We start from the raw sequence: 57,463 nt of genomic DNA, 5'->3' as shown, positions 1-57,463 counted from the left end.
CCGGGGCATATTCGGCCATGAAGGTTGCTGCGCCACCGTATTCACCGCCCGTTGAGAAGCCTTGGACCATGCGAAGCAAGACAAGCAAGATCGGTGCAAAGACACCGATGGTTTCAAAGGTTGGAAGTACACCAATCAAGAATGTCGCAAGAGACATCATAATGATGGTCAAAGCGAGGATCTTTTTGCGTCCCAGTTTGTCCCCGAGTGGACCCCAAACCAGTCCGCCCAGTGGGCGAACCAGGAAGGAGAGCGCAAAGGTGGCCAAAGCCATGAGTGTGCCGCCCTCGGAAGGGAAGAAGTGTGCGGTGATATAGGTGACGGCTACCGCATATACACCGTAGTCGAACCACTCGGTCATGTTACCCATGGCGCTGGCGGCGGTAGCTTTACGAATTTCTTGGCGTCCGGCGGTGGTATTGATGTCAGGGCCGATGTCATGAGACAAATCGGGAGAAAAAGAATCGGCAGGTGTTGCGTGGTTGGGTTGGCTGTCATCCGGTGGCATAACTGCTCCGTTGCTCTTCAGCTTTTCGTCGACCGGACGCCCAGGGGATACCTCGTTATATTGACCCTGGGTGACGGTCCACGATCTGGGCAGGTGCCCAGAGTCGGTCAATCTCCACAGGCTACGTCAGGAGAATTCGAGATTCAATGTTTGACATGGATTTGTTTGTTTAGACGCTCTGTGAAATTTGCCAAATAGGTTCACGTTCTTGACGGCGAGTGAACCTTTCTGTGATTCTATTAGTGAACGAATGGTCGGTAAGTTTATGCGGTGGTTTGCGCCACCGCGAAAAACATCTTTCCGGACCCTGACCCCTGAGGTTCAATAAGTGGGGTTGGCCCCGGAGTACAAAGGAGTATTCATGGCTGAGGCATATTTGGTGGGCGGAACCCGTACTCCTGTGGGGCGTTACGGTGGCGCGCTGAGTCCGGTACGCCCAGATGACTTGGCAGCCATCACTATTTCTCAGCTCATCAAAGCCTCAGGCATTGACCCAGCAGCGGTTGATGAAGTGATTCTTGGCAACGCCAACGGTGCAGGCGAAGAAAATCGCAACGTGGCCCGCATGGCAGCGCTCCTTGCCGGGTTGCCGGTGAGTATTCCGGGCATTACGGTCAATCGCTTGTGTGCCTCGGGGATGAGTGCCATCACCATGGCCAGCCATATGATCAAGTCCGGAGCTGCCGACATTGTGATTGCCGGCGGCGTCGAGTCCATGTCCCGCGCCCCCTGGGTAATGGAGAAGCCAGATAAAGCATTTGCCAAGCCCGGAGCCGTTTTTGACACGTCTATTGGCTGGCGTTTTACCAATCCTCAATTTCTCTCCGGTGAGCTATCCCGCGAGGGCAAAGCAACTTTCTCCATGCCAGAAACCGCCGAAGAGGTGGCCCGCGTATACGGCATCTCCCGCGAGGACTGCGACGAGTTTGCCGTACAGTCCCACGCCAAAGCCATAGCCGCCATCCAGGCGGGGCACTTCCGTGACGAGATTGTTCCGGTAATTGTTAAGCACCGCAAAGGTGAAATGGTTGTTGATACCGATGAGGGCCCACGTGAAGGGACAACTCTTGAGGTGCTCGCCGGGCTACGGCCAGTAGTAAAGGGCGGCAGCGTGGTCACCGCCGGCAATGCTTCCTCGCTCAACGATGGCGCCTCAGCAATTCTGGTCGTTTCCGAACGCGCCCTAAAAAAGTACGGGCTGAACGCCCGAGCACGCATTATCGACGGCCAGGCCGTCGGACTGGAACCAGAAATCATGGGCATGGGGCCGGTGCCGGCTACCCGCAAGGTGCTTGATCGTGCAGGGCTAAAGATCGATGAGATCGGCGCCATGGAAATCAACGAAGCGTTTGCTAGCCAGTCCTTGGCCAGTATCCGAGAACTGTCAGTAGACCCAGACATCGTGAACCGCGACGGTGGGGCTATTGCTCTGGGCCATCCGTTGGGCTCAAGCGGTTCGCGCATAGTCATTAGCCTGCTGGGCCGAATAGAACGTGAACTGGCAGGTGCTGAACGCAAACTTGGTGTGGCCACCATGTGTGTTGGCGTGGGGCAAGGTTCAGCGATCCTCTTGGAAGGTGTCTAAACATGGACAACCTGACGCAGAACTTTGACACGATTCTCGTCACTGAAGGTGAAGATCGGCTTTGGGTTCGCCTGCACCGACCAGAGGTGCGCAATGCCATCGATCAGTTAATGGTTGATGAGCTACACACAGTGTGTTCCTACCTGGAAAAAAACCCGAAGATCTTGATCCTTGCCGGTACACCGGGCCAAGCGCCCAGCGAGGAAAATCCCAAGGGGAGCAAGGGGATCTTTGCCTCCGGTGCGGACATCTCCCAGTTACGTGAACGTCGCCGCAATGACGCCCTGGCCGGAATTAACTCCGGCATCTTCGAGCGCATCGCCAAGCTTCCCATGCCAGTTATTGCTGCTCTAGACGGATTTGCTTTAGGTGGCGGAGCTGAGTTGGCCTATGCCGCAGACTTCCGTATCGGCACCCCCGAACTTCGAATGGGCAATCCGGAAACCAACCTTGGGATCATGGCTGCCGCCGGTGCGACCTGGCGACTCAAGGAACTCGTGGGTGAACCGCTGGCCAAAGAGATCCTCTTGGCAGGCAAAGTGCTTACCGGCCAGCAATGTCTTCAGGCTGGTCTGGTCACCGAACTGCATGAGGCGGCGGACCTTGATACCGGCGCTGAAGCTTTGGCTGATCGGATTGCCGCCCAAGACCCGCTGGCGGTGCGCATTACCAAGTCGGTATTCCATAGCCCACGTGAAGCCCACCCGCTCATCGATACCTTGGCCCAAGGAATGCTTTTTGAATCCCAAGCCAAATTTGATCGTATGCAAGAATTCCTTGATCGAAAGAAGAAGTAACCATGAGCGCAAGTAACACCTTGGCCGCCGGCCAACTTCCGCAACGCAGCGGAGTGCTCGGTGGCGGACGCATGGGCGCCGGTATCGCCCACGCACTATTGATTAGCGGAAGTACCGTGGTCATAGTTGAGCGCGATGATGCCTCGGCGCAGGCTGCTTTTGAGCGAGTAGCTCAGTCCGTGGAAAAGTCCATCGAGCGCGGTGTGGTCAGCGAATCCAAGACCGAGCTACTGCAACGTTTTTCGGTCAGCACTGACTATCAGCAGTTCGCCAACGCTCAGCTGGTGATCGAAGCGGTTCCCGAAATCTGGGACCTCAAGGTTTCTTCCTTGCAAGCAGTTGAGCAGGTACTAGCTGCCGATGCGGTCTTGGCTTCGAATACGTCCTCCCTATCGGTGAGCGGCTTGGCCAAAGAATTAGAGCGTCCGGAAAAGTTCCTCGGACTGCACTTCTTTAATCCCGTTCCCGCGTCCACATTGATCGAAGTAGTCATCGGTGAACAAACCGATACCAGCTTGATCGAGGCCTCACGTGGTTGGGTTCAGGCCTTGGGAAAGACCGCAGTGGTGGTCAATGATGCTCCGGGTTTTGCTTCCTCACGCCTGGGGGTAGCTATCGCATTGGAAGCGATGCGCATGGTTGAAGAAGGTGTCGCCAGCGCCGAAGATATCGATAACGCCATGGTGCTTGGCTATAAGCACCCGACCGGTCCACTGAAGACCACCGATATTGTCGGACTGGATGTGCGTTTAGGAATTGCCGAGTACCTGCATGAAACTCTGGGGGAGCGGTTTGCGCCACCGCAGATCCTCAAGGATTTGGTGGCTGAAGGAAAGCTGGGGCGCAAGAGCGGCCAAGGCTTCTATAGCTGGTAGGAAATATCGGCAATTGGTCACAACACTTTCAGTCCCGTCGGTCGTAGCTGACCGGCGGGACTGAACGTTTTAAGGAGCCTAGAACAGGTGGCCTAATAATGAAGCGAACAGCTCATCGGGATCATGCACATGACCCTTGGAAGCAAACCACTCGCAGAGGTTCAGGCAGTCACGATGTAAGAAGTCCATACCGTGCGGATTGCCAGCGAGGTCCACACATTGCGGGACATCGATAACAACTAAGCGCTCGCCGGAGACCAGAAGGTTGTACGCCGATAAGTCACCGTGAGCCACTCCCAGCCGCGCGAACTTCTCCAACGCATCGGTGAGTTGATCCCACAAAGCAGGTAGCCGTGGATCAAAACGCGCAAGCTGTTGAAGTCGCGGGGCTGCGGCGAACGGATCATCTGGGTCGGCAATGAACTCCATCAGGATTTCGGTGCCGTCGATCTGTACTGGGTAGGGCACCGGGATCCCTGCCTCATAACAACGCAAGAGATAGGTCCACTCGGCGTTGGACCACTGCAAAGCTGCAATGTCTCGGCCATAGGCAGAGTTATTGCGGATTGCGCGGTTATCACGGGAGCGACGTGCTGAACGGCCGTCACTATAGGCCTGCGAACGGCTAAATTGCAGGTGGTCGCGACTGCGGTAACGTTTGGCCGCCAGCAGGCTCTTGCGCTCGCCGATAGCACGTTCAAGCAAAAAGACGTCGCCTTCTTTGCCTGTCTTGAGGATGCCTAACTCGGTATCGAGGGCGCCAGCATCTTCAATGAGCCACAGTGGATAGGGCTGAGGACCTCTCAGAGCCTTCTCAACAAATGGCCACGTTGAGTAGCGTTGGCCGGCTGGTGGTTCATCGGTGAATGATTCATTCCAGACAGGCTTGTGCTTGTGGAATTTGAGTTCTGTCTCAGTGTCAGCGGATTTTGACGTGATCAGCTGTGAGCTGGTGGATGGTTCTCCAGCAGGGAAATGCATTGGGGGAAGTCCTTAAGGAAAGAGGTAACTGACCGGGAATAGCGGTAAACAATCATCGTTACCCCTCCTTCAATAGACTGATTGACACTTGTCAATGACTAAGACTCTACAACAGTGAATCAATATGTTGCAATGGGTAAATGAGTCAGGAAGTGAACTATCACAAGCAGGTCGGGGACCTGGCGTGGTCAGGGGCGGTGAATGCGCGACATATCTGCGGAACTTTCTATCGCATGGGTCGCCATGAATGGCTGAGCGCTGAAGGTTGGCAGCAAATGCATGCCGATGGCGTGGCCAAGGTAATTGACCTGCGCAACCCAGCGGAGATTCATCGGCGAGAACATGACCCAGCGGTACCCGAGGTCAGTCTTGCTCGTATTGAACTAGTGAACCTGCCACTGGAAACCCCGGGCAATCAACGCTTTGAGTCCATCGCGGTTCCTTACATGAATCACACCAGTATGTATCGGTTGGTCTGCGAAGAATTTGGCAGCCAGCTACGTGAGGTCTTTGAAAATTTGGCGGATTCACAAGGGGCCACCGTGATTCATTGCTCGGCAGGACGTGATCGTTCAGGACTTATTGCGACGCTCTTGCTTGATTTGGCTGGTCAGGGAAACCGGATTCTGAAGCATGATGAACTTGCGGTGCGAGGCATTAATGAATGGCACCGGGTATCGCCCCGCAAGCACCCGTACGAGAGTTTTCGTGAGGAAGAAGAACTGCGACAGGTCATCAATGAGCGCGCGGTAGCACTGGAAAAATTCTGTACTTGGATTGGTTCAGCGCAGTCCTACCTCGAACAGCAGGGTATGGACCCGGCATTGTTGGAGTGTTTACGAATCTTGGCGACAGATGACTCATTGATCTGAGGCAGCTTAAGGTGTCCCCTGTCACGCTCTTCCTGATATGGTTTAAGTTAATACTGACCGACCGTTCAGGAAGGAATTGTGTCAATGTCGACAAAACAGATCAGCGCAGTACCCAGCTTCATCGCGGGACAATGGTGGACTCCCGAATATCAGGGAGGAACTGAGGTTCGCGATGCCAATACCGGAGAGTTGCTGGCCTCGGTAACTAGTGACAAATTGGATGTTGCCGCCGCCGTTGTCTATGGCCGAAGCACCGGGCACCAAGAACTTGCCAAGCTCACCTTGCACGAGCGGGCGTTGAAGCTCAAGGAACTGGCGCTGTATCTGAATGAACGACGCAAGGATCTCTACGAGATCTCGTTCAAAACCGGAGCCACGAAAACAGATTCCATGGTGGATATTGATGGCGGCATTGGTGTGCTCTTTACGTTCTCTTCCAAGGGACGTCGCGAACTACCCAACAACAATGTCATTCTTGACGGCCCCACTGAGCCACTAAGCAAAGACGGCTCATTTATCGGCACACATATCTACACCGCCATGAGCGGAGTAGTGGTGCAGGTGAATGCCTTCAACTTCCCGGTCTGGGGCATGCTGGAAAAATTTGCCCCCGCCTTTATTGCCGGTGTTCCAACCATCGTTAAGCCAGCAACACCAACGGGCTACCTGGCAGAGGCCGCAGTACGACTGATGCTCGATTCAGGCATCCTGCCAGAAGGATCCTTGCAGCTACTTTCAGGCTCAGCCCGAGACCTCATGGATCATCTGGATTACCGTGACATGTTTGCCTTCACCGGCTCAGCTGCCACCGCAAACAAACTTAAATCCCATCCAAACGTTATCGACGGGGGAGTGCGATTCGCGGCTGAAACCGATTCCCTGAACGCGGCCATTCTAGGTTCGGACGCAGAAGTGGGAAGCGCCGAATTTGAGGCCTTCGTCAAGGTAGCCGTCACTGAGATGACCAGCAAAGCCGGCCAAAAGTGCACCGCCATCCGTCGCAACATCGTTCCCTCGCGCTTGGTTGACCCAGTGATTGCAGCTATCGGAGAGCGCATTGACCAGCGCGTGGTCATTGGTGATCCGCGCGTAGCGGGCGTGAATATGGGAGCTTTGGCTTCACTGGAGCAGCTGAGCGATGTGCGGGCTGCCGTGCAAGATATGATGGCTGCCGGCGGCGAGCTGGCCTATGGACGTCTTGACGCGCCAGCGGTGCGCGTAGCGCCCGAAAAGGACGCTGTTGCACAAGCCGGTGCTTTCATGTCACCGATTGTTCTTCGCTGGAATGATGCACGTAATCCACTGGTGCACTCGCGTGAAGCGTTTGGACCAGTCAGTTCGGTCATCGGCTACGAGAACCTGGACGAAGCAATCGAACTGGCTGTCATGGGTGCCGGGTCCCTTGTAGCAACCGTGTGCAGTAACGACGCTGAGACGGTGCGCGCGCTGACCTTGGGCATCGCTGCGCATCACGGACGTGTTCACATCCTGAATCGAGAAACTGCTCGTTCAACAACTGGCCACGGCTCACCGGTACCGCATCTGGTCCACGGCGGACCAGGCCGTGCCGGTGGCGGCGAAGAGCTAGGCGGAATCCGTTCGGTCAAGCACCATATGCAGCGCACCGCCGTACAGGGTTCACCAAATATGCTCACCGCGTTGAGCGGAGTATGGCACTTAGGAGCCGACCAACGATTGGCTGGAAGTGAAAAGTTTGGTGGCGATGCGCAGTATGTCCACCCATTCCGTAAGGCACTTGCCGAGCTGCACGTTGGGGACGGATTCGCCTCGGATCTGCGTGTTGTGCACTTAGAAGAAATTAGTGAATTCGCGCAAAAAACCGGCGATACCTTCTACGCTCACACAGACGCCAAAGCCGCGGAAGCTAACCCATTCTTCCCAGGGATTGTTGCCCACGGCTATCTTCTGGTGTCATGGGCCGCGGGCCTCTTTGTTGAGCCAGCACCGGGGCCGGTACTGGCCAATTATGGGTTAGAAAACCTACGGTTCATCACTCCAGTTTCGGCCGGGGACGCCATTCGCGTGACGCTGACGGCCAAGAAAATCACCCCGCGCGTCACCGATGAATATGGCGAGGTCGCGTGGGACGCAATCTTGCACAATCAGCATGATGAGATCGTGGCAACCTACGATGTTTTGACTCTGGTGGAGAAAGAAAATATCACTTACGCAAACTTCGGAAGCTAAGCTCTTAGATCCATAGAAGGTGGGCGTCGCACTATGCGACGCCCACCTCTTTCGTGTCTGCTCCGATGAACTGTGGAGCCCATGTAAGCGTTTCCAAAATGTTCTCAAACTCATACCCATGGCAAAAAACTTTCGTCAATCTAGTCCGAGAATATCGCTGATTTAACCTGTTTACAGAAATTTACTTCTTGGTTAGACCTAAGAAAGCGTTTACAGTTGTGTCTCAGGTCACATATTGATGGGGAGATGTGTGGCTAGTCGATTCGGAGCGCAGGTTCCGCCGGATCGTTGCCCAATCATCACATCAAAGGAGCATTTCTGTGGGACTTTTGTCATCACGCGCCAAACCAACTAGACGCAGAATCGGAGCACGAGCGGCCAAACCAGCTGCCGCTCTAGCCGCCTCACTAGCCTTGTTGGCTGCCCCATTGTTCGCCGCCCCAGCTCAAGCGACAACCCCATCAAACAACGGGAAGGATGTCATTCTTAACCTCTTCCAGTGGAACTGGAACTCGGTGGCCCAAGAATGTAAATCAAGCATCGGACCAGCAGGCTTCGGGTACGTTCAGGTTTCACCACCCGCTGAGCACCTTCGCGGAACAGCCTGGTGGACTTCCTATCAGCCCGTGAGCTACAAGGTGGACTCAAAGCTGGGTAACCGCGAAGAGTTCTCGGCCATGGTCAAAAGCTGTAACGATGCAGGCGTCAAAGTAGTCGCCGACGCCGTGGTCAATCACATGGCTGGTGTGGGCCAGTCCGGCACCGGGACCGCCGGCTCGCCATTCTCGGAAGACAACTTCCCAGAGTATTCGGCCCAAGACTTCAACGATTGCCGCACCAACATTTCCAACTACGCTGACCGCTGGCAGGTTCAAAATTGCCGGCTAGTCGGACTGCAAGATTTGAAGACTTCCAGCAGCTACGTTCAGCAGAACATCGCAGACTATCTTGATGATCTGGTCTCGCTAGGTGTCTCCGGATTCCGCATTGACGCCTCAAAGCACATCCCGGCTTCTGATCTTGAGGCGATCAAATCAAAGATGAAAAACTCGGGTGTTTACTGGGTCCATGAAGTTATCGGAGCCTCTGGGGAACCTATCCAGGAAAGCGAATATCTAGGTAGCGGCGACTCATTTGAATTCGACTATGCCCGTCAGCTGAAGAACGACTTTGATGCACAGATTTCCAACCTGCGTTTCATCGGTGATGGCAAGCTTAACGGCGCCAATGCTGGGGTCTTCGTGACCAACCATGACACCGAACGCAATGGTGAAACCATGAACTACAAATGGGGAGCCAAATACCTGCTAGCGAACGTTTTTATGCTTTCTTGGCCTTACGGTTCGCCCTCGGTGTACTCAGGCTTCTCATTCACTGACAAGGAATCCGGTGCTCCCGGCGCCAGCGATTCTTCGGTGCCCAACGCCAACTGTGATTCATCGGCATGGACCTGCGAACAGCGGCAAGAAGAAATTATTGGAATGGTCGGATTCAACAATGCCGTTGGCGACGCTGCGGTAAGCAACTGGTGGGACGACGGAAATAACCAGATCGCCTACGGACGAGGTAACAAGGGATTTGTCGCCATTAACAACACCGGGGCTGCCACTACCCGTCAGTACACTAGCGCGCTAGCTGCCGGGACCTACTGCGATGTCGTCTCCGGTGCAGACTGCTCGCAGAAGATCACCGTAGGAGCTGACGGCAAGTTCACCGCGACCATACCTGCGTACGGTGCACTGGCGTTGCACGTGGGTGCACTCGGTGATGGCTCAATCGGTGGGGGAACCGACCCGGTCGAAGAAGCCGGTGACGTTAGTGTGGCAGTAACTGCCGAAACCACACTGGGGCAGAATATCCGAATTGTCGGCAACCAGGCGATGCTGGGTAATTGGGACCCGGCCAAGGCGCTGGCGCTCTCCTCGGCAAATTACCCGAGCTGGACCGGCACCGTGGACCTTCCTGCCGGGACAACCTTTGAGTACAAGTACATCAAGTATGACCAGAACGGGAACACCAGTTGGGAGTCCGGAGGCAACCGCACCGCCACTGTTGGGGCCGATGGATCACTGGTTCTGAAAGACAGCTGGCATAACTAGCTCCAACAAAAAAATCCCGCCCAAAAATGGGCGGGATTTTTTGCGGAAAACTTACTTTTCAGAGTCAGCGTTCAGCTTATCCAAAGTGGCTTGCTTTGCCTTTTGCAGTGCAAGTTCTTCTTCGCTCAGTTCCTCATGAGCAACCTCTGAAGCACCGGACAGGTTGCGCCAGAGGTAGAAGCCATACACGGCGGCCAGGGCGATAAATACGTACAAGCCGATCATGCCCAGCATTGGGGAGATCATGAAGTAAATGACCAGATCAGCGATGGCCGCAAGGGCCAACAACAGCCAACCCTCACGAACGCCTCGTGCGATCATCACGAAGGATGCGAAGATCGCTGCGTCGGCGAAGTACATGACCCAAATTTCCGGCGTAGCGCTCAGGAAAGTGGAGTTGAACAAGAATGGGCCGAATCGCAAAGCAACCAACAAGATCAGGCCAACAAGCATGCCAACGGCAGACCACATGGTGATTCCAGTACGGGTTACTTCACGGGTGAACTTGCCGTGAAGCTTGTATTGGGAGAACCGCCAGAGGCCAAAGATCGGCAGCAGCAACAGCGGAATACCGTAGATCAGTCCAAGAAGGTCAAACTGCAGCGCAGAAATCAGTGGGCCGACAAAAACGGCAAGAATCAGAGTCCACCAACCCAGATCGTTGCGATGGGCCAGCAAGATTGCAGAGACGAAAACTAGCAACATGCTTGCGGCGGACAGCAGGATTTGAACATAGGAACTATTGCTGTCAGCAGTAGCCATGAAAAGGGTTTGTAAGATTGAATCCACGGTGCTCTTCACTCGATCGATTGGCAACGGCAGGTGCACAAGGCACCCCTTAGATGCTAGCCGTGATTCCTGTGAGTCAGTGAATCCTGTAAGGGTTGGATGCAACACAACCCTCGTGCCTGATGATGCAGAAACAAGAATGCGACCCTCTACCCGTAAGCAGAAGGTCGCATCCTCAAAGTTGCTAATCTAGCTATTACGACTTGGTGTGCAAACCGGTGAACAGCAAAGAGATGGCTTGTTCTTCAAGCTTCGTCGCTTCGAGGGGACCATCTACGCGGTACCAATCCACCAATGAATTGATCATGCCGAAGAGTAATCTGGCGGTGCTTCGTGGATCTAGATCTTCTCGAAGCTTGCCGTCGCTCTGCGCAGCTGTGACCAATTCAGCTAACTGGCGGTCCATGGCGCGTCGGCGCTCCAACGCTTGACGTTCAAGTTCGGTGTTGCCACGCAAGCGAAGCAACAAGGTGACGTACAGGCGCTTGTCAATCAAAATACGAATCGTTGAACGCAGGAAAAATTCGAGCCGTTCATCGGCGCTACCCTCATGGGACTGCACCTCGGTGATCACTGCTTCCAAAGGAATCAGCGCTTCATCCAAGGCAAGGCGCAACAAATCCTCTTTAGAAGGCACATGGTGATAAATCGCGGACTTGCTAATGCTCAGTCGGTCGGCGAGTTTACCCATCGAGGTCGCGTCGTACCCGTATTCGTTGAAAGCCTCAACGGCAATGCGCAATACGGTTTCCTGGTCGTAGCCGGGGCGCCCTCTTTTAGCCGGTCGACTTGCAGTGTCAGTGGTGTCCATGATGAATCGATTATTCCATGTCCCAGCTCGGATTACTGATTACGTAGGTCATAGATGCGCTTGAGTTTACCCATGGAACGCTCCAGCGATTCAGGTTCTACAACATCGATGGCACACGATGATCCAATGTGAATCTTGATCAGTTTGGCTAGTTCCTTGCCTGCGTGCTCGGCCTGCTCGGTGGAAGTATCCATGCGACGCTCCACCTTGACGGCCAACTGGTCCATGCGATCAGGGCGGGAGAGGATGAGTTGGAAGTGCGGGGAGAGACCCGGAACCTTCAGGATCAATTCTTCAACCTGGCTGGGGAACAAGTTCACGCCACGCAAGATGATCATGTCATCACTGCGTCCGGTGATTCGACCCATTCGACGGTGTCCGGGACGAACGCTACCTGGCATTAGTCGAGTGAGGTCATGGGTGCGATAGCGAATGATCGGTAGGGCCTGTTTGGTCAAAGAAGTGAAGACCAATTCTCCGTGCTCGCCGTCGCCGAGGACCTTGGTTGGGTCAAAGGCATCAATGATTTCCGGACGGAAGTGATCTTCCCAGATGTGGCTGCCGTCTTTACGTTCATTTGATTCTCCAGCGACGCCTGGGCCCATGACTTCGGAAAGTCCATAGATATCGCAGGCATCAATATTGAACATTTCTTCTAGCTCGTGACGCATTTCTTCAGTCCACGGTTCTGCGCCGAGCACAGCAACCTTGAGCGAAGTGCTGCGTGGGTCAATGCCTTTGCGTTGCATCGCGTCCCCGATAGTCAGCAGGTAGGTTGGCGTGCACAAGATGGCATCCGGAGCGAAGTCTTGGATCAGTGAGATCTGCTTATCGGTTTGCCCACCGGACATCGGGATAACGGTAGCGTCCAGGCGTTCGGCTGCAGCGTGCGCGCCCAGTCCACCGGTGAAGAGTCCGTAACCATAGGCGTTGTGAACCTTCCAGCCTGGTTTCACTCCCGATAGGCGAAGGCACCTTGCGCCCAACTTGGCCCAGTCATCTAAATCCTGCTGGGTGTATCCAACAACGGTGGGTTTTCCCGTGGTTCCTGAGGAAGCGTGAATACGTGCAACTTCGTGCTGTGGGACGGCGAACATGCCAAACGGATACGTCTTTCGCAGATCTTCTTTTTCCGTGAAAGGGAACAGCGACAGGTCGCTCAGTTCCTTGAGATCATTGGGATGGACGCCTGCAGCATCATACTTTTCCTTGTAATGAGGAACCTTGTTGTAGGCCAGATGCAGGGTGTCCTTCAAACGAGCAAGTTGGATCGATTCGATCTCATCACGGCTCATGGTTTCTTCTGCGTCAAGCGGGTTTGGCAGCTCAACACGGCGGGAGGTCTCAGACATGCTAGAACTTTCGTCAGGAATGGACTGGGGGATTAGCGCGATTTTGGCTTAGGTATGGTGCGGGAACGTCCGCGGAATTCGGCGATAACTTCGCTAGTGCCGTCGCTGGTTTCTTGAGTGACCGTAATGTCGTAGAGTCCGCTACGTCCTTGTTGCGAGACTCGGTTGCCGGTGGCAGTGAGTTTTCTGCCCAGCACTGCTGGCTTTAGGAAGTTGATGTCTGCTCCGGAGGCCACGGTGATGGTTTCTTCGGAGCCTTCGACTTCATTGCAGCTCATGGCGAATGCGGTGTCTGCAAGGGTGAAGATCATCCCGCCATGACCAATGCCAAAGCCATTGAGCATTTCTTCACGAAGCTCCATGGTGATGACCGCATGTCCGTCACTGGCTTCGATGACTTCAATGCCTAGCCATCGGGCGGCAGTATCATTGCGGAGAATCTCGTGGGGTAACGGCTCTTCTACCTGAGTTTTGGTCATCATTGTCCTTCGCCGATTTATTTACCGAACGATCATTAGGTAATAACATAATGTGAGCTAAGTCAAGTTTTTGAACAGTTGGGTATCCCGTATTGCGCCAGAGGGCGAGAGGAAACTAGTCGGTGAAAATGCGACGGTGTAAATCAAGGATGAAGGGTTCCTTGATTCGGTTGTAGTCCATGACCAGAGCATCTTCACCATCGGTAGCCGCGATCTGTGCAGCGGCCTGTCGCTTCACCGCGGCGTAGGCATCACGGTCAACACTGTTGTGTCGCAGATGTTCACGGAAAATCATCATTCGCAGGTATTCAGGACTGCCTGCGGAAAAGATGTGAATGTTGGCATCCGACAGCCCAGACTCAATCGACGGTTTAAACATGCGGTGCGCGTACCAGCCTGGTTCCCGGTGCCAGAACACTAAGCCTGCCTGTTGCAACGCCGCCACATACGTACTTTCATCGTTGGCATCAGGCACCAACAAGGTGATATCGATGATCGGCTTGGCTGGCAGTCCAACTACCGAAGTAGAACCGGTATGTTCCACAGCTAAGGCAAGCGGCCCCAACGCCGAGGAAATAAGGGCAGCGAGGTTCGCGAAGTCGCTGGCCCAATGAGCTTGGGGTTCTTCGATGCGAATGTTTCCGCGCGTCAGTTGGCCACCAACCGCCTCATAACCCGGGTCTTCTTCGGGCTGAGATCGCAGTAGCGGGGGGTACGGCAAGGTGCACAAATATCTTGTGGTGCCGGGCCAACGCCAATCTTCGGCTGACTTGGAAATCATACAGCCGATGGCACCGTAAAACTCGATGGCATCCTTATCGGTGGTCGCCCAAATGCTTTTGCCGTGGCGCTTTCGCAGTGCCTTCAGCAAACCATGTGCCAAGCCCTGTTGCTGGTGTTCGGGTAAGACGGCGAGGTATTCAAGGCACAACGAATACTTGTCACCATGCCGGTAGGCGGCCAAGGCGCAAATGTTCCCAGATTGAGTGAAACTGGCAAGAACATTCAGAGCTTGGCATTCGTCCAGTAGTTCTTCTAGGCCTTGTTCATCGGCAGGACTAGCGGCCAGCACCAGCAACCGACGCACCGCAGAGTCATCGCGGTAGTCGGTGATGCTGATGTGGCGCATGGCCGCTACTTGCTTCATGATCAGATTAGTTTGGTGCAACCCAAGGAATCTAAGGCAAAGGCGTAATCCCAGGCGCGAGACTTCCATGACTCGTATCGGCCCGAGGCGCCGCCATGGCCACCGTCCATTTCGGTTTTCAGCACGATCGGTGCCTCACCGGTGCCGACTTCACGAAGCTTGGCAACCCACTTCGCTGGCTCAACGTACAGCACACGGGTGTCGTTCAGCGAAGTAACCGCGGCAATCTTTGGGTAGGCCTGAGCAGTGACGTTTTCATACGGAGAATACGACTTCATGTAGTCATAGACTTCTTTGCTTTCAATCGGATTACCCCACTCTTCCCACTCCAAAGCAGAGAGTGGAAGATCTGGATCAAGGATTGATGTCAGTGCGTCAACAAACGGCACCTGAGCAATGATCGCGGTGTACAGCTGCGGAGTCATATTGGCGATAGCACCCATAAGAAGTCCACCGGCGGAGCCGCCAAGGGCGACAATGCGCTGCGGGTCAGCAAGGCCGGAATCAATGACGTGCTTAGTTGAATCAACAAAGTCCGTAAAGGTGTTCTTCTTGTGAAGCTTCTTGCCCTTCAAGTACCAATCGCGACCCAACTCGCCACCGCCACGCACGTGAACGATCACAAAGATGACTCCGCGATCCAAAACGCTCAACCGCGGGATGCCAAAGCCTGGGTCCATGGAAGCTTCATAGGAGCCGTACCCGTAGATCAGCACCGGCTGCGGTACGGAGGTATCCAGATCGACACGACGCATGACGGTCAAAGGAATCTTGGTTCCGTCAGCGGCGGTAGCCCAATCCCGAGTGGAGACATACTTGCTCGGGTCATAGTCATTGACCGGCGTCTGCTTGCGTAGAACCAAGCTCTGATCTTCTAGCCACAGGTCGTAAACCCGGGCAGGGGTGAAGTCAGCGGTGTAACTGATGCGGATCAGCGGTGCATCAAGTTCAGCAAAAGTCGGGGAGGCGGTGAACAACTCGTCTTCAAATTCAGGTTCGATCGGTGCTGCTTGCGCCGCGGTTCCCAACCCTTCCAGGGCCAGAAGCTGCACGCGTTCGCAGGTGTCACGACGTACCGAGAGGATCACGTGGGAACCGGTGAGGATCGTACCTTCAATCTTCACCGTGTCCTCATGAGCAACAACGCTCTGCCACTGCTCTGGAGACGTGTCTTTACCAAGCTGATCAATGTTTGCCAAAGACACCATATTGTTCGGTGCCTGGTAGTCGTGGGTGATCAGTGCTTGGCCGGCGGCTGGCATCAAGTCGATGCCGTGTAACAAGCCCAGATCACGGGGGACCAGCAAGGTGACAGCGGCGTTGCTGTCGGTCAGATCCAGCATGCTGGTTTCCGAGTACTCAGAGTTGCCGCTGGAAATCATCAGGACTTTGCGGTCTGGGCTCAGATCAAAACCAAGCCACATGCCCGGGTCGTTTTCTTCAAAGATCAGCTGGTCTTCGGCTGCATCGGTGCCTAAACGGTGTGCGCGAATCTGGTTAGGACGCCACGTTTCATCAACCACCGTGTAGAAAACGGTGGAGGAATCAGGGGAGAAAGCTAAGCCGTAAAAGACGCCTTCGATAACGTCCGGCAAGAGCTGACCGGTCTTGAGGTCCTTGATGTAAAGGGTGAAGCGTTCATCTCCTGCATTATCAACGCAGTAGGCCAGTAGATTCCCTTCTTCATTCAGCGCCATGCCACCGAGGGAGAAGAAGGGTTGACCTTCAGCCAGTGCATTGCCGTCAAGCAAGACTTCTTCGGCCGGCAAGCTCTGTTCTGCATCAATTACTGGGGGAGTCCAGTCGGCTACTGGATCCGAAGTATCGGTGGCCTTAACGCGGCACTGCACGGTGTAAGGCTTGCCCTCGGCTGAGCGGGTGAAGTACCACCAACCGCGGCGGCGAACCGGTACAGACAAGTCGGTTTCTACGGTGCGTGCCTTGATCTCGTTAAACAGGTCATCGCGCAGTGGCTGCTGGGCGGCGGTGACTGCGTCGGTGTAGTCGTTTTCAGCCTTGAGATGGTTGATCACTTCAGGGCTGGTCTTCTCCCTGAGCCACTCGTAGTTATCGATGAAATCATCACCATGGAAGCTGCGGGTGGTAGGGCGCTTGGCCGCGACCGGAGGAGTGTTATTCAACGATGCATCAGTCATACCCCTATTCAATCTCACGCGCACCACTTGTGGGCACTGGCTATGCTCAGCGCGGACAGAAGATCGTTGCCGGGTTTGGATCTCTGAGCACAATAGGCGCCAATGCTTCCGGCTAGACTCTAATGCGCCTAGGCTTGCAGGAATAGGATCATGTCTGCAGCTCGGGCCACTCGCCCTTTAGTTTGAGAAAGCGATCATCAGTGGAAAAGAAACAGAGAGTTGCCCGGCACGGGCGCCTGCAACGATGGATTGCCGCGGCAGCCATCGGTTTGATGGCGTTGGTTGTTGGTGCGCCTTCGGCCATGGCCCAAGGCAACGAAAAAGTTGACGGTCAAACATACGTCATTGGTACCGACACCACCTTCGCCCCCTTTGAATTCCGTCAGGATGGCGAACTGACTGGTATCGATATGGACATCTTGCAGCAAATTGCTGATGACCAAGGATTTAAGGTTGAAGTCAGGTCCCTTGGCTTCAGTGCCGCTTTGGCTGCCCTTTCATCAAATCAGGTGGATGGCGTCATCGCAGGTATGTCGATCACCGATGAACGTAAAGAAATCTATGACTTCTCGGAGCCATATTTTGAGTCCGGTGTACAGATGGCTGTCGCCAAGAACAAAGACGACGTCAAGACTTATGAGGACCTCAAGGGCAAAACCGTTGTCGCCAAGACTGGTTCTGAGGGTGAAACCTACGCCAAGTCCATCGCTAAAAAATATGGGTTTACGGTCAAGTCCCTAGACCAGTCCGCGACCATGTATGAATCGGTGAAGTCAGGTTCCGCTGTAGCGGTATTTGATGACTACCCGGTGCTGGCCTACGGCATTGCTCAGGGTAACGGTCTGAAGACCGTGACCGACAAGGTGCCCGGTGGCTCCTACGGTTTCGCAGTTAATAAGGGTGAGAACACCGCCCTGTTGGCAGCCTTCAACGATGGTCTTGCAGAGCTAAAGGCCAACGGCGAGTACCAGAAGATTCTGGACAAGTACCTTTCTGATCCCAGCGCTTCGACTCCGGATAATTTCTTTGATCTAGTGGCCAAGTCCTTCCCGGCCTTGATGTCCGGTTTGTGGCACACCCTGTTGGTCACCGCGATCTCCTTCGCCATTGCTATGGTGCTTGGTCTGTTCTTCGGCTTCTTGAAGCTCTCGGGCAACATCGTGCTTCGCGGGATTGCCTCGACCTTCGTCAATATCTTCCGCGGAACCCCGCTGCTGCTCTGGGCCTTCATGTTCTACTTCGGTCTGCCACAGCTGACCGGTTGGGAAGTCTCAGTCTGGACCGCAGGTGTGCTGACCTTGTCGCTGAACGCTGGCGCCTATGTTGCTGAAATCGTTCGCGGTGGTATCCAGTCGGTGGATCCAGGCCAGCTTGAAGCTTCTCGCTCCTTGGGTCTGGGCTACGGCAAGTCGATGCAGAAGGTTGTTGTTCCTCAGGCTTTCAAGATGATGACTCCATCGTTGATCAACCAGTTGATCATCAGCCTGAAAGACTCCTCGTTGCTGTTGGCTATTGGCTTTGGCGAACTGCTCTACCAAGGTCAGCAGATTTACGCAGCGAACTTCCGCGTGACCGAAACCCTGCTCATCGTGGGTGTCATTTACTTCATCGCCATCATGGCCCTGACAAAGTTGGCTAACTACGCCGATCGGAGGTTCAACAAGTGAGCGCCGTAACCGAGCAGAGCTCCCAGATGAAAATCCAGGTCCAAGACCTGCATAAGTCTTTCGGTTCAAACAATGTTCTTAAGGGCATTGATCTTGATATTCGTGAAGGTGAAGTGGTGTGTGTCATCGGGCCTTCGGGTTCCGGTAAGTCCACACTGCTGCGTTGCCTGAACAAGCTGGAAGAGATTACTTCTGGCAAGGTGATTGTTGACGGTTTTGATGTCACCGATCCAAAGGTGGATATCAATGAGGTTCGCCGTCATGTGGGCATGGTGTTCCAGCACTTTAACCTCTTCCCGCACATGACCGTCGCCGAGAACATCATGCTTGCTCCAGTGGAGCTGAAGAAGATGGACAAGGCCCAGGCACGCGAACGTGCGCTGGAACTTCTGGAACGTGTAGGGCTCAAGGACAAGGCCAACGCCCGTCCGGCATCCCTGTCAGGTGGACAGAAGCAGCGTGTAGCTATTGCTCGTGCGCTGGCCATGGCTCCAGGAATCATGCTCTTTGACGAGGCCACCAGTGCTCTTGACCCTGAGATGGTCGGCGAGGTGCTCCAGGTTATTAAGGAGTTGGCTGACTCGGGCATGACCATGGTCTTGGTAACCCACGAGATGGGCTTCGCCCGCGAGGTGGGTGACCGAGTGATCTTCATGGCTGACGGTGTGGTTTGTGAGCAGGGTGAGCCAGAGCAACTCTTTGGTAATCCGCAGCAGGAACGTACTCGTGACTTCCTTTCGAAGGTGCTCTAGTACGAAGTTCTAAAGCCAACGGATAAGGGCCGCGCTTCCTGCCCCAGCATCACGCTGGGGTGGGGAACGCGGCTTTTTTCGTGATGAAGGTAACCGGAGTAAAACATCTAAGTGCTTGAAGCTTCAACTTGATCCGAATAGTGTTGAACGGGAAATCGAGCAGGGAGACCCCTGACCGGCTGACGTTTCCGAGGAGCTAGATCATGAACAATCTGGAAAATAATCCCCGCCTACTTGCCGCTGCGCAGGCCATTTTGCGCCTTGTTATCGGATTCCTATTTGCCGCCCACGGTTGGCAAAAGTTCTCCCAGTTCACCATTGATGGCACCACCGCCAGCTTCGCTCAGATGGGCGTTCCTGCCGCAAGCTTGGTTGCCCCAGTGGTAGCAACCTTGGAACTGGTGGGAGGCATCGCCCTGATCTTGGGCATTGCAACCCGAATTTTCGGCGCACTGTTGGCGCTGGATATGATCGGCGCGTTGGCTCTAACTCACGCACAGAACGGCGTTTTTGTTGCCAATGGTGGTTACGAGCTCGTGCTGGCCCTGGCTGCCGGCGCCGTCGCGCTGGCCTTGATGGGACCAGGTCGCTGGGCCATTGATCACTTGCTGTTTGGCCGTAAGCGCGGAAAGCGTGCCGCGGTCAACGCCTAGATTTGTAGCTTCAATCAAAACCCCAAGGAGTGATCCTTGGGGTTTTGTTGTACCCGCGGAGCTTTTGTTGACGTGACCGAGAGCACTCTGACATACTGAACGAACGGTCAGTATGTAATTTGTTTTCGAAGAGGTGAACCCATGGCCCCGAGTGCGCCGCAGGAACCGGGACTCAGTGCTGTCCCGAGCTACGAAGAAGAACAATCACAAGCTCGCTTTGATGCGTTGATTGATCGGGACGCTCGCGTTGAACCACGTGACTGGATGCCTGAGCCTTACCGCAAAACTTTGACTCGACAGGTCTCCCAGCATGCCCACTCAGAAATCATTGGTATGCAGCCTGAAGCTAACTGGATTACTCGTGCTCCGTCGCTGAAGCGCAAGTCCATCTTGATGGCTAAGGTTCAGGATGAAGCCGGGCACGGACTGTACCTCTACTCGGCTGCCGAGACCCTAGGCACCAGCCGCGACGAGCTCAACGATCAGCTCTTGACCGGTCGCGCCAAGTACTCCTCGATCTTCAACTACCCAGCACGTTCATGGGCGGACATGGGTGCTATCGGCTGGCTAGTCGACGGAGCAGCCATCGCCAACCAAGTCCCACTATGCCGTGCATCCTATGGTCCTTATGGACGTGCCATGGTGCGTATCTGCAAGGAAGAGTCCTTCCACCAGCGCCAAGGATTTGAGATCCTGCTGGCACTCTCGCGCGGCACCGAAGCTCAAAAGAAAATGGCTCAAGATGCCATCAACCGCTTCTATGAGCCATCGCTGATGATGTTCGGCCCACCCGATGACCAGTCACCTAACTCCCAGCAGTCCATGGCCTGGAACATCAAACGATTCTCAAATGATGAGTTGCGCCAGCGCTTTGTCGGCATGATCGCCGAGCAGGTCAAGGTCCTTGGCATGACCCTTCCAGATCCAGAACTGCACTATGACGAAGTCAAAAAGCAGTGGATTCATAAGGATCTGAACTGGGATGAATTCATGAACGTCATCAAAGGCAACGGTCCAGCCAACTCCCAACGACTCGAACGTCGCCGCGAAGCACACCGAGAAGGCGCCTGGGTCCGCGAAGCCGCAACAGCCTACGCCGCAAAACAAGCACAAAGTGAGGTCGCCTAACATGAGCCAACAGAACAACTGGCCCCTGTGGGAAGTATTTGTCCGTTCCTCCCGCGGACTCTCGCACGTGCACGCAGGATCCTTACATGCCCCTGACGCGCAGATGGCCGTGCGTAACGCACGAGATCTATACACCCGACGCAATGAAGGCGTTTCCCTCTGGGTAGTGAAATCCAGCGACATCATTAGTTCTGATCCGGATGAGAAAGATTCCTTCTTTGAATCTCCGCAGGGCAAAGACTATCGACATGCCACGTACTACAAGGCCAGTGAAGGAGTGAAGCATCTGTGAAGCACGAAGAATTGGATGCTGCACTGGACAGCTTCGGCGACGCACTGGCTTCGGCCACCCGAGTCACCCCGGGAAACGCACTTCGTCCGGAAGACATTGCCGTAGACGGTGTAGCTCCCAGCGATGAAGTGGCACAGTACGCACTGACCTTGGGTGATGACTCGCTGATCTTGGCTCAGCGACTTGCCCACTGGATTTCGAGGGCCCCTGAGCTAGAAGAAGACGTAGCCCTGGGCAACATTGCCCTAGATATCCTCGGTCACGCCCGCTCATTTTTGACCTACGCCGGACTGGCCTGGGACAAGAGTGAAGATGATTTGGCGTACTGGCGTGAGGAAGAAGAATTCACTTCGCTATGGATCGTTGAGCAACCCAACGGGCACTTTGGTGTCACCATCATGCGACAGCTGATCGTCTCCATCTTCCAGCACCTGCTCTATCAAAAGCTGGTCAGCTCAGCTGACGAAACTTTAGCAGCTATCGCAGCCAAGGCTGTCAAAGAAGTGGATTACCACCGCGACCACGCCATTCAGTGGACCATCCGGTTGGGACAGGGAACCGAAGAGTCGGCCGAAAAAATGCGTCACGCTCTGGATATTCTCTGGCCCTACGTTGATGAAATGTTCCGCGATGAAGCGGTACACCAACGCCTAGAAGGTATCGCGGTGTTGCCCTCGACGCTTCGCGACGCATGGCAAGAAGAGATCACGGCAGTTCTAACCGACGCGGGTCTGCAGATTCCTTCCACCGGCCAAGCCATGGTCTATGGACGACGAGGTGAGCACTCTGAGCATCTTGGCTACGTGCTGGCCGAGATGCAGGTACTTGCACGTAAGCATCCCGGCGCCAGCTGGTAACGACAAATAATGCCCGAGAGGGGGAGCAGTCTTGAATAAGCTGATCGCTGACTCCAACGAGCTGTTCGCCATCGCCGCGAAGGTTCATGATCCGGAGATACCTGTGCTGTCCATTGTGGACCTTGGGATTCTGCGCGAGGTCACCGCCGCCGAAGACGGCACAGTACAGGTAGTGATCACCCCGACCTATTCTGGATGCCCGGCTATGGACGTGATCAGTGAAGACCTGTATTCGGCCTTTAGCGACGCCGGATATCATCAGGTCCAGATCAAGCTGGTGCTGAGCCCTGCCTGGTCCACGGACTGGATGAGCGAAGATGGCAAACGAAAACTCGAAGAGTATGGGATCGCTCCTCCTACCGGCCAAGGCCACGCCGGGCGAATCACTCTGGGTATGAGTGTGAAATGTCCTCGGTGCCATTCGTTGAATACCCGTGAGCTGGCCCGCTTTGCCTCCACTTCATGTAAAGCGCTCTACACCTGCAAAGACTGTTTAGAGCCCTTCGACTACTTCAAGGTACTTTCATGACCGATCTACAAACTTCGGCTCGACGCAGAGCCGCTTTTCACCGTCTCACCGTTTCGAATGTGCGTCGCCTGACCAAAGACGCCATTGAAGTTACCTTCGCTATCCCTGAAGAACTCAGCGAAGAATATGACTATGTCGCCGGACAGTACGTGGCCCTTCGCAAGAAGCTGCCCAACGCCGAGGGCGAATTGGTGGAACTGCGCCGTTCTTACTCAATTTGCGCCGCGCCCACCGGGGATGAAATCAAGGTAGCTATCAAGCGTGACCTTGGTGGTTTGTTCTCCACCTGGGCCAACGAGGAACTGGCCGCAGGTGAGCAGATTGACGTGATGAGTCCGGCTGGTGCCTTCATTTCCAAGCACAAACTCACTGAGATTAATGATCCTTCAAAGATCAACACCACCACACAAGATCGCTTTGTTGCAGTGGCTGCCGGCTCAGGGATTACTCCGGTTCTAGCAATCGCTCGTACGATCCTGGAAGCCAACGAGCACAGCCGCTTTGATCTGATTTATGCGAACAAAGCCGCCATGGATGTCATGTTCCTTGAAGAGCTGGCAGACCTCAAAGACCGGTACCCATCACGCATGGCACTGCACCACGTGCTGAGTCGTGAACAGCGGATTTCACCGTTACTCTCTGGTCGTATCGACGCAGAAAAGCTAAGCTCCTTGCTCACCAATGTGGTGCAAGCACCCAGTGTGGACGAGTGGTTCCTATGCGGACCATTCGAACTGGTCCAGCTGGTCAGAGACCAACTGACTGCGCTAGGAGTACCAGCGCAGAAGGTTCGTTTTGAACTATTTACCACCGGTGAACCATCCAAGCCGCAAGGCCATATTGGCCGACCCGTGGTGGTGGAAGAGAATGAGGAAAGCTACGAGATCAGCTTCAACCTCGATGGCCTCAAAGGCGAAGTTACCTCGCCGGTGCGAGCCAACGAAACCGTGTTAAACGCTGCTCTGCGTGTTCGCCAAGATGTCCCGTTCGCCTGTGCTGGCGGAGTCTGCGGAACCTGCCGTGCCAAGGTGACCTGCGGATCAGTGACCATGGCTGAAAACTATGCGCTGGAGCCAGAAGAAGTTGAAGCCGGTTACGTGCTCACCTGCCAATCACATCCGACCAGCGAAAAACTGGCCGTCGATTTTGACGCTTAGGAAAGCAAGGAATCACTCATGATCGAATTGACGATTGCCGATTCAATTGCCCGAGTTGTGCTTAATGCTCCACAGAAAATGAACTCCCTTGATGTAGCTGCCCTAGACGAGTTGTCGCTCGCCTACGACCAGGCTGCTGCTGGCGTGGCCGATGGCAGTGTTCGGGCGTTGGTGCTGACCGGCGCTGGTCGTGGCTTCTGTGCCGGAAGAGATATTTCTGCAGTGAACCCTGCCGATGATGATGTCACTGGGTATTTGGATGGCAAAGTGCAGCCACTCTTAGAGAAGATGTCGAATCTTCCGGCGCCGACCTTCGCCTTGGTTCAGGGTGCGTGTCTGGGTGTTGGTCTGGGCTTGGCCATCGCTACGGACGTTGTGTACGTGGCAGAGAACGCAAAAATTGGTTCACCGTTTGCCAATCTGGGAGCAACATTGGATTCGGGTGGGCATTGGCTTTTCACCGAGCGACTCGGAGCGCACCGCACCCTGGACATGATCTATACCGCTGAACTGATTTCCGGGGCAGAAGCCGTGAAATCCGGATTATTTTCGCGTGCTTTCCCGTCAGAGGACTTGGTGGAACGCGGTGAAGAGCTGATTGGCAAAGTGGCCCAAGGGGCAACGCAGGCGTTTGTTGAGTCAAAGCGACTGGTCCAAGAAATACGGGATCAGCGAGTTGGACTTTGGGCTTCAATGAAAACTGAAAACCGTGCGCAGGCAGCCTTGTGCGATACGCCTGACTACGCCGAGGGGTTCAAGTCCTTCCAAGACAAACGCCCGCCGGTCTTTTATGGGAAGAAATAAAACCCGTGGCAAGCCAGTGACTTGATCCGCTTGAAACTGCCTGCCTGTTCCAAGGCTTTGGGAGACCGAAGTTTTGGTACAGGCGGGCAGTTTGTCTTTATCGGGTGTCTGTATCCTCAAAAATCAGGTGCGTTTGGGTATCAAGCACCGTCGGCAGTGCCTGTAATTCTTCGAAGACCACACGACGCAGGTCCAAATTGTCTGTTGCTCGCACCAGCAGGATCACATCAAAATTTCCACCCACGAGGCCAATATGTTGGACTTCAGGGATTGAAGCTAGGTGGTCGCGTAGTTCGCGCCACGAATGCTGACGAAGCTTGAGGGTGACGTAGGCGCTGGCTTTTAGGCCGGCCTTCACCGGGTCGATGACCGCCGTGTAACGAGTGATAACTCCAGCATCTTGCAGCTTGGCGATGCGCGAATAGGCGTGGGCACGAGACACGTGAACCTTCTGCGCAACCGTGGTTACTGACTGGCGACCATCCTTGGTGAGCTCGGCCAAGATGGCGCGGTCAACCTCGTCAAGTTTTAGCTCCACTTCCGCGGCCATGATTCTCCTTTTCAATGTGTCTGACGTCTCTCGATCAAACACATTTTATTGAAACGTTTCGTCCACAAGTATACGTATCTGCGTCTCAACTTTCCACGATTCTCCGGCTGAGTGGATACAGAATGCAATCGATACGCATAATTAGTTGCAAATGATGTTTAGGTGAACTGAGTCACAGGGCGTGCGCCTAGAGGGCTGAGCCACAGAAGAGAAAGGTGGGAGAACATGAGCGCGGACGCATCCTCAGCTCGCATCTCTGAAGTCAGCAAAAAGTTCGGCATTACCCCCGAGGACTACATGTTGCCAGCGCGGCACATGATCAACTTGTTGAATCCAGATGGATCACTCCGTCCGGACAATGAGCAGGGTACCGAACCAGGTCACGAATATCCGCTGCCAAGTCCTGCTCGGCTCATGGAAGCCTATGCCGCACTGGTCACCGGACGTCGAGTCAACGACCAAAACTCCGCCCTGGTCCGCCAGGGCCGAATGGCTGTTTACCCATCAAGCCACGGGCAAGAAGCCTGCCAAATTGCTGCCGCGCTCTGCCTAGATGACAACGACTGGCTCTTCCCAACCTATCGGGACACTGTAGCCGTGCTATCCAAGGGCGTTGCCCCGATGGAAGTCATGACTAGCTTCCGAGGCGAGTGGCACTGTGGTTACGACCCGAAGGCCTACAAATGCGCGCCCATGTCAACGCCATTGACCACTCAGCTACTGCACGCAGTGGGCGTTGCTCACGCCGCCAAGCTGCGCGGTGAAAACACGGTTGTTGTGGCCATGTGTGGCGACGGAGCTACTAGTGAAGGCGACTTCCACGAAGCACTGAACTTTGCTGCGGTCTTCAACCTGCCGGTCATCTTCTTTGTACAAAACAACAAGTACGCCATCTCTGTCCCACTCTCACATCAGAGCGCCGCACCATCGCTGGCCCACAAGGCAGTGGGTTACGGCATGGCCGGTGAGCGGGTAGACGGCAATGACCTGATGGCATTGATGGCCATCATGACCCGAGCAGTACGCATGGCCCGCGAAGGCAACGGCCCACTGCTCATTGAGGCTCACACCTACCGCATGCAGGCGCACACCAACGCTGACGACGACAAGCGTTACCGCGAGGACTCCGAGGTTCAGGCCTGGATTGCCAAAGACCCAGTGACCCGCATGAAGGCGTATCTGGAAGATGCCGGACTGCTCACCGAGGAGACCGTTGCCAAGATCTCCGAGGACGCCGAAGCGGTAGCCAAGACCTTGCGTGATGGCATGAATCAGGATGCCAACACCGATCCGCGCGAACTCTTTGAACATGTTTATTCCACCAAGAGCACTCAGCTCGCCGAACAGCAAGCATTGCTTGCTGACGAACTAGACCGCGAGGAGGCCTAGAATGACTGCCACTACTTCGCGCGTCAACCCGAACGTCAGTGCTGCCACCGCGCGTGCTGCCGCTAAAGCCGCTAATGAAAACCAGCCAGTGACCTTTGGTAAGGCACTGAATACGGCTCTCGCCGATGGCCTGGTGGCCGATAATTCAGTAGTCATTTTTGGTGAGGATGTCGGAACCCTTGGGGGAGTCTTCCGTATTACCGATGGGCTCACCGCACGCTTCGGAGCTGACCGCTGCTTTGACACCCCACTGGCAGAATCTGGCATCGTCGGAATGGCTGTGGGCATGGCCATCAACGGTATGCGCCCAGTTATTGAAATGCAGTTTGATGCTTTCGCTTACCCCGCTTTTGAGCAGGTAGCCTCGCACGTGGCTAAGATGCGTAACCGCACCCAAGGCAAGCTCAGCCTGCCGATGGTCATTCGTATCCCTTATGCCGGAGGAGTTGGCGGTGTAGAGCACCACTGCGATTCGTCGGAAGGCTATTACGCTCACACTCCTGGACTGAAGGTGTTCACTCCGTCCTGTGTTGAGGACGCCTACCTGATGCTCCGCGAAGCCATTGATTCCGATGATCCGGTAGTTTTCTTTGAACCAAAGAAGCTCTACTGGTCTAAGGAACAGGTAGACCTTGAGCAGCTGGCACAGGAATACGAAGGAAAAAAGAGCGCAAAAACTGAAGGCCGAGCTCGTATTGCGCGTGCCGGTAGCGACGCCACGCTGATCACCTACGGCCCAAGTGTCTCCACCGCTTTGGCAGCAGCCAAGATGGCAGCTGAAGAAGGCCTCAACTTAGAAGTTATCGACGTGCGCAGCATCGTTCCGTTTGACGATGAGACCGTCTGTGCCTCGGTACGCAAAACTGGGCGAGCTATCGTGATTGCCGAAGCTCAGGGCTTCGCCTCAGTGGCCAGTGAAATTGTTGCCCGCGTCCAAGAAAGGTGCTTCCATTCCCTGGCAGCTCCAGTCTTGAGGGTCACCGGATTTGATATCCCATACCCGGCACCAACTTTGGAAAAATACCACCTGCCCAGTGCGGAACGAATTCTCGACGCCGTTGATCAACTCCAGTGGGAGGCCTAAATGAGTATCAAGACTTTCCTATTACCTGACCTCGGCGAGGGACTGACCGAAGCAGAGCTGGTCCGATGGATTGTGGCTGCTGGCGACACTGTCGCCGTGGACCAACCCATCGCAGAAGTCGAAACCGCCAAGTCTTTGGTGGAGATTCCGTCTCCCTTTGAAGGCGTAGTCTCCACGCTGCACGGTGAAGCTGGCCAGATGATGCTGGTAGATGAGCCGTTCATCTCCGTGAACACCGGCGGCGAGGATGCACCGCAGACTGGGGAACCATCCGGCGAGCGCGCACAGTCCTATCGCGAAGAAGAACTTGCAGGAACACAGGCCCCTGCTGGTGAATCTGTTGACCCAAGTGGCGAGGCAGAGCACGACGAAGAAGGCAGTGGCAATGTCCTCATCGGCTATGGCACTGGCTCAGCTCAGCGCAAAACTAGTCGGAGGCGTAAACCTCGCGGGCTGGGCGCTAGTGGCGCATCAGCGACCAAGGCTTCTGCTGAAGCTGTTCGTGTAGTCAACCCGCTGGTTCGAAAGCTGGCCCGAGAGAATTCTCTGGACATTTCTACCGTGCAAGGCACCGGCCCTGAGGGTCTGATCCTGCGCACTGATGTGGAAGCTGCCGTTGCTGCTGTAAGTCAAGCGCCTGCGACGACTGCTACCGCTACGCAGCCAAGCACTTCGAGCACGGCCGCGAAGCCGGAAGTTTCGACAGGCACTGTGGATGCAGACTCACGTACCGGGTTGCCGGTAGCTTCTTCGCAGGTGCTCTCCGGGGTACGCAAGACCATTGCCAACGCCATGAGCACTTCCCGCCGTGAAATTCCCGAAGCGACAGTGTGGGTGGATGTAGATGTCACCAAACTGTTGAAGCTGCGCACCAAGATCAAGGAAGCCGATGGTCAGGCGCCTAGCGTCATAGCTTTGATTTCGCGTTTTGCCGTGGCAGGGCTGCAGCGTTTCCCTGAATTGAACAGTCGCATTGATGTCGACGCTGATGGGGGATTGCGGCACACCGTATTTGAGGGAGTGAATCTAGGATTTGCGGCTCAGACCGAGCGCGGTTTAGTTGTGCCCAATGTACGGGACGCTCATAAGCTCAATGCCCAAGAGCTCTCTGCCGAGTTTGCTCGTTTGGCTACGGTTGCCCGCGAGGGCAAGGCCGGCGTGTCCGACTTGTCGGGTAGCACCTTCACGATCAACAACTATGGGGTCTTCAACGTTGATGGTTCGGCTGCCATTATTAATTACCCGGAGGCTGCGATCCTGGGGCTGGGGCGCATTATCGAGAAGCCATGGGTGGTCAACGGCAAGCTCAAGGTCCGCTCGATCTGCGAGCTGACGCTCAGTTTTGATCACCGTGTCTGTGATGGTGGCACCGCTGCCGGGTTCTTGCGATTTGTTGCTGATGCAATGACGGATCCCAAGCGGGCCCTGGCGACGCTCTAGTAGTGCTGCGCTGTCACTGAACTACTCAGTTGCTGAGTGGCATCGATGATCCCTGTCGAACCCAAGTTGAAACGGGTTCGGCGGGGATCATCCTTAATGCTGTTATTTCAGTATTGATCGATCATTTAGTTCCATGTCAGATTAGTGTTGATAGCATGGAAATACATCTACGCACCTTGTTGAAGTAGATGCGGCTGGTAAATGACTCCACCAACCACGGAGCCGATCAACTGGACTATGGAAACGAGATGAAGATGACCAGGCATGCAGTGAAGAACCGTCCATGGGTATACCTGATCTTGATTCTTCCGGTCTTCATCGTGCTCGGCATTTACTTCCCGCTGGCTAATCAGCTGCCTGAGATCATCGCTACGCACTGGTCATCGACCTATCCTGACGAATTCACCCGCACTGCAGTATTTGTGCCAGTTGCCATTGGCCTGAGCATCCTAGGAACCGTCCTCGGTTTGAGCTCATTAGTTCAGCAGCGCAGGCCGGGCTTATTGTTGACGCTCCTCTTTGTTGGTTCACTACTTTCGTGGACCACGGTCGGAGTTTTTGTAGGCTCGGTGATACCAACAGCGCTCGCCGAAACACCAGAGACATCTGTCATCGGCATCTGGATGCTCCCCATGTTGCTCTGCACGCTGATAGCTCTCACTCCGCTGTGGATCTGCGGCGTCTACCAGTCGTATTCAAAGCAACTGCAAGCTCAACGACAAACACGTATCGACCAAGCTCAGGGAAGAACTGCGTCTACACCCCAGCCCGATGTGAGCGCTGGGGGCAAGAAATTTAGTGAAACGATGAAGGCCCCGTGGTGGATGCGGGCGCTCGGGATACTGATTGCTGGAGTAGGGCTATATATTCTCTTCGAATTCTTCGCCCGCCCGGGTGAAGTGAATTCGGCCGCCACCATTACCGGTCTAGTAACTTGCCTGGTCGTTAGTCCGCTAGTCCTAGGACTTTGTTTGATCCGAGTGACTATCACTGACCAACAGGTGCAGGTGGCCTCCGCAATCTTTGGGTTCCCCTTGCGCACCATCCAGCTGGTCGACATCCTGTCGGTGGCCAGTACCGAGATTGACCCAATGACGTGGGGCGGCTGGGGATGGCGCTTCTTTCCCGGTGGATCAGCGGTGGTCCTACGACGTTTTGAAGGCCTGGCCTTTGAGCTGAAGAATTCAACGCGATTTGCTGTGACGGTTCCGCACTCTGAACGTGGCGCCGAGAAACTCAATGCACTGCTGCAGAGGAATGATTCCTAAATACGGCCTTGCTGGTGACCCCGAGGAACCACTTATTGCGCAACGGTGCGCATTGGCCCCAGCACGACAGAACGTAACGCCAACCCTGTAACCAGTGATGCCGCGACGACATGTGCAATGCCCAAGACTGCGTAGGTCAGCTGTAAGGTCTCGGGAATCTTCTGAATGTGCGGGTGAGGTAAGAGGAAAGATAATCCGATGATGATGGCCCACACGATGATGCTGGTCGCGCCAACTCGTCTGGACCAGCCAGTCTTGCGCACTTCATGACTCAGCGGTTGAATCCGTTGTAATACAACGCTGGCGATAACCATCCAAAAAGCAGTGACCAGAAAACCAGCGGCGATGTCGCTCGGGCGGTGCCAACCACAGACTAGTGTTGCCACACCGGTGACTGTGGCAAAGAGCCAAACAATAGGCTGTATGACTGGGCGAAGTTTTGGTGGGGACATCAAATACATCAAGCCCATGGCCGCTGCCGCAGCAGTGGTGTGTCCCGAAGGGAATGAGTTTCCGGTCGTACCAAAATTGAAGTCCGGACGAATCAAGATTTCATGTTTGAGCAACTGCGTAGTGCCCAACGCTGCTGCCGCACCGAGAATCGCGACAATGGCCCTGATGAAACTTCGGTCTCTGATCACTCGATAGAGTAAGAAGATTCCGGCAACAACACCACAGATCACCGGAAGCAGATCCAAGAACTGGCGCACTGGATCCAGCAACTCGGTACGTGGCCACCACTGCGACCAAGCCATGAAGCTTGCTTGATCGGCCCATTGACCCGCGCGCAGCAGCACAAAGAAGACGTATTCCACGCAGAACAGGGCTATCAACAAGATGAGAGCCAACCACCACCGAATGTGGCGCGGGTGCGGAGCTGCTGAATGGCGGGGCATGCTTCCAGACTGTCACAATTACTGGTGCAAACGTCACCCAAAAAGACTGTAATTATGCCCACGCTCGCTAGGCTTAGTACATGAGCATTGAACTTCCACCGCTGGCAGAGCTGCTAGCAAACAGCCACGTTGTTCGCTTACCCATGCGAGTTAAATTCCGCGGAATCACCCAGCGCGAAGCACTGCTCATCAAAGGACCGGCCGGGTGGGGAGAATTCTCGGCCTTCCCTGAATATGGAGCCCACGAAGCCTCCCGCTGGCTCGCTGCCGGCATCGAAGCAGCCTACCAACCATTCCCGGAACCACTTCGCACTTTGATCCCCGTCAACGCAACTCTGCCGTCGGTCCCAGCCAGCGAGGTGGGTGCCGTACTTGAACGCTACGATGCACCACACACCATCAAAATCAAGGTGGCAGAACAGGGACAAGACTTGGACCAGGACTTGGCCCGGGTTGCCGAAGCCCGTCGGCTTTACCCTCACGCCGCTTTGCGAGTTGATGCAAATATGGGCTGGGACATTGAGCAAGCGGTCCATGCGCTCAAGGCCCTCAGTGAGTACGACCTGCAATATGCTGAACAGCCAGTACCGGGCATCACCGGTTTGGCTGAAGTTCGTGAGAAATTGCGCAATGCAGGCTTTGATTTGAAGATCGCTGCCGATGAAGCAGTACGCAAGCACACAGACCCGCTGGAAGTTTCTCGGCTGGGCGCAGCAGATCTCATGGTCATCAAGGCGCAGCCACTGGGTGGGATTCAGGCCGTACTGGATATTGCTAAGAAAGCTGAACTAGACGTCGTCGTTTCTAGCGCTCTGGACACCTCGGTAGGACTAGCTCAAGCGGCAGCTCTAGCCAGTGCGCTACCAGAACTGCCCTACGCCTGCGGATTATCTACCGGGACATTATTAGCCGATGACGTATGCGCGGATCCATTGCTGGCCAAAGCCGGCTACCTTCCGGTGCGTCGAATCGAAGCCGATGCCAAGAAACTTCAGGACCTACGCCCTGAAGCCTCGAAAGTTCAGTGGTGGCTACGCAGAGTTGAGCAATGTTATGAGCAGCTGGTGAATGCTTAGCCTGTAGCACCCATCTATTTCCCCGCAGTTAACTTACGCGTTGCATTTTGCACACTTCTGGGTGAAAACCTCATATCGAGTCGTTCCCCTGACAGCGAGCCCTAACTGAGGAAGTGATGGATCATGAATCCAACCCGTACCCTTTTGCCAATGCTAGGCCACACCCGTGGCGGACGTTCCGCAGCTACTTGCCACTTTAAGTGTGGAGATGCCTGCGTTAAGCCAGATTGCAATACCTCGTCCAACGGCTACTTCAAAGATATCGCCGATAAGGCAATGTCTCGCCGCAGCATCCTTGGCCTAGGCGCCGTCGGTGCATCGGCGCTAGTAGTTGGACCACAGTTCTTCGGTGCCTCTGATGCCACCGCCGCACCATTGGTGCCGCTAAAGAACGGTTCCGCCAAGGGCGGGAAGCTGGCCTTTGACGCCATTGAGCCGGTGTCTCGTTCAGTAGATAACCTCACCGTTCCAGAAGGCTACGATTGGGCTCCGATCATCCGTTGGGGTGACCCGCTATTCAAGAACACCGCACAGTTTGACGCCACCAAGCAGAGTGCCAAGAAGCAGGCCGAACAGTTCGGTTACAACAACGATTACCTAGACATCATCGTTGATAAGTACTCGGGCCGCACCGGCGTGCTGGTAGCTAACCACGAATACACCAACGAAGACATGATGTTTGACGCTGCGTGGTTTGAAGCTAACAAGGACGAAGCTCGCCGCATCGCGATGAACGCTCACGGTTTCAGCGTTGTAGAAGTAAAGCGCAAGAAGCATGACAAGCAGTGGAGCTACGTCCAGGGCGGCGAACGTAACCGTCGCATCACCGCACAGACTGAATTCAAGGTAGATGGCCCGGCAGCTGGAGCCGATCTGCTCAAGACCGTTGCAGACCCAACCGGAACCAAGGTTCTGGGCACCCTGAATAACTGCTCCGGTGGTACCACCCCATGGGGCACCGTGCTTTCCGGTGAAGAAAACATTGACCAGTACTTCAAGGGCAAGGGCACTGCCGAAGAAGCACGCTACGGCATAGGCACCGCAGCCACCGAGCGCGGTTGGGAAGATACTGACCCACGCTTTGGCCTGAGCAACGAAGGCTATGAAAACGAAGCACACCGCTTCGGCTGGGTTATCGAAATTGACCCACAGGATCCAAAGTCCACTCCGGTAAAGCACACCAACTTGGGCCGCTTTAAGCATGAAGGTGCCAACGTGCGCATCGCCAAGAATGGTAAGGCTGTTGCCTACTCCGGTGATGACTCCCGCTTTGAGTACCTGTACAAGTTTGTCTCCAAGGGCACCTACTCCAAGCATGACCGCAAGAAGAACATGAGCCTGCTCTCCGACGGTGACCTCTACGTCGCAGAGTTCGCCGGCAACTCGCCAGCAAACGAAATTGACGGCAACGGCGAGCTACCAGCGGACGGCGCATTCGACGGCACCGGCACCTGGTTGCCATTGGTCAAGGGCGGCAAGTCGATGGTTGAAGGCATGAGCGTTGAAGAGGTTCTGGTTTATACCCGTCTGGCAGCAGATAAGCTCGGCGCCACCAAGATGGACCGCCCAGAAGACGTGGAGCCAAGCCCGCTGTCGGGAAAGCTGTACGTGGCACTGACCAACAACTCTGATCGTGGCAAGACCGGCAAGGAAGGCGCAACCGAGCCGAACCCTCGCATTTCCAACCGCGATGGACACATCATTGAACTGACCGAGGCAGGAAACGACGCCACCAGCACCAAGTTCACTTGGAACATTCTGCTGGTTGCAGGCGATCCGAAGGTCAACGGTTCAACGTACTTCTCTGGTTACCCTGCCGATAAGGTCTCACCAATTTCCTGCCCGGATAACCTGGCCTTCGATTCAAAGGGCAACTTGTGGATCTCCACCGACGGCGCACCAAGCACCATCGGCTACTCGGATGCACTGCACAAGGTCACCTTGACCGGCAAGGACCGTGGCCGCGTGGAACAGTTCCTGGCTGTCCCAACGGGCGCTGAAACCTGTGGCCCACTGATCCATGACAAAGACAACTCAGTCTTCGTCTCTGTGCAGCACCCGGGAGAAGGCGGCACCTTCGCCTCCCCAAGCTCGCTGTTCCCTGACTTCCTAGAGAACCCAGCCGCAGCAGGCGCAGGCCAGTTCTACGGCCCACGTCCAACCGTGGTTCAGGTCTTCAAAGCAGAGACTGAAAACCAGGGTAAGGGCAAAGGCAAAAACAAGTAGCCTTTCGGCCATCGTGTAATTAGACGCCGGTGAGATCTGTGAGTTTCGCAGATCTCACCGGCGTCTTGTTGCACCCTCACAGTCGGCGCGCGTACCAAGGCATAGACTTGGGGTAGTGCCTAAGCTGAGGAATCGAAGGAGCCACATCGCGTGGGATTGCAGCAACCAGAAGAGCAACGCGCCATCAGCACGGCTCGTGAAGTCCTCGGATCACTGATCCAGGCGGGAGTACGAGATCTAGTGATTTCTCCCGGCTCACGTAGCGCGCCCTTGGCCTATGCCGCCGCTGAAGCTGAGCACGCAGGATTGCTCACCATCCATGTGCGCATCGATGAGCGTTCAGCCGCCTTCATGGCCTTAGGTCTGGCGCAAAGCACAAGAACACCGGTAGCCGTAGCTGCCACCAGTGGTACTGCCATCGGCCAGATGCTGCCAGCCGTCATGGAGGCGAACCACACAGCAACACCACTGCTAGTCCTCTCCGCGGACCGGCCCGATGAACTACATGGCACGGGTGCCAGCCAAAGCACCAAACAAAAGACACTCTTCGGCGAACACGTCAGGGCCGCGCTCAACGTGTCTGCAGGCCAAGATCCTGTAGCCCAAGTGAATCAAGCGCTAATAGCGCTCGCCGGTAGCCAGCTGAACCCGGCCGGCCCAGTGCAGCTGAACCTGCAATTTCGCGATCCGCTGATCCCAGGTGAAGACGAAACGATTGGCTCTCAGCCCTGGACCAACATTCAGGCCGGTATATGGCTTGGTGTCGTGAATCAATCATCAACAGCAATCGTGAGTGCTCAAGTCCTTCCACAGCGTCGCACGGTTGTTGTTGCAGGACATGATGCGGGGGAGCAGGCGGCAGAGTTTGCACAACTTTTAGGTCTGCCACTTTTTGCTGAGCCCTCGTCCAACGCACGCTTTTCAACAAATGCCATTACTCATTACCGGCCGTTGATTGCCGTGGGCAGTGAACACATTGATCGTGTAGTGCTTTTTGGGCGTCCTACGCTCAGCCGGCCTGTAGCCAAACTCTTAGCTGATCCTCGAATTGACAGTGCCATCTGGCAACCGACACCAGCGCCTTGGTATGAGCCAGGGCGGCGTCGTGAGCAACCGATCAATAGCTGGGAACAGCTTGTAGAGTTTGCCGGTGTAGGCGCTGAGGGATGGCTGGCCAACTGGCAAGACCTAGATAGACACGCCCAGCAGATTCGTGCGTTGCACGGCGAAGAGTCCACGCTCAACGGGCTGGACGTGGCTGAAGTGCTCTGGGAAAACCAGCCGGAGGTTCTACTGCTCGGCTCATCTAATATCGTTCGCGATTTTGATCTGGCTGCCAAGCCGACCGAGAGTCATGGCACCAAGGTGTATGCCAACCGTGGTTTAGCGGGAATTGACGGCACGATTTCTACTGCCATGGGCTTGGCCGTGGGCAGTGGACAGCGAACTGTCGCTGTCATGGGAGATATCACCTTCGCTCATGACGCCAGCTCCTTGATGTGGGCACCTTCAGAGCCACAACCTCAACTGGATGTGGTGGTGTACAACGATGGTGGCGGTGCCATTTTCTCCACATTGGAGCACGGTGCGGTGGATGACTCGGGACGTTATGCCGAAGCGGTCGAGCGTTTGTTTGCTACTGCTCAACAATTTGATGTTCAGTCGCTGGCCAAGGCTTATGGGTGGCGCTATGAGCGGGCAACCTCCAGAGCACAACTTTCAGATATCTTGACCCAGTCAGAGGAAAAGACGCTGCGGCTCATCGAAGTCCCGGCTTCCCGTGAAACCTTGCGGGCAGATAATCAACGACTCAATCAACACATCTCAAGCCTTGTTTGGCCAGAGCCCTAAGCTGTTCACTGATTCTTTCGACAAGAAAATCCTCTGCCCCGAACACCTACTCGGTGTCGGGACAGAGGATTCTTTTGCAATAGATCTTCTTTAGCTTCTTTGGGCCTTAGATATCCACGTGGGTAGGGTCCAAGACTCGACGCAGGAAATCCTGGGTACGAGGCTGTTGCGGATTGCCAATGACTTCCGAAGCAATGCCTTCTTCAACCACCACACCGCCGTCCATGAAGACCACACGGTCAGCAACTTCTTTAGCAAAAGCCATTTCGTGGGTGACCACAAGCATGGTCATACCCGCCTGGGCTAGATTCTTCATGATCGATAGAACTTCACCGACCGTCTCAGGATCCAAAGCACTGGTTGGCTCATCAAAGAGCATCAGCGTCGGTTCCATCGATAGTGCACGGGCAATAGCCACACGCTGCTGCTGACCACCGGAAAGCTGGTCAGGGTAGCGACCACCAAAATCGCCCAAGCCAACACGTTCGAGGTGGCTGTGAGCTACCTTCTGCGCATCAAGCTTCTTGCGCTTGAGCACCTTGATCGGTGCAACAGTGCAGTTTTCCAACACCGTGAGGTGTGGGAAAAGGTTGAACTGCTGGAAAACCATTCCAACTTTTTGACGCATCTGATCAAGATTGACATCTACGTTGGTGGCATCAAAGCCACCGACCATGATCGTGCCGCCGTTGGGCTGCTCAAGTAGGTTGACACAACGCAGCAAGGTGGACTTTCCGGAACCTGAAGGACCAATCAGGCAAACAACTTCGCCCGGCTTAACCTTCAGATCGATGCCCTTGAGTACTTCGTTGGAACCGTAGGACTTACGCAGTCCGGTGATCTCCACGCCCGCGGCATTGACTGAAATTTGATTAGTGTCAGTAGACATTCTCAAGTCCTCTCTACCGCTTGGTCTTCGCTGCGCGGGATTCGAATTTACGGGCTACCAAGCTCAACGGAATGGTGATAACCAGGTAGAACAAGCCAGCAACCACCAGCGGGGTGAGGCCTGCATCCAACTGGGAGATACCGTCACGGCCGAACTTGGTCATCTCGTACTGGGCCATGGCTGCGCCAAGAATAAATGCCAACGAGGTGTCCTTGGTGAGCAAGATGATCTCATTGGTCATCGGTGGCAAAACAATCTTGAATGCCTGCGGGATGACGATGGTAACCATTGCGCGCCAGGCTGGCATGCCCAGCGAACGGGCTGCTTCGGTCTGACCCTTAGGGACAGCCTGCAAACCAGCACGCAGGGTTTCAGCGATATAAGCCGAGGAAACCAGACCCAAAGCGAACATCACGTTCACCGGCTGCGGCCACGTAGTGCCAAAAGCTTGAGGCAAGCCAAATCCAAAAGCCAAGAGCACGAGGATCGCGGGGATGCCACGGAAGAATTCAATAAATGCGGTGGCGAACCAACGATAGGGCGCGAAGCTCGCGGTTTTCAATAGGGCCAGAATCAGACCCAGTGCCAAGCCAAAGGCGAAGGCAATGATCGTGTAGAAGATGGTGTTCTTCAGGCCGACCAAAATCATGTCCGGGAACATCGGGCCGAGCTTGTCAAAGGAGAAGAACGCGTAAGCGGCCTTATCCCAGTCAATAATCGCAATCAACGCGATGATGATGCCTACAAAGACAACTATCTGAATGGTCTTGCTCGTACGGGCACGCTGACTGGTAGTCATTGCCATGGGGTTGTACCTCTCGTAAAGGTAGCGGGGGTTCGCACTTGCAACCGGGTCATGCTTGTCGGTTGGGCGGTGAACCCCCGCTGGTAGATCATTGCGTGTTCAGTGACGAGTTATTTTTCGCCGAACCACTTCACGGTCAGTTCTTCCATGGTGCCGGCATCGGTCAGGCGCTTCAGGGTTCCGTTGACCAGCTTCAAGGTGTCAGCCTTGTCCTTAGGAACGGCAACACCTAGCTGCTCACCGGTCTTGAAGTTGGCCACAGCCTTGTAATCGGCTTTGTCCTTCACCGCGTAGCCGAGGACCGACTGGTTGCCCAGCACCGCGTCAACCTGGTTGGCCAGCAGGGCCTGGGTCTGCAGACCGGCATCTTCGTAGCCGACCAGGTTCTCCAGGCCGTTTTCCTTGCCGTACTTTTCACCGGTGGTGGCCTGCTGGACACCGACCTTCTTGTCCTTGGCGGTTTCCAGATCGGTGATGCCCGAGCCGTTCTTGGCGATCAGAACCAGGTCATCATCCATGTAAGGGGTGGAGAAGTCCATCTTCTCCTTGCGTGCATCGGTGATGGAGATCGAGGAAATTGCGATGTCGCACTGGGTGCTGAACAGGCCCGATTCGATGGAGTCGAAGCTGGCGTCGATGACGTTCAAATCCAGCTTGGCGTCCTTGGCGATTTCTGCAGCAACATCCATGTCGAAGCCGACGTTCTTGCCGTCTTTAACAAATTCAAATGGCTCGTAAGGGATATCCGAGCAGACGGTCAGCTTGCCCTGGTTGAGCGGGAAGGATGCACCATCCGCTGAGGATTCGGAGCTGCTATCGGAACCGCAGGCGGTCATTGCCAAGAGTGCTACGGAGCTGAGAGCGATAGCGGCGGCGAATTTTTTCTTAGGGCTGCGCATAGGATCAAAACCTACTTTCGGGTCATTGCGAGTGGATCACTGCGATGCCCTAATCATAACCGCGGTAACACTAGCGAGAGACGCACTTCACACAAGTGTCATCGAGGGCAAGAAAAATTTACGCTGAAGAAACATGAGAGTGAAACAATTGACCGAAAAGTGATCTGCGTCCTACTCGGCGCCGAGGGCCTGGCGCATGGGGCGCATTTTTGCCCAAGACTCTGCCAGTTCATCCTCCGGCACTGAACCCGGAACGATGCCACATCCGGCGTAGAGGCGCATGAGTTTCTCGTCTTCCAAGATTCCTCCGCGCAAGGCGATGCCAAATTCGCCGTCGCCTCGGCTATCAACCCAACCCACTGGGCCCGCATAAGGTCCACGGTCCAAACCTTCGAGCTCGCGCAGGAGCACCCCGGCCTTCTTGGTGGGTGTTCCGCACACCGCGGCGGTGGGATGGAAAATCTCAGCTACATCCAAAGCGGAGGGCAAGGCGCCTGTTGCGTCGGCACGCAACTGTGCGCGTACGTCGCTGGCTAGATGCCAGACGTTCGGTAGCTGGAGAATAAATGGTTCTTTGGGTGCGCTCATGCCATGCGAGATTGGGTTCAACGAGTCAGTGAGTGAATCGATGGCCAGCTGATGCTCATTACGCTGCTTGGGATCTTCAAAGAGTCGATGCTGGGCAAACTCAGGGTCTGCGGCTCCCGCTGCGGCACGATCTAACGTGCCGGCCAAGACGCGGGCTTCTGCCAGGCCATCGGTGACGCGAACCAGCATTTCCGGGGTGGCACCCACGAGGCCATCAACACTGTAGGTCCAGCAGTCTGCGTAACGTTCGGTCAGGGCGTGGACCACTGCGGACAGATCGATGGGGGAGGTGCTGTGGGCTAGTACGTCGCGAGCTAGCACCAGCTTGGAGATTCCGCGCTCTTCAAAATGACCCAGTGCTTTGCGTACGGCTTCAACATAGGAGCCTGCGGTCAACTGTCCACTGGTGAGCTTGATAGTCCCTGGATCGGTGGCAGCGATGGCCGCGTCCTCCATGGCGGCGTTGACCCGGGCCAAAGCCTGCTCGTAGGTCAGATCTCTTAGTTCCTCGGCGGTGCCGGTTACGGTAATCCACGCGCCCTGCTCATCGCGTCCAACCACCAGCTGCGGGATGATCATGCGCGATTCAAAAACGCTGGTAAAGGAGAAAGCGAAGGATCCAAAGCTGACCAAACCACTACCGGGCCGGTTGATTGGATCAATGATGTCCGCGGCCTCGATGACCTGTGCAAACCACGCGCGGGCCCGCGCGAAGCGTTCCTCCCCGTGGGTGTGCAGGCGGGCGGCGGTGCCAAAACCCACCAAGCCATGCCCGTTCCGGGTCCAGACCATGCTTCGGTGACGCAATGAGTCGCCAAGCAGAGTTTGCGGGGCATCAAGATATTCAAAGGTGATGCTGGACAGCGATGGAGCCGACGCCTGATGGGCGCTGGCGCTAAGAACGGACGATTCTGCAGACATGATACGGCTAAGCCTACCGCGGGATGCCGGGGTTCAAGCGGTGGTGGTGTCCCCAGTCACGACTGTGAGATATGGCGGGTCTTGGCAGAACTGTTAGCCTAAGTCGGTAAACTCTAAACCGAACCGCTCGGTCGCTGGCCTGTAACCTGCAAAATGTTGCGTCGTGCCGATCACCAGCGGTGGACCGCATCGGTTAGAGTGAAGAGATGTTTGTCTGCATTATGCAGGCGCAGAAGTCTTCGCATTCCGCGATGGCCGCCCCGATGAAAGATAAGTAAGCCGTAGAACAGTGACTGATTCGAAGAGCAACTGGACCGCAGCCGGGCACGAAGTGTCCGACTCGATTGAGCTGAATCCTGAAACCGCTGCATTAGCTGCGGCTATCAATCTTCCCTCGGGCTTTGCAATGCTGGCCGAGGACCCGGACTTTGGTCCGGCTATTTCCATCGGTATGGCAAAGGTCGAGAAGCTATTGCGCGATGCGCTAGCTAACTCCGATCCATTGATTGATGCCTCCAGCCGGCACCTGGTCGAAGCCGGCGGTAAGCGCGTGCGCCCATTGCTGGTGCTGCTGACCTCACTGCTCGGCCACGGTGTGACCGACGAGGTCATCAAATCTGCCGCCATTGTGGAGCTGACCCACCTGGCCACCCTGTACCACGATGACGTGATGGACTCAGCTCCGCTACGTCGTGGAGCCCCCACCGCCCACGAGGTCTGGGGCAACTCGGTAGCCATCTTGGCTGGCGACCTGATCTTCGCCCGGGCTTCGGTCTTCGGTGCAGATCTGGGACCAGAAGCGGTGATGTGGCAGTCGCGAACCTTTGAGCGCCTCTGCCTAGGCCAGCTGCATGAATCCATCGGGCCGCGTGAAGGCGACGACGCGATTGAGCACCACATCCAGGTCATCAGCGATAAGACCGCTTCTTTGCTTTCCACCTCCGGTGCCTTTGGCGCTCGTTTTGGTGGAGCACCTGAATTTATTGAGACCTTGCGTGAGTACGGTGAAAAGGTTGGCGTTGCCTTCCAAGTTGCCGACGACGTAATTGACCTAGCGTCCGAGAAGGCAGATTCGGGCAAGACTCCGGGCACTGATTTGCGCGAAGGTGTTCCGACGTTGCCAATCTTGCTGTTGCGTCAGGCTGCTGAGGCTGGAGACGAACAAGCACAGGCTGCGCTGGCACTGGTTGATGCAGACCTCACTACCGATGAGGCCTTGGCCCAAGCAGTAGCAGCGGTCCGTGAGCACACCGCGCTCCACGATGCGTGGAAGGTTGCCCGTCAGTGGGCAGATTCCGCGATCCAGGCGCTGAATCCGTTGCCAGAGGGCACCGTGAAGCAAGCTTTGATCTCCTTCGCTGACGCCGTGGTAACCCGCGACGCCTAAAGAATGTTGAGACGAAAAATCTCCTGAAGATTGATTTCTTCAGGGGATTTTTTGCTTGGTCATCGCCGGTGCTCAGCGGATAACTTGTGCAGCAGTTAGTGGCTCTGGATGCTCATTAGAGAATAGAGCCGCGCGTAGTTCTTTGGCTTTGATCGCTCGTTCTTCAACCGAGACCCGGTGGCGAAGCTGCTGGTACAACTGATCATCGTGATACCGCGGGAACACATGCTGGTGGTAATGCCAGACGTGCTGGTTTCCTGCCGGTTCATTATGTTGCCTGGTACTGGTTCCTTCGGGATCCCACGCTAATTTCATGGCCAAGGCCACGCGTTTGGTTTCCTTCATGATCGCCGCACCGGTGGCGTCGTCTAGGTCGTAGAGTGCTTCCAAATGTTTGGTGGGAATGATCATGGCATGCCCGCCGTAATTACCAAACCCATCACAAGCCATTATGGCGGCCACCAGATCAGTCTGATAAATCAGATCTGTGGGTGCGCACAAGTTGTCTTGGCTGAACGGTAAGTCAAGCACCAATTCGCAAAATGGGCATTGGTAGCCGTCCGGTTGATGGGAATGGTGGAGCACTAGTCCTCCAGTTCGGCAGCCAGCTCGTCAAAGACCCATGCGAACATGTCCAGCGTGAATTCACTGAAAGTGCCTTCTTCACTGGTCCAGGTACCTTTGGCGTTATTGCGGCGATAGACAATTGGATCCGGAACATCAAGCTGTGAAGCCTTAAACGCCCAGACAAACTTCTCTTCTTCGTCTTCCAAGAACAGCAGGTGACCGTCTTCGATTTCCAGCTCTTCTGGGTCGAAGAAGTAGTGGTAGGCCTCCATGAAGTCTTCATTGTTGCCTAGGGCCCGGTAGAACTCTTCGAGCACAAAAGGAATCGAAACCTTGGACTGCGCTAGGGCTTCGCTCAGCTCTTCGCTGTTCAACCCGTCGGCTTCATTCCACTGGTCTTCCAAATATTTTGGAACCAAGGAACAGAACTTCTCTAGAAACATGTCAGCCATGTCTTTATCCTATCGAGATTAGCCAAGCTCTAGTGCGCTCAACGCGATCCAAAGCTGGACTCGGTCACTTGTCACATTCGGGTCATAGCCCGAGAGCTCTGAGATCTGCTGCATGCGATAGCGCACCGTGTTGCGATGCAACCCTAAAGCTTCGGCAACGGCGCCGACAGATCCATCCCGATTCAGGTATTCACGCAAGGTCAACAGCAAGTCTGACTCATGGGTGGAATCAAAGTCCTGCAGTGGGCCCAAAGCCTCGGTAGCCAAGTCTTGCAATGGGACATCGCGGGCAGCGAGCAGCAGCGAGGTCAAAGAAAGTTTGGTTGGCACGTTGACACGTTCGCCGTGACGAAGGGATTCAAGCGCCTCAAAGTAGCTCCAACGAATACCGGTGGTATTTGAATAGCGTCCACCGTAGCCAACGCGGGCGGGAATACCGGCAGCCACCAGATACTCATCTAGATGCTTGATTGATAGCTGCACCTTGGAGTGGGCAACAATGACCGCAAGCCGTCCTTCCATCATTGCGGAGACCTGGGAAGAAAGATCAGCTGGTAATGGCAGTGTTTCGAGTCGTTCGGCTTGAGATGAAGCCTGCACCAAGATCACTGCGTGTTCACGCTGTGGGTTTAGTCCCAGGGCGCCAAGCCGTCCGGCTGCGTCCGAGCCAACCAGCGTGCCGGCGGCAAGGTCAGCGAGTACTTGACCGTTGGCCTGGCGCTGGGAGGCGCGAAGGCGTGACTTGTTGGCCATTTCTAGGCCAATCAGTGACTGTGCGTAGTCCACGACCGGGTCATGTACGTAGGGTTCGGCCAGATGAAGAATGCACTTATCGCGAAGTCCGGTAGCCACCGGAAGTTCATGCCAGATACGTTCTGGGTCGTAGTCGCCACTGATGACCTCGCCGTGCAGGCTGAGTGCCACATCGGTGCGGATCATCCGTACGAGCTCATCAAGCATGCTGTCCAGATCTGAGGAGAGCAGCGAGCGAGCCAGCTTCTGGTGCGACTTGAGCAGGTTCTCAACGCGCTTGAGGTGATCAGCATTCAACGCCTCGGCGATGAGCCGGGTAATTGAGGCAAAAGGTACCTGATAGGGAACTTCAAAGACCGGCAATCCTACTTCGCGGGCGGCGGTGATGGTTGCCTCGGGAACCGAGGAATGTTCAAGACCGGTGCCGAAACCCAGCGCCACTGCATCATTGGCGGCCAGAACACGAACGAATTCTCGTTGGGCGGCTTTTGTCTTTTGACGCACACCCGTGGTCAACACGATCTCTCGACCGGTAAGGAAGCGTGAGGGGTCAAGTAGCTCCGTGATGGCTCCCCAGGTGATAACCACGTCGTCGCGATGGGTGTGGTCGGTCATCGGCTTCAGGTTGAGCTCGTCATGCTCAAGGAGTCCGCGTAAACTAATTGCCATGTGGCTATTCTAGTTGGGAGACGGAAAGTTCCCATTTCAGCAAAATGCTCAAATAATGGACACACGCACCCGAAAATTGACCAGAATGTGAACTTTTTGCAGTAGCTTGGATTCATGAGCTCTCCATCTTCTACACAGGGCGCTCCACTCGCATCCGAAAAGCGTGAGACCTTCAGTTCTCGAAAGTTGTTCATCCTTTCTGCGATTGGTTCAGCCGTTGGTCTGGGAAACATTTGGCGTTTCCCTTATGTTGCCTACGAAAACGGCGGCGGTGCATTCCTGATCCCTTACCTGGTCGCAATTCTCTGCGCCGGTATCCCTTTGCTATTCCTCGACTACTCCATCGGTCACCGCTACCGCGGTTCGGCTCCACTGGCTTATCGCCGGGCCAACCGTAAAACCGAAATGCTCGGCTGGTGGCAGGTACTGATCTGCTTCGTAATCGCCATTTACTACGCAGCCATCATCGCGTGGGCTGCCATGTACTGCTGGTTCTCCATCACCAAGGCCTGGGACAAGAACCCTAAGGGAGCCGAAGGCTTCTTTATGAATGATTTCCTCAAGGTCTCCGATACCGTGGGCGTTTCCTTCGACGTGGTCGGCCGCATCTTCGTGCCGATGTTGATCGTTTGGCTGGTCACCATGGTGATCATGATTGCCGGCGTTAACAAGGGTATTTCCCGAGCCAACGCGGTCTTCATGCCATTGCTGATCGTCATGTTCGTGATCCTCGTGGTCCAGTCGGTCTTCCTGCCAGGCGCCATTGACGGCCTGAACGCCTTCTTCACCCCGGACTTCGCGGCCTTGCAGAACCCGGCCGTCTGGGCTGCGGCCTTCGGCCACATCTTCTTCTCGCTGTCCGTGGCCTTCGGCATCATGGTCACCTACTCCTCGTACATGAAGCGCAAGAGTGACTTGACCGGTTCCGGTTATGTTGTTGCTTTTGCTAACTCGGGCTTCGAGCTGCTCGCCGGTATCGGCGTCTTCGCTGCCCTAGGCTTCATGGCGCACAACGCTGGATCCAGCGTTGATGACGTGGCCACCAGTGGCATCGGCTTGGCATTTATTGCCTTCCCAACCATCGTCTCCCAGGCACCTCTGGGTGGACTCATTGGTGTGCTGTTCTTTGGTTCGCTGGTCTTCGCGGGCTTGACCTCGCTGATCTCGATTCTTGAGGTCATCGTTGCGGCCTTCCAAGACAAGCTGGGTTGGAAGCGTACCCCGGCAACCTTGGTAGTTGTTCTTCCAGTTGCCGTGATCTCACTGGTGCTGTTCCCAACAACCACCGGTTTGTACCTACTGGACACCATGGACGCCTTCGTGAACCAGTTCGGCATCCTCGCTTGTGCATTGGTCTTGGTGATTGTCTTTGGCGCAGGTCTTGGCATGTTGCCTAAGCTGGCCAAGCACATGAACCGTCACAGCTCCATCAAGCTGGGCACCGGTTGGAAGGTCCTGGTTGGCGGCATCGGTCCGGCAGCGCTGGGCTACATGCTGATCAACGAAGTACAGTCCAAGATCAACGAGCCGTACTCGGGTTACCCAGCATGGTTCAACGGCATCTTCGGTTGGGGCATGGCTGGCGCGTTGATTGTTGGCGCTGTACTCATGTCGCTGATCCCATGGGGCAAAAACTCAAAGATCGATGATCCAGAGTTTGAACAGCATCAGAAGAATGTTGAAGCTGAAGAACTTCCTGACGCAGTCGGAAAGGAATACTAGTCATGAGCGGCATCGCAATTGTATTCATGATCATTTCCATGCTGACCATCTGGGGTGGCCTGGCCATCTCACTGATCAACCTCTCACGCAATCCTGAAAAGGATGATGACCACGTGATTGAAACCGCTGAACCTGCAGGTAATAGCAACCTGTAATTTCCGCAGAAATTAGCTGTAGCCTCCTTGTTCCAAGTCCGACTTGGAACGGGGAGGCTTTGCTGTGCAGATGCACTACAAAACCAAAAGTCATTTGTGCCAACTTTGCTAGTCGCAAAGGGCCTTGAAGAATAGTCTGTTGGTTAGAACACGTCGAGCGACATGCTCGTAAAACTTTAGTGAAAGGACAAGCAGGTGGACGTTACCTACCGTATTGAACAGAAGCGCAAGATCAACGGGCCATTCCCCGGCCCAAAGTCGGAAGAACTCGCCGCACGCCGCGCCAAGGCAGTTGCTGCCGGCGTTGCTTCCACCCTGCCTGTTTACGCAGCTGACGTTGACGGCGGCATCATTGTTGATGTTGACGGCAACCAGCTGATCGACCTGGGCTCGGGCATCGCGGTAACCACCGTTGGCGCATCCAACCCAGCAGTGGCTAAGGCCGTTGCCGAGCAGGCGCAGCGCTTCACCCACACCTGCTTCATGGTTGCTCCTTACGAGAACTACATTGCCTTGGCTGAGAAGCTTGCTGCCATCACCCCAGGTAACTTCGAGAAGCGCGCAGTGTTCTTCAACTCCGGTGCTGAAGCCGTGGAGAACGCCATCAAGGTTGCTCGTGTAGCTACCGGTCGCCAGGCAGTTGTAGCCTTCGACCACGCTTACCACGGCCGCACCAACCTGACCATGGGTCTGACCGCTAAGGCTGCCCCATACAAGCGCGGATTCGGTCCACTGGCATCAGAGATCTACCGCATGCCAATGAGCTACCCATTCCGTGAAGAGAATCCAAACATCTCGGGCAAGGAAGCTGCAGAGCGCGCGATCTTGGCCATGGAGAAGCAGATCGGTGGCGACCAGATCGCTGCGATCATCATCGAGCCAATCCAGGGTGAAGGTGGCTTCATCGTTCCTGCAACCGGCTTCTTGCCACGCGTTGCTGAATGGGCCAAGGAAAACGGCATTGTCTTCATTGCTGATGAAGTTCAGGCCGGCTTCGCACGCTCCGGTGCTTGGTTCGCTTCGGACATCGAAGAGATCGAACCAGATATCGTCACCGTGGCTAAGGGCATCGCCGGCGGTATGCCACTGTCGGGCATCGTTGGCCGCGCCGAACTGCTTGACTCGGTTCACGGTGGCGGCTTGGGTGGCACCTACGGTGGTAACCCAGTAGCTGTTGCTGCAGCACTTGAGAGCATCAAGTTCATGGAAGAGCAGGACCTGCCAGGTCGCGCACGTGAGATCGAAGAGAAGTTCTTCGCTCGCTTCACCGCTTTGCAGTCCGCATTCCCAGCTATCGGTGAAGTCCGTGGCCGTGGCGCAATGATTGCTATTGAGTTCGTCAAGGCTGGTGGCAAAGAGCCAGACGCAGATCTGACCAAGGCTATCGCTGCCGAGTGCCTGGCTCAGGGTGTTGTCATCCTGACTTGCGGTACCTACGGCAACGTCATTCGTCTGCTGCCTCCATTGGTTATCGGGGATGAGCTGCTCAACGATGCATTCGACGTTCTTGAGACTGCTATCCGCAAGCTTGCTGCCTAAGGCTTAGCCCGGAAGTAAATAACTAAAGCTTCGGCCGTTCTAGTTTGAAACTAGAACGGCCGAAGCTTTTTTCTTTGTGCGCTAAATGCGTTGGCAGCTAGCTGATCTCTACTGGTTCAGGAAGGTTCCGGGCCTTAGGTGCGCGAAGCATATCGACCAAAACAAAGATGACCGCAATCCATACCAGGACAAATCCCATCCAGCGTTCAAACGGCATATGTTCGTGGAACACCAGTACACCAAGGATGAACTGCAGTAGGGGAGCGATGAACTGCAGCGAGCCCACCGTGCTCAGCGGAAGGCGTCGAGCAGCCCCACCAAAGAGCAAGAGTGGAACAGCAGTGATGATGCCGCTGGAAGCCAGCAAGAGTACGCCACCGAGGTTGCTGTCTAGCAAGGTGGAACCGGTGGTCTGCGAGAGCCAAATGACGTAGATGATGGCCAGCGGGGTTAGCCACACAGTTTCGACCGTCAGTGCGCCCAATGCGGTGCCCTTGGAGCCGACCTTGTTCTTTACTAGGCCGTAGAAGCCAAAGGAGAACGCAAGGCCCAGAGAAATCCATGGCACGCGGCCCAAGCCCACGGTGAGCACAATAACGGCTACGGTAGCCAGCGCCACTGCTGCCCACTGCAAGGGGCGCAGCTTTTCCTTAAGCACCAGCACGCCGAGCAGGATGGCAACAATGGGGTTGACGAAGTAGCCCAGCGACGCCTCAAGTACGTGTCCGGTCAACACTGCCAAGGCGTAGAGAACCCAGTTGCCCGCGATCAAGACGCTGGCCAGGGCCAACTGCATCATGCTCTTTGTATCTTTGAACATCGCAATAAACTGACGAATCTGCGAGGTAATAGCGAGCAGGATCAAGCAGAAGATCAAAGAGAAGAGAACTCGCACGGCTACGAACTCCACAGCTGAGATCTCCGGGAGCAGCAAGAAGTATGCGGGGAGCAATCCCCAGATGAGATAGGCAGAGGTGCCTTGAATCAGACCATAGCTGTGTTCAGAGCGGACCGGTTTGGTGGTGCTTGATGACATGCAGAATGTACGCTTTCGAACTATTGTGAAGCAGGAAAAGGCGGAGCTACGGGGCAAAAAATGCACCCTGCAACTCACAAAGTACAACGCCTATAGCTAGACAATATTCCCCGCAGAGCGAAATACGTTAGGCAGAATTCGGTACTCTACATCACAACTGCGTTTCAAATGCTTAATACCGGAACGAAGCTGCAGGCATAAACGTTGACTAGACTAAGAAATACCAACTTGGTCTGAGTCATTTACAAGGAGTGCGTCACGGTGCATGGTCATAACAACGGACTGAAAACAGCACTGTTGCTCGGCGGAATGTTTGCCCTGCTACTGGCTATCGGTTCGCTCATTTCGGCCGGAACTGGCCGGTCAATGTTCATTTGGGTCTTCGCCCTGATCGGTTTGGGCACCACCGCGTATGGCTACTGGAACAGTGACAAGCTCGCCTTGCGTTCCATGCACGCCTACCCGGTGAGTGAAGCTGAGAATCCGATGATGTACCGCATTGTGCGCGAGCTATCGATGAACGCTCAACAGCCAATGCCGCGACTGTATGTCTCACCAACTACTTCGCCCAATGCCTTCGCCACCGGCCGCAACCCACAAAATGCTGCGGTGTGCTGCACCGAGGGAATCTTGCAGCTACTCAATGAGCGCGAGCTGCGCGGCGTGCTGGGCCACGAACTGATGCACGTATATAACCGTGACATTCTCACTTCATCGGTGGCTGCGGCGATTGCCGGTGTAATCACCTCGGTGGCACAGTTCCTGATGTTCTTTGGTGGCGGTGGAAGCAATGAAAACCGCAACGTCAACCCGATCGCACTGATCGCGTTGTCGCTCTTGGCACCACTGGCCGCATCAATTATTCAGATGGCTGTGAGCCGGACTCGTGAGTATGACGCTGACGAAGATGGAGCCAAACTAACCAACGACCCATTGGCTCTGGCCAGCGCGTTGCGAAAGTTGGAGTCCGGAATTTCTCAGGCTCCACTGGCTACGGGGGACCAGAAGCTGGTCAACAGCTCACACCTGATGATCGCTAACCCTTTCGGTTCGCGCCTGAAGCAGATGTTCTCCACGCACCCACCAATGGATCAGCGTATTGCTCGCCTCGAAGCCATGGCCGGCGGCCAGCAGTACTAGAAATCCTTAGCGGTGTTTGCGCGTAGACAAAAAGTGAGCGGCGGCTTCCCACATTGACTGTGGGATGCCGCCGCTCACTTCTAGTTCAAAGAGAACCTAAAGATGCCTACCGGAAGTTGATGAACTGAAGGTCAGCTTCTTCGAAGTCACGCAGCAGGGCCATGGTGGCCTGCAGATCATCGCGGGACTTGGAAGAGACGCGAAGCTCGTCACCCTGAATGGTGGACTTGACTCCCTTAGGAGCCTCATCGCGGATCAACTTGTTGATCTTTTTGGCGACATCTTGTGCGATGCCTTCCTTGATGCTGGACTCAATGCGGTATTCCTTGCCGGATGCAAATGGCTCACCGGATTCCAAGGACTTCAATGAGATGCCACGCTTGACCAGCTTTGACTGGAAAACATCCAGTACAGCGTTGACGCGCTCTTCAGAGTTAGCCTTCATCAAGATCTTCTCGCCACTGAAGTCAACCTCAGCGCCTACACCCTTGAAGTCGTAGCGCTGGGCGATTTCCTTCTGGGCCTGGTTCATCGCGTTAGCGACTTCCTGGCTATCAACCTTGCTGACGACGTCGAATGTGGAATCACTAGCCATGTGAATACTCCTAGCTGTAACGGGTCTGATTCGTTTCATAGCCTACCGGTTTTGCGCCCTAAATTCGGGCTGTGATCAGGCTTACAGAGAAAAGAGCCCCCTCGATTTCACATCATCGAAAATCTCCTGTAGAGTTATTTCTCGTTCCGACAAGAACAAACGTTCTTGAACGAACCATCTCGGCAGATTACCCGAGCGGCCAAAGGGGGCTGACTGTAAATCAGCTGGCAACGCCTTCACTGGTTCGAATCCAGTATCTGCCACAAAAACTCCCGGATCATTGATCCGGGAGTTTTTTGCATCCGGGCAAACTTTGTTGCACTGTGATCCGGATCTATTCCCGGTGTCAATGAAGATCACCTTTCTACGTATTTCACCTAATGTTCGGTTACCGTATAGGCATGGCTACTAGAAATGTGAGCGAAGATGACTTCGCACAGGTGATTGAAGACAACGATATCGTCCTTGTGGATTTCTGGGCAGACTGGTGCGGACCGTGCAAGCAGTTTGCACCTGTTTATGATCAGACCTCAAACAAGTTCACTGATGTTGTTTTCGCCAAGGTAGACACCGAAGCAGAACAGGGCCTGGCCCGTGCAGCTAACGTAACTTCGATTCCTACCATCATGGCTTTCCGTGAGCAGGTACTCGTCTTCTCGCAGGCAGGTGCGTTGAACCAGCCACAGCTTGAAGACTTGGTCACCGCCGTCAAGGGCATCGACATGAGTGAAGTTCACAAGCAGATCGCTGAAGAAGCAGCTCAGGCTGACTCCTAGGACTGCGTTTTGAGTTTCGGGCCCTACCTCTGCCGGTGATCCAGCGGAGCGTAGCGTGGCCCGAAGCTTTGTTTTCGCTCGCCAGAGAGCATCAACAGTCGCACCACTCGTTGCCGATGTGGTGCGTAGGGTGCCAAGAGCGCCAGCATTTGTGGATCAGTGATCCGCTTTCCGGTCAGTACTTGACCAACAAAATGGGCCAAATGGAAGTCTCCCACTGAGATGTGGTCTGAAGACCCATGCGACCGCTGAAGAGTTTCAGCGATAGTCCACGGCCCGATTCCAGGCACCGAGGCTAACGCCGCCTCCAATGTTCCAGGCGCTTTTGCCGCCGGCTTGGCATGGTTCAGTGGCTTATCCGCCCACCAATTGATGGCACCGGCTACCTGAACGAATTTTCTTATCGTTGTGGCGCGCTGCCCTTCAACCCGAGCCTGCTGCCAATCCCACCGTTGCATCTGTGCCAGATCCAGCGGTGAAGGAAAAATCTTCAACCCTTCAGGGGCCGGACCGGGCGCGGGCTGTCCAAATCGATGAACGAGCCAACGCCACGCATGGTTCGCTTCGATGCCAGTAACGCGTTGCTCAAGAATGGCACCTACTGCATGCTCAAAGATCCTGCCGGTTTTGGGGAGTACTACATCAGGATGTTCTGCCCGGTTCCGGGCAATAATCTCCGGATAGATTCCCTCTTGCAGACCTTGATCAAATTCGTTCCAATCATCCTGCGCGCCTAAAAGATTGGGCGCAGAGTCCAATGCCCAAGATGCGCCGGGACCCCATGCTTGGAAGTCGGCAGCACCTTGAAGGGTGGGTTTTGAAATTTGCAGGGTTGCTGGGCCTAGGGGAGTAGCAAAAGCCAGCCAGGCTTCACTTGCCGAAAGCCGAATCGTCGGGTCACCGAGGCCTCGGCGCAGGATACCCAGAGACTTCGTCAAAGACACCGGTCCGCTAGGAGTGAAGCTCGCGCTCCAAGATTTCTGCATATTTCGCATTTTATCGTCTGGATCTTTGAGCTTGGGGCTTCAGTGGCCTTTAGCACTGACGCAAACATCACGTCCACTGCATGACGTTTCACTACGATCGGCAAGGACAAGTGTGACAAGCGCCGGTAAAGTTCTTGACATGAAGTATGCTTCCACTGTTCTTGATCTGATTGGCAACACTCCGCTGGTAAAGCTCAACAGCGTTACCGACGGAATCAAAGCCACCGTATTGGTCAAACTTGAATACCTAAATCCCGGCGGATCCATTAAGGACCGCATTGCGTTGAAGATGGTTGAACGTGCTGAACAGTGTGGCCAGCTTAAGCCCGGCGGCACCATCGTGGAACCTACCAGTGGAAACACCGGTGTAGGTCTGGCCATGGTTGGCCAGCTCAAGGGATACAAAACCATCTTCGTCACGCCAGATAAGGTTGGCGAGGAAAAGCGCGACGTACTTCGTGCCTATGGTGCCGAAGTAGTGGTCACGCCTACCGCTGTAGCCCCTGATTCTCCAGAGTCCTATTACGGTGTCTCGGACCGACTGGTGACCGAAATTGAGGGCGCCTACAAGCCCGACCAGTTCTCCAACCCGGGCGCACCTGATAGCCACTTTGAAACTACCGGACCAGAAATCTGGAACGATACCGACGGCAAAGTGACCCACGCGGTCATTAGCGCAGGTACCGGCGGAACCATTACCGGCACCGGACGCTACCTCAAGCAGATCTCGGCGCAGCGTGCTTCAGGCCCAGTGAAAATTATCGCGGCTGACCCAGATGGCTCGGTCTACTCCGGTGGCACCGGACGCCCATACTTTGTTGAAGGTGTTGGCGAAGATATGTGGCCGGGCAACTACGATGCTTCGGTCCCCGACGCTATTGAAGCGGTCACTGATGCTGAGTCATTTGAGATGACCCGTCGTCTAGCTAAAGAAGAAGGACTGCTCTTGGGCGGTTCCTCAGGCATGGCAGTTGTTGCGGCGCTACGTACCGCGCGTGAACTCAGCGAAGACGACGTTGTAGTAGTTATCGCCCCAGATGGCGGACGCGGCTACCTTGCCAAGATCTTCAACGACAGCTGGATGCTGCAGCAGGGCTTCATCACTGATGAATACTCCGCTCTGGACTTCATCGGCTCCGCCCTGTCAAAGCAAGGCACGGAAATAATCGACGAGAACGCAACGTTGTTACAGGCGGCTAGGGCCTTACGCGAACAAGGTGCCGACGCGTTGGTCGTTGCCAGCACTTCGCTGCCAGCCCGCATTGGTGAAGTACGTGGCGTCATCGGCGCCAGCACCATTACCGAAGCGTTGCTCGGTGGAGCAGAACCAACAAGCACCATCAAGGACTTGGGAGATTTGCCCAAGCCACTGATCGGCGTAGCTGACACCCTAGAACACGCCCAAGAACTACTTAAACAGCATCCAGCGGTGCTGCTGACCAAGGGTGGCGACGTTATTGCAGGCGCCACGTCAGCAGATCTGTTGGCTTACTCAACTCGCTAATGATTTCACTTAAGGACTGATATCGATGACCGAAAACACTCAGGGATCAAACACTCGCTTCGTCCACGTGGGCCAGGAATTTGAGCCACACACCGGTGCCGTCGTGCCACCGCTGCACTTCTCGACCACCTACGCACAGGACGGTATCGGAAACCTGCGCAACGGCTACGAGTACGGCCGCGGTGGCAACCCAACTCGTGACGCCCTGCAGGCTCAGCTTGCCGGCGCCGAATTTGGCACCCACGCCTTCTCCTTCGGCTCCGGACTGGCTGCCGAAGACTCATTGATCCGCGCAATTCTGCGCCCAGGCGATCACATTGTCCTTGGTAACGATGCTTATGGTGGAACCTTCCGCCTCATTGACCGAGTGCTCGGTGACTGGGGCATCGGTAACACCCCGGTAGATATGAGCAACGAAGCTGCCCTGGCTGCAGCTATCGAAAAGAACAAGGCCAAACTGGTGTGGGTAGAAACCCCATCCAACCCAATGATGACCATCACCGACATTGCCAAGGTAGCCGAAATTGCTCACGCTGCCGGCGCACTGCTGGTCGTGGACAACACCTTCGCCAGCCCATTCTTGCAGCAGCCTTTGACCTTGGGTGCTGACATTGTGGTTCACTCAACCACCAAGTACATCGGTGGTCACTCCGATGTGGTGGGCGGTGCGGTGATCGTCAAGGACGCAGCCCTGGCAGAGAAGATTGGTTTCATCCAGTTCGCCGTTGGTGCAGTATCTGGCCCAATGGATGCCTTCTTGACTACCCGTGGTCTGAAGACCTTGGGTGTGCGCATGCGCGCACACAGCGAGAACGCGGCCACCGTTGCCCAGTGGTTGCGCGAGCGCAGCGAAGTTGAGCGCGTACTTTACCCAGGCTTCGAAGATCACCCAGGCCATGAGATCGCCAAGAAGCAGATGAGCGACTTCGGTGGCATGGTCTCGGTTCAGTTCAAGGGCGGCGAAGCTGCAGCACGCAAGATCGCTGAAAGCACCAAGCTGTTCACCTTGGCTGAATCCTTGGGTGGCATTGAATCCTTGATGAACTACCCATCGGAAATGACCCACGCGTCGGTCAAGGGTACCGAGCTGGCGGTTCCAGTGAACCTGTTGCGTCTCTCGGTGGGCATCGAAGATCCAGCAGATCTCATTGATGACCTAGAGAAGGCTTTCCGCAACCTCTAAATCAACGCATATAACGCGAGGGTGAACATTCCGTATGGAATGTTCACCCTCGCGTTTTTTGTTTATCGGGTTTCAGCTGCGCTAGCGAAGCCGTTTAGGCGGCTTAGGGGAGACGACCTTGAAGTAGTAGTTGCTGCTAGGAAGCCACATGAGAGCTACACAGAACATGATGATGGCGGCCAGTAGTGAATAGCGACCAAAACGCATCAACAATGGCACCGCGGTAATCACACCGAGCCAGGTGAGATTGGTGCGGGCAGCACGTTGACCGGTGAACAAACGGTAGCCAAGAACCCCGCAGGCGCAGCCGGCGGCAGCAAAAAATATGGCCAAGGCAATGGCTGCAAAGTTCAGTGAACCTGAGTCGCTCTGCTCATAAATGAGGAAGCCACCAAAGCCTAAAAACAGCACTCCGGCTAGTAACCAAAGCATTTGCGCGATGAACAAAGCGCTGGGTACAGGCTCTTCAGGGCGGCGTGGCAAGAATGGTATTTTCACATCTTTAACACTACGTGCTTTGGCGCGGTGCCCGATCTCACACGCTCTGGGCACTGACAATTAGCGGTGGTTCGCGTTAGTGTTAAGTGTTCGCAAACTTCAAGGGTATCCCTTGCATCCAGCCCAATATTTGAGGCTGGAGCCTTCTCGTGTTGTATTTCCGCAAGTGTGTGCGGTTTCTTATGTCATAGGGGAGCGCTTGTAGAGCGTGACTTGTATCTGACTGTGTAGCCTATACGTCGTTTCTTTGGGGACGGCTAAGGCATATTCCCCAACGAATGAGGTAAATCTTCGTGTCTTCTGACATGCCCGTAAACACCGATGACAACCAGACCCCAGAAGAGCCAACCGTGCTCTTCTCCGAACTTGGTTTGGATGCTCGTGTGCTTGCATCACTGGCTGACCTGGGCTATGAAAAGCCATCGCCAATTCAGGCCGCCACTATTCCTAAGCTTCTCGAAGGCCGCGACGTTGTTGGTCTGGCTCAGACCGGTACCGGTAAGACCGCTGCTTTCGCGCTTCCTGCCCTGTCCCGCATGGCAGAGCTGGCTGACACCAATGGTCCAGCCCGCACCCCACAGATCCTGGTTCTGGCTCCAACCCGCGAGTTGGCCCTCCAGGTAGCTGAGGCTTTCACTTCCTACGCAAAGTACCTGCCAGACTTCACCGTCTTGCCAGTGTACGGTGGCTCCCCATACGGCCCACAGCTCAACGGCCTGCGCCGTGGCGCTCAGGTTGTTGTTGGTACCCCAGGTCGCGTAATCGACCACATCAACAAGGGTTCTTTGGACCTGTCCAACCTTCAGTACGTTGTACTGGATGAGGCCGACGAAATGCTTCGCATGGGCTTCGCCGAAGAGGTCGACAAGATCTTGGAAGCAACCCCAGCAGAGAAGCAGGTTGCCCTGTTCTCGGCCACCATGCCACGTACCATCCGTCGTATTGCTTCGGAATACCTGCGCGATCCGCAGGAAATTTCGGTCAAGTCCAAGCAGTCGACCGGCACCAACATCACCCAGCGTTACCTGCAGGTTATGGGCTCGCACAAGCTTGACGCCATGACCCGTATCCTCGAGTCCGAGTCATTCGAAGGTGTTATCGCCTTCGTTCGTACCAAGATGGCTACCGAGGACCTGGCTGACAAGTTGAAGGCTCGCGGCTTCACCGCTGCAGCTATCAACGGTGACATCCCACAGCAGCAGCGTGAGCGCACCGTTGAGAACTTGCGTTCAGGCAAGATCGACATCCTGGTTGCTACCGACGTTGCAGCTCGTGGTTTGGACGTTGAGCGCATCAGCCACGTCATCAACTTCGACATCCCACATGACACCGAGTCCTACGTTCACCGCATTGGCCGTACCGGCCGTGCAGGTCGTTCGGGCGACGCGATCTTGTTCATGACCCCACGCGAGAAGTACTTGCTGCGTGCCATCGAGAAGGCTACCCGCCAGCCGGTGACCCAGATGCAGCTTCCTTCGCTGGATTCGGTCAACGACCGTCGTATCCAGAAGTTCACTGATCGCATCGATCAGACCATCAGTGGTCAGGACCTGACCACCTTCCGCGAAATCGTTGAGAAGTTCGCTTCTGAGCACGAAGACCTTGATCAGCTGGAAATCGCAGCTGCACTGGCTTTGATGGCTCAGGGTGGACGTCCATTGCTGATGACCGAACCAGTAGCTTCGCCTTCCAAGAAGGCTCGCATGGAACGTGGTGACCGCCCAGAACGTGGCGATCGCGGCGACCGTGGTGACCGCGGAGATCGCGGCGACCGTGGCCCACGTGCACGTAAGACTGCTGCTGCAGGCAACGCCATGTACCGTCTGGCCATTGGCCGCCGCAACCGCGTGCAGCCAGGCTCGATCGTTGGCGCTTTGGCTAACGAAGGTGGCTTCGATTCTTCGGAAATCGGTGGCATTGAGATCCGTTCGGATCACACCTTGGTTGAACTGCCAGCAGAGCTGAGCAAGGACCAGTGGCGTGCACTGTCCAAGACCCGCATCGGCGGCGAACTGATCAGCATGGAGCTTGACTCCGGCCGTAAGCCACGCGACGACGATGACAACGATCGTGGCGGCTTCCGCGGTGGAGACCGTGGCGGGTTCCGCGGTGGAGACCGTG

At 55.3% G+C, this 57,463-nt stretch carries 52 protein-coding genes and 1 tRNA gene (2 of these 53 only partly in view); 32 read left to right on the top strand and 21 right to left on the bottom strand.

The window, feature by feature from the left end; all coding sequences use genetic code 11:
- Positions 1–508, bottom strand: partial view of an MFS transporter gene (locus tag EYR88_RS06610; RefSeq protein ID WP_131089811.1) — the beginning only. Its footprint begins 908 nt before the window's first position; 508 of the gene's 1,416 nt are visible here — the first part of the coding sequence; the start codon lies at positions 506–508; its stop codon lies beyond the left edge, outside the window.
- Between the two features lie 361 nt (positions 509–869).
- Here EYR88_RS06610 and EYR88_RS06605 point away from each other — a divergent pair, with 361 nt between their 5' ends.
- The 3 genes from EYR88_RS06605 to EYR88_RS06595 are packed head-to-tail and all read left to right on the top strand — an operon-like array spanning position 870 to position 3,765.
- The gene (locus tag EYR88_RS06605; protein WP_131088875.1) at positions 870–2,093 is read left to right on the top strand and encodes an acetyl-CoA C-acyltransferase; all 1,224 of its coding nucleotides are present in this window, start codon (positions 870–872) and stop codon (positions 2,091–2,093) included.
- Positions 2,094–2,095: 2 nt separating this feature from the next.
- Complete coding sequence (locus EYR88_RS06600) at positions 2,096–2,890, top strand: enoyl-CoA hydratase/isomerase family protein (RefSeq protein WP_131088874.1); 795 nt, start codon at positions 2,096–2,098, stop codon at positions 2,888–2,890.
- A gap of 2 nt (positions 2,891–2,892) precedes the next feature.
- The gene (locus tag EYR88_RS06595) at positions 2,893–3,765 is read left to right on the top strand and encodes a 3-hydroxyacyl-CoA dehydrogenase family protein (RefSeq protein WP_131088873.1); all 873 of its coding nucleotides are present in this window, start codon (positions 2,893–2,895) and stop codon (positions 3,763–3,765) included.
- A gap of 78 nt (positions 3,766–3,843) precedes the next feature.
- On the opposite strand, the gene EYR88_RS06590 is transcribed toward EYR88_RS06595, so the two are convergent.
- Positions 3,844–4,746 carry an RIO1 family regulatory kinase/ATPase gene (locus EYR88_RS06590; protein ID WP_131088872.1) on the bottom strand — a complete coding sequence of 301 codons (903 nt, stop codon included), beginning with the start codon at positions 4,744–4,746 and terminating at the stop codon, positions 3,844–3,846.
- 140 nt (positions 4,747–4,886) lie between these two features.
- On the opposite strand from EYR88_RS06590, the gene EYR88_RS06585 reads away from it, so the two are divergent.
- From EYR88_RS06585 to EYR88_RS06575, 3 genes are all read left to right on the top strand, one after another.
- Positions 4,887–5,618: a tyrosine-protein phosphatase gene (locus EYR88_RS06585; protein WP_131088871.1), complete on the top strand. Its 732-nt coding sequence runs from the start codon at positions 4,887–4,889 to the stop codon at positions 5,616–5,618.
- 84 nt (positions 5,619–5,702) lie between these two features.
- Complete coding sequence (gene paaZ / locus EYR88_RS06580; protein WP_131088870.1) at positions 5,703–7,826, top strand: phenylacetic acid degradation bifunctional protein PaaZ; 2,124 nt, start codon at positions 5,703–5,705, stop codon at positions 7,824–7,826.
- Between the two features lie 320 nt (positions 7,827–8,146).
- Entirely contained in the window at positions 8,147–9,925 is a 1,779-nt protein-coding gene (locus EYR88_RS06575) for a carbohydrate-binding module family 20 domain-containing protein (RefSeq protein ID WP_242632473.1), read from the top strand.
- Positions 9,926–9,976: 51 nt separating this feature from the next.
- Here the strand turns inward: EYR88_RS06575 and EYR88_RS06570 are convergent, their stop codons facing one another.
- The 6 genes from EYR88_RS06570 to EYR88_RS06545 all read right to left on the bottom strand — a co-directional run bounded on the left by EYR88_RS06570 (position 9,977) and on the right by EYR88_RS06545 (position 16,659).
- Positions 9,977–10,687 carry a nicotinamide mononucleotide transporter gene (locus EYR88_RS06570; protein ID WP_131088869.1) on the bottom strand — a complete coding sequence of 237 codons (711 nt, stop codon included), beginning with the start codon at positions 10,685–10,687 and terminating at the stop codon, positions 9,977–9,979.
- Between the two features lie 223 nt (positions 10,688–10,910).
- Entirely contained in the window at positions 10,911–11,525 is a 615-nt protein-coding gene (locus EYR88_RS06565; RefSeq protein ID WP_131088868.1) for a TetR/AcrR family transcriptional regulator, read from the bottom strand.
- 32 nt (positions 11,526–11,557) lie between these two features.
- Positions 11,558–12,877 carry an AMP-binding protein gene (locus EYR88_RS06560; RefSeq protein ID WP_131088867.1) on the bottom strand — a complete coding sequence of 440 codons (1,320 nt, stop codon included), beginning with the start codon at positions 12,875–12,877 and terminating at the stop codon, positions 11,558–11,560.
- A 32-nt stretch (positions 12,878–12,909) separates the two neighbouring features.
- A complete protein-coding gene (gene paaI / locus EYR88_RS06555) occupies positions 12,910–13,356 on the bottom strand; it encodes a hydroxyphenylacetyl-CoA thioesterase PaaI (protein WP_131088866.1) in 447 nt (148 codons plus the stop codon).
- A 115-nt stretch (positions 13,357–13,471) separates the two neighbouring features.
- Complete coding sequence (locus EYR88_RS06550; protein ID WP_165477291.1) at positions 13,472–14,503, bottom strand: bifunctional GNAT family N-acetyltransferase/GrpB family protein; 1,032 nt, start codon at positions 14,501–14,503, stop codon at positions 13,472–13,474.
- 2 nt (positions 14,504–14,505) lie between these two features.
- Complete coding sequence (locus EYR88_RS06545) at positions 14,506–16,659, bottom strand: S9 family peptidase (protein WP_131088864.1); 2,154 nt, start codon at positions 16,657–16,659, stop codon at positions 14,506–14,508.
- 272 nt (positions 16,660–16,931) lie between these two features.
- On the opposite strand from EYR88_RS06545, the gene EYR88_RS06540 reads away from it, so the two are divergent.
- From EYR88_RS06540 to EYR88_RS06500, 9 genes are all read left to right on the top strand, one after another.
- Entirely contained in the window at positions 16,932–18,326 is a 1,395-nt protein-coding gene (locus EYR88_RS06540; RefSeq protein ID WP_131089809.1) for an amino acid ABC transporter substrate-binding protein/permease, read from the top strand.
- Between the two features lie 26 nt (positions 18,327–18,352).
- Positions 18,353–19,078 carry an amino acid ABC transporter ATP-binding protein gene (locus EYR88_RS06535; protein ID WP_131089808.1) on the top strand — a complete coding sequence of 242 codons (726 nt, stop codon included), beginning with the start codon at positions 18,353–18,355 and terminating at the stop codon, positions 19,076–19,078.
- Between the two features lie 203 nt (positions 19,079–19,281).
- Complete coding sequence (locus tag EYR88_RS06530) at positions 19,282–19,731, top strand: DoxX family protein (RefSeq protein WP_131088863.1); 450 nt, start codon at positions 19,282–19,284, stop codon at positions 19,729–19,731.
- 141 nt (positions 19,732–19,872) lie between these two features.
- Positions 19,873–20,859: a 1,2-phenylacetyl-CoA epoxidase subunit PaaA gene (gene paaA / locus EYR88_RS06525; protein WP_131088862.1), complete on the top strand. Its 987-nt coding sequence runs from the start codon at positions 19,873–19,875 to the stop codon at positions 20,857–20,859.
- Between the two features lies 1 nt (position 20,860).
- Positions 20,861–21,151, top strand: coding sequence for a 1,2-phenylacetyl-CoA epoxidase subunit PaaB (paaB, locus tag EYR88_RS06520; RefSeq protein ID WP_131088861.1), 291 nt, complete (start codon positions 20,861–20,863; stop codon positions 21,149–21,151).
- Positions 21,148–22,008, top strand: a complete 861-nt coding sequence (gene paaC, locus EYR88_RS06515; RefSeq protein ID WP_131088860.1) for a 1,2-phenylacetyl-CoA epoxidase subunit PaaC — start codon at positions 21,148–21,150, stop codon at positions 22,006–22,008. Before paaB ends, paaC begins: the two co-directional genes overlap by 4 nt.
- A gap of 31 nt (positions 22,009–22,039) precedes the next feature.
- On the top strand, positions 22,040–22,537 hold the full coding sequence (gene paaD / locus EYR88_RS06510) for a 1,2-phenylacetyl-CoA epoxidase subunit PaaD (RefSeq protein WP_131088859.1): 498 nt from the start codon (positions 22,040–22,042) through the stop codon (positions 22,535–22,537).
- Positions 22,534–23,694 (top strand): 1,2-phenylacetyl-CoA epoxidase subunit PaaE, encoded by a 1,161-nt coding sequence (paaE, locus tag EYR88_RS06505; protein ID WP_131088858.1) that lies wholly within the window; start codon positions 22,534–22,536, stop codon positions 23,692–23,694. The genes paaD and paaE overlap by 4 nt, the downstream gene beginning before the upstream one ends.
- An 18-nt stretch (positions 23,695–23,712) precedes the next feature.
- Positions 23,713–24,498 carry an enoyl-CoA hydratase/isomerase family protein gene (locus tag EYR88_RS06500; RefSeq protein ID WP_131088857.1) on the top strand — a complete coding sequence of 262 codons (786 nt, stop codon included), beginning with the start codon at positions 23,713–23,715 and terminating at the stop codon, positions 24,496–24,498.
- A gap of 97 nt (positions 24,499–24,595) precedes the next feature.
- On the opposite strand, the gene EYR88_RS06495 is transcribed toward EYR88_RS06500, so the two are convergent.
- A complete protein-coding gene (locus EYR88_RS06495) occupies positions 24,596–25,048 on the bottom strand; it encodes an Lrp/AsnC family transcriptional regulator (RefSeq protein WP_131088856.1) in 453 nt (150 codons plus the stop codon).
- 225 nt (positions 25,049–25,273) lie between these two features.
- On the opposite strand from EYR88_RS06495, the gene pdhA reads away from it, so the two are divergent.
- The 4 genes from pdhA (at position 25,274) to EYR88_RS06475 (ending at position 30,229) form a co-directional block, all read left to right on the top strand.
- Complete coding sequence (gene pdhA / locus EYR88_RS06490) at positions 25,274–26,437, top strand: pyruvate dehydrogenase (acetyl-transferring) E1 component subunit alpha (protein WP_131088855.1); 1,164 nt, start codon at positions 25,274–25,276, stop codon at positions 26,435–26,437.
- Between the two features lies 1 nt (position 26,438).
- Complete coding sequence (locus tag EYR88_RS06485; protein ID WP_131088854.1) at positions 26,439–27,521, top strand: alpha-ketoacid dehydrogenase subunit beta; 1,083 nt, start codon at positions 26,439–26,441, stop codon at positions 27,519–27,521.
- Positions 27,522–28,961, top strand: coding sequence for a dihydrolipoamide acetyltransferase family protein (locus tag EYR88_RS06480; protein ID WP_131088853.1), 1,440 nt, complete (start codon positions 27,522–27,524; stop codon positions 28,959–28,961).
- A gap of 254 nt (positions 28,962–29,215) precedes the next feature.
- Positions 29,216–30,229 carry a hypothetical protein gene (locus EYR88_RS06475; RefSeq protein WP_131088852.1) on the top strand — a complete coding sequence of 338 codons (1,014 nt, stop codon included), beginning with the start codon at positions 29,216–29,218 and terminating at the stop codon, positions 30,227–30,229.
- 32 nt (positions 30,230–30,261) lie between these two features.
- Here the strand turns inward: EYR88_RS06475 and EYR88_RS06470 are convergent, their stop codons facing one another.
- The gene (locus tag EYR88_RS06470) at positions 30,262–31,125 is read right to left on the bottom strand and encodes a phosphatase PAP2 family protein (RefSeq protein WP_131088851.1); all 864 of its coding nucleotides are present in this window, start codon (positions 31,123–31,125) and stop codon (positions 30,262–30,264) included.
- A gap of 80 nt (positions 31,126–31,205) precedes the next feature.
- On the opposite strand from EYR88_RS06470, the gene EYR88_RS06465 reads away from it, so the two are divergent.
- The 3 genes from EYR88_RS06465 to menD all read left to right on the top strand — a co-directional run bounded on the left by EYR88_RS06465 (position 31,206) and on the right by menD (position 36,278).
- Positions 31,206–32,201, top strand: a complete 996-nt coding sequence (locus EYR88_RS06465) for an o-succinylbenzoate synthase (RefSeq protein WP_131088850.1) — start codon at positions 31,206–31,208, stop codon at positions 32,199–32,201.
- Positions 32,202–32,324: 123 nt separating this feature from the next.
- Positions 32,325–34,427, top strand: coding sequence for a PhoX family phosphatase (locus tag EYR88_RS06460; protein ID WP_131088849.1), 2,103 nt, complete (start codon positions 32,325–32,327; stop codon positions 34,425–34,427).
- Positions 34,428–34,577: 150 nt separating this feature from the next.
- Entirely contained in the window at positions 34,578–36,278 is a 1,701-nt protein-coding gene (gene menD / locus EYR88_RS06455; protein ID WP_242632472.1) for a 2-succinyl-5-enolpyruvyl-6-hydroxy-3-cyclohexene-1-carboxylic-acid synthase, read from the top strand.
- A gap of 106 nt (positions 36,279–36,384) precedes the next feature.
- Here the strand turns inward: menD and EYR88_RS06450 are convergent, their stop codons facing one another.
- The 4 genes from EYR88_RS06450 to EYR88_RS06435 all read right to left on the bottom strand — a co-directional run bounded on the left by EYR88_RS06450 (position 36,385) and on the right by EYR88_RS06435 (position 40,380).
- Positions 36,385–37,167 (bottom strand): amino acid ABC transporter ATP-binding protein, encoded by a 783-nt coding sequence (locus EYR88_RS06450; protein WP_131088848.1) that lies wholly within the window; start codon positions 37,165–37,167, stop codon positions 36,385–36,387.
- Between the two features lie 13 nt (positions 37,168–37,180).
- Complete coding sequence (locus EYR88_RS06445) at positions 37,181–37,972, bottom strand: amino acid ABC transporter permease (protein WP_131088847.1); 792 nt, start codon at positions 37,970–37,972, stop codon at positions 37,181–37,183.
- Between the two features lie 110 nt (positions 37,973–38,082).
- Positions 38,083–38,871 (bottom strand): ABC transporter substrate-binding protein, encoded by a 789-nt coding sequence (locus EYR88_RS06440; protein WP_131088846.1) that lies wholly within the window; start codon positions 38,869–38,871, stop codon positions 38,083–38,085.
- A 171-nt stretch (positions 38,872–39,042) separates the two neighbouring features.
- Complete coding sequence (locus EYR88_RS06435; RefSeq protein ID WP_131088845.1) at positions 39,043–40,380, bottom strand: isochorismate synthase; 1,338 nt, start codon at positions 40,378–40,380, stop codon at positions 39,043–39,045.
- A gap of 289 nt (positions 40,381–40,669) precedes the next feature.
- On the opposite strand from EYR88_RS06435, the gene EYR88_RS06430 reads away from it, so the two are divergent.
- Complete coding sequence (locus EYR88_RS06430) at positions 40,670–41,767, top strand: polyprenyl synthetase family protein (RefSeq protein ID WP_131088844.1); 1,098 nt, start codon at positions 40,670–40,672, stop codon at positions 41,765–41,767.
- A gap of 72 nt (positions 41,768–41,839) precedes the next feature.
- Here the strand turns inward: EYR88_RS06430 and EYR88_RS06425 are convergent, their stop codons facing one another.
- From EYR88_RS06425 to EYR88_RS06415, 3 genes are read right to left on the bottom strand one after another with little or no spacing between them, the layout of a single operon-like run.
- Positions 41,840–42,298 (bottom strand): HIT family protein, encoded by a 459-nt coding sequence (locus EYR88_RS06425; RefSeq protein ID WP_347559257.1) that lies wholly within the window; start codon positions 42,296–42,298, stop codon positions 41,840–41,842.
- Positions 42,299–42,351: 53 nt separating this feature from the next.
- Positions 42,352–42,786, bottom strand: coding sequence for a hypothetical protein (locus tag EYR88_RS06420; RefSeq protein WP_131088842.1), 435 nt, complete (start codon positions 42,784–42,786; stop codon positions 42,352–42,354).
- Positions 42,787–42,804: 18 nt separating this feature from the next.
- A complete protein-coding gene (locus EYR88_RS06415; protein WP_131088841.1) occupies positions 42,805–44,208 on the bottom strand; it encodes a PucR family transcriptional regulator in 1,404 nt (467 codons plus the stop codon).
- 114 nt (positions 44,209–44,322) lie between these two features.
- Between EYR88_RS06415 and EYR88_RS06410 the strand changes: the two genes are divergently transcribed.
- The 3 genes from EYR88_RS06410 (at position 44,323) to gabT (ending at position 47,624) form a co-directional block, all read left to right on the top strand.
- Positions 44,323–45,930 (top strand): sodium-dependent transporter, encoded by a 1,608-nt coding sequence (locus EYR88_RS06410; RefSeq protein WP_131088840.1) that lies wholly within the window; start codon positions 44,323–44,325, stop codon positions 45,928–45,930.
- A gap of 2 nt (positions 45,931–45,932) precedes the next feature.
- Positions 45,933–46,085: a methionine/alanine import family NSS transporter small subunit gene (locus EYR88_RS06405; protein WP_131088839.1), complete on the top strand. Its 153-nt coding sequence runs from the start codon at positions 45,933–45,935 to the stop codon at positions 46,083–46,085.
- Between the two features lie 195 nt (positions 46,086–46,280).
- The gene (gene gabT, locus EYR88_RS06400) at positions 46,281–47,624 is read left to right on the top strand and encodes a 4-aminobutyrate--2-oxoglutarate transaminase (RefSeq protein WP_131088838.1); all 1,344 of its coding nucleotides are present in this window, start codon (positions 46,281–46,283) and stop codon (positions 47,622–47,624) included.
- Between the two features lie 97 nt (positions 47,625–47,721).
- Here the strand turns inward: gabT and rarD are convergent, their stop codons facing one another.
- Entirely contained in the window at positions 47,722–48,660 is a 939-nt protein-coding gene (gene rarD / locus EYR88_RS06395) for an EamA family transporter RarD (RefSeq protein WP_131088837.1), read from the bottom strand.
- 261 nt (positions 48,661–48,921) lie between these two features.
- Between rarD and htpX the strand changes: the two genes are divergently transcribed.
- Entirely contained in the window at positions 48,922–49,800 is an 879-nt protein-coding gene (htpX, locus tag EYR88_RS06390; protein ID WP_131088836.1) for a zinc metalloprotease HtpX, read from the top strand.
- Between the two features lie 106 nt (positions 49,801–49,906).
- Here htpX and EYR88_RS06385 read toward each other — a convergent pair whose 3' ends face one another.
- Positions 49,907–50,395 (bottom strand): YajQ family cyclic di-GMP-binding protein, encoded by a 489-nt coding sequence (locus tag EYR88_RS06385; RefSeq protein WP_131088835.1) that lies wholly within the window; start codon positions 50,393–50,395, stop codon positions 49,907–49,909.
- Between the two features lie 181 nt (positions 50,396–50,576).
- On the opposite strand from EYR88_RS06385, the gene EYR88_RS06380 reads away from it, so the two are divergent.
- Positions 50,577–50,658, top strand: a tRNA-Tyr gene (locus EYR88_RS06380).
- Positions 50,659–50,796: 138 nt separating this feature from the next.
- The gene (gene trxA, locus EYR88_RS06375) at positions 50,797–51,171 is read left to right on the top strand and encodes a thioredoxin (protein ID WP_131088834.1); all 375 of its coding nucleotides are present in this window, start codon (positions 50,797–50,799) and stop codon (positions 51,169–51,171) included.
- A 23-nt stretch (positions 51,172–51,194) separates the two neighbouring features.
- Here the strand turns inward: trxA and EYR88_RS06370 are convergent, their stop codons facing one another.
- Positions 51,195–52,157, bottom strand: coding sequence for a 3-methyladenine DNA glycosylase (locus EYR88_RS06370; RefSeq protein ID WP_165477290.1), 963 nt, complete (start codon positions 52,155–52,157; stop codon positions 51,195–51,197).
- Between the two features lie 139 nt (positions 52,158–52,296).
- Here EYR88_RS06370 and EYR88_RS06365 point away from each other — a divergent pair, with 139 nt between their 5' ends.
- Positions 52,297–53,661 (top strand): cystathionine beta-synthase, encoded by a 1,365-nt coding sequence (locus tag EYR88_RS06365; RefSeq protein WP_131088832.1) that lies wholly within the window; start codon positions 52,297–52,299, stop codon positions 53,659–53,661.
- Between the two features lie 25 nt (positions 53,662–53,686).
- Positions 53,687–54,844 (top strand): cystathionine gamma-synthase, encoded by a 1,158-nt coding sequence (locus EYR88_RS06360; protein ID WP_131088831.1) that lies wholly within the window; start codon positions 53,687–53,689, stop codon positions 54,842–54,844.
- 81 nt (positions 54,845–54,925) lie between these two features.
- Here the strand turns inward: EYR88_RS06360 and EYR88_RS06355 are convergent, their stop codons facing one another.
- Positions 54,926–55,342: a hypothetical protein gene (locus EYR88_RS06355; RefSeq protein WP_165477289.1), complete on the bottom strand. Its 417-nt coding sequence runs from the start codon at positions 55,340–55,342 to the stop codon at positions 54,926–54,928.
- A gap of 305 nt (positions 55,343–55,647) precedes the next feature.
- Between EYR88_RS06355 and EYR88_RS06350 the strand changes: the two genes are divergently transcribed.
- A protein-coding gene (locus EYR88_RS06350) for a DEAD/DEAH box helicase (protein ID WP_131089806.1) crosses the window boundary here: on the top strand, positions 55,648–57,463 show its 5' portion. 107 nt of this gene lie beyond the right edge of the window; 1,816 of the gene's 1,923 nt are visible here — the first part of the coding sequence; it begins with the start codon at positions 55,648–55,650; its stop codon lies beyond the right edge, outside the window.

The sequence above is a fragment of the Arthrobacter sp. S41 genome (assembly GCF_004320535.1).
Lineage (GTDB): Bacteria > Actinomycetota > Actinomycetes > Actinomycetales > Micrococcaceae > Glutamicibacter.
The sequence above is the reverse complement of the archived record's forward strand: the minus strand, read 5'-3'. Positions and strand labels throughout refer to the sequence as shown.

Bases quoted from the DNA above. Each gene is read 5' to 3' on its own strand.
- EYR88_RS06365 (WP_131088832.1), top strand. From the start codon at position 52,297: ATGAAGTATGCTTCCACTGTTCTTGATCTGATTGGCAACACTCCGCTG.
- EYR88_RS06415 (WP_131088841.1), bottom strand. From the start codon at position 44,208: ATGGCAATTAGTTTACGCGGACTCCTTGAGCATGACGAGCTCAACCTG.
- paaA (WP_131088862.1), top strand. From the start codon at position 19,873: ATGGCCCCGAGTGCGCCGCAGGAACCGGGACTCAGTGCTGTCCCGAGC.
- EYR88_RS06410 (WP_131088840.1), top strand. From the start codon at position 44,323: ATGAGCTCTCCATCTTCTACACAGGGCGCTCCACTCGCATCCGAAAAG.
- rarD (WP_131088837.1), bottom strand. From the start codon at position 48,660: ATGTCATCAAGCACCACCAAACCGGTCCGCTCTGAACACAGCTATGGT.
- EYR88_RS06440 (WP_131088846.1), bottom strand. From the start codon at position 38,871: ATGCGCAGCCCTAAGAAAAAATTCGCCGCCGCTATCGCTCTCAGCTCC.
- EYR88_RS06360 (WP_131088831.1), top strand. From the start codon at position 53,687: ATGACCGAAAACACTCAGGGATCAAACACTCGCTTCGTCCACGTGGGC.
- EYR88_RS06595 (WP_131088873.1), top strand. From the start codon at position 2,893: ATGAGCGCAAGTAACACCTTGGCCGCCGGCCAACTTCCGCAACGCAGC.
- EYR88_RS06605 (WP_131088875.1), top strand. From the start codon at position 870: ATGGCTGAGGCATATTTGGTGGGCGGAACCCGTACTCCTGTGGGGCGT.
- EYR88_RS06565 (WP_131088868.1), bottom strand. From the start codon at position 11,525: ATGGACACCACTGACACTGCAAGTCGACCGGCTAAAAGAGGGCGCCCC.
- EYR88_RS06535 (WP_131089808.1), top strand. From the start codon at position 18,353: ATGAAAATCCAGGTCCAAGACCTGCATAAGTCTTTCGGTTCAAACAAT.
- EYR88_RS06370 (WP_165477290.1), bottom strand. From the start codon at position 52,157: ATGCAGAAATCTTGGAGCGCGAGCTTCACTCCTAGCGGACCGGTGTCT.
- EYR88_RS06590 (WP_131088872.1), bottom strand. From the start codon at position 4,746: ATGCATTTCCCTGCTGGAGAACCATCCACCAGCTCACAGCTGATCACG.
- EYR88_RS06585 (WP_131088871.1), top strand. From the start codon at position 4,887: ATGAGTCAGGAAGTGAACTATCACAAGCAGGTCGGGGACCTGGCGTGG.
- trxA (WP_131088834.1), top strand. From the start codon at position 50,797: ATGGCTACTAGAAATGTGAGCGAAGATGACTTCGCACAGGTGATTGAA.
- paaI (WP_131088866.1), bottom strand. From the start codon at position 13,356: ATGACCAAAACTCAGGTAGAAGAGCCGTTACCCCACGAGATTCTCCGC.
- EYR88_RS06465 (WP_131088850.1), top strand. From the start codon at position 31,206: ATGAGCATTGAACTTCCACCGCTGGCAGAGCTGCTAGCAAACAGCCAC.
- EYR88_RS06435 (WP_131088845.1), bottom strand. From the start codon at position 40,380: ATGTCTGCAGAATCGTCCGTTCTTAGCGCCAGCGCCCATCAGGCGTCG.
- EYR88_RS06500 (WP_131088857.1), top strand. From the start codon at position 23,713: ATGATCGAATTGACGATTGCCGATTCAATTGCCCGAGTTGTGCTTAAT.
- EYR88_RS06470 (WP_131088851.1), bottom strand. From the start codon at position 31,125: ATGCCCCGCCATTCAGCAGCTCCGCACCCGCGCCACATTCGGTGGTGG.
- EYR88_RS06475 (WP_131088852.1), top strand. From the start codon at position 29,216: ATGACCAGGCATGCAGTGAAGAACCGTCCATGGGTATACCTGATCTTG.
- EYR88_RS06445 (WP_131088847.1), bottom strand. From the start codon at position 37,972: ATGGCAATGACTACCAGTCAGCGTGCCCGTACGAGCAAGACCATTCAG.
- EYR88_RS06480 (WP_131088853.1), top strand. From the start codon at position 27,522: ATGAGTATCAAGACTTTCCTATTACCTGACCTCGGCGAGGGACTGACC.
- EYR88_RS06570 (WP_131088869.1), bottom strand. From the start codon at position 10,687: ATGGCTACTGCTGACAGCAATAGTTCCTATGTTCAAATCCTGCTGTCC.
- EYR88_RS06485 (WP_131088854.1), top strand. From the start codon at position 26,439: ATGACTGCCACTACTTCGCGCGTCAACCCGAACGTCAGTGCTGCCACC.
- EYR88_RS06495 (WP_131088856.1), bottom strand. From the start codon at position 25,048: ATGGCCGCGGAAGTGGAGCTAAAACTTGACGAGGTTGACCGCGCCATC.
- paaZ (WP_131088870.1), top strand. From the start codon at position 5,703: ATGTCGACAAAACAGATCAGCGCAGTACCCAGCTTCATCGCGGGACAA.
- EYR88_RS06405 (WP_131088839.1), top strand. From the start codon at position 45,933: ATGAGCGGCATCGCAATTGTATTCATGATCATTTCCATGCTGACCATC.
- EYR88_RS06540 (WP_131089809.1), top strand. From the start codon at position 16,932: ATGGCGTTGGTTGTTGGTGCGCCTTCGGCCATGGCCCAAGGCAACGAA.
- EYR88_RS06550 (WP_165477291.1), bottom strand. From the start codon at position 14,503: ATGAAGCAAGTAGCGGCCATGCGCCACATCAGCATCACCGACTACCGC.
- paaB (WP_131088861.1), top strand. From the start codon at position 20,861: ATGAGCCAACAGAACAACTGGCCCCTGTGGGAAGTATTTGTCCGTTCC.
- EYR88_RS06530 (WP_131088863.1), top strand. From the start codon at position 19,282: ATGAACAATCTGGAAAATAATCCCCGCCTACTTGCCGCTGCGCAGGCC.
- EYR88_RS06385 (WP_131088835.1), bottom strand. From the start codon at position 50,395: ATGGCTAGTGATTCCACATTCGACGTCGTCAGCAAGGTTGATAGCCAG.
- EYR88_RS06600 (WP_131088874.1), top strand. From the start codon at position 2,096: ATGGACAACCTGACGCAGAACTTTGACACGATTCTCGTCACTGAAGGT.
- EYR88_RS06460 (WP_131088849.1), top strand. From the start codon at position 32,325: ATGAATCCAACCCGTACCCTTTTGCCAATGCTAGGCCACACCCGTGGC.
- paaE (WP_131088858.1), top strand. From the start codon at position 22,534: ATGACCGATCTACAAACTTCGGCTCGACGCAGAGCCGCTTTTCACCGT.
- EYR88_RS06560 (WP_131088867.1), bottom strand. From the start codon at position 12,877: ATGTCTGAGACCTCCCGCCGTGTTGAGCTGCCAAACCCGCTTGACGCA.
- EYR88_RS06545 (WP_131088864.1), bottom strand. From the start codon at position 16,659: ATGACTGATGCATCGTTGAATAACACTCCTCCGGTCGCGGCCAAGCGC.
- EYR88_RS06420 (WP_131088842.1), bottom strand. From the start codon at position 42,786: ATGGCTGACATGTTTCTAGAGAAGTTCTGTTCCTTGGTTCCAAAATAT.
- pdhA (WP_131088855.1), top strand. From the start codon at position 25,274: ATGAGCGCGGACGCATCCTCAGCTCGCATCTCTGAAGTCAGCAAAAAG.
- EYR88_RS06450 (WP_131088848.1), bottom strand. From the start codon at position 37,167: ATGTCTACTGACACTAATCAAATTTCAGTCAATGCCGCGGGCGTGGAG.